Source organism: Streptomyces sp. NPDC008092, assembly GCF_042957285.1.
Lineage (GTDB): Bacteria > Actinomycetota > Actinomycetes > Streptomycetales > Streptomycetaceae > Streptomyces.
On sequence record NZ_JBIBHY010000014.1, the window covers coordinates 1 to 56,707 of the forward strand.

A 56,707-nucleotide genomic window follows, 5' to 3' on the forward strand; every position below is an offset into this window, starting at 1 on the left:
CGCAACGGCCCCAACTCGCCGTCACGGACATGTAGTCTATGAGTTGTCGCAGTTCAGAGCCGGTTCACGAGCTCCTGTGGTCGGTAAAGTGGAGTTCAAGAAGGGCTCCGACAGCGGAGTGCTGTCGCAGGCCGTCTCGTATCTGTCCTGGCTGCGCTCGGCGCAGCACGAGTTCGAGGCGTTGGTCCGGAAGGTGCTGGGCGGCGAGGCCGCCGAGTCGATCGACTGGCGTCGACCTCGGATGGTCTGCATCGCGGCCGGCTTCTCCCACCACGATCGCGTGGCCGTGCAGTGGCTGCCCGAGCGGATCGACTTGGTGCGCTATCGGGTCTTCGAGGGCGGCCTGTTGAGCCTGCTGCTCGTCGACTCCTCACCCGGCTTGCCGAGCACCGCTCTCACCAGGCGGAATCGGGGCCGGGACGCGGTGGTCGACGGCGCTTCGGCGGTACCGGTGGTTCCTTCGCCCACAGGGGCCAGCCGCGTTCCCGAGTGTCTGCGAGGCCTTTACGGGGAGTTGGACGAGGCGCTCACGGCGTGGGGCGAGGTCGAGGTCGCGGCGCTGCGGCACTACATCGCCTACCGGCGGCTGGTGAACGTGGCATCGGTGATCTTCCGTCCGAAGCACGAGGTGATCCTCGTGTATCTCAGACTCGACCCGGACTCGGTCGAGCTGGAGGAGGGCTTCACCCGGGACATGCGCGGCATCGGGCACCTGGGGACCGGAGACCTGGAGGTACGGGTCGTCTCGGCGGCCGTCCTGGAGAAGGTGGCGCCGCTCATCCGGCGGGCGTTCGAAGCGGCCTGACGCAACGAGAAGGGCGGCTGGCGCATCGGCTACTCGATGCGCCAGCCGCCCTTCGGCGTCTGCGGGCCGCCGGCCCCTGGCCCTCCGCTCTCGTGCTCATGCCTCCGGTCCGGCCAGTTCGAAGTCGTCCTTCGTCAGCTCGGCGCGCAGCCGCTGTTCTGCGATGCCTGCATAGTGATCGGAGAGCTCGACGCCGATGAACTGGCGCCCCTCACGCAAGGCGGCGACGCCGGTGGTCCCGGAGCCAGCGAAGGGGTCGAGGACCGTGCCGCCCGGCGGGCAGATCTTCACCAGTTCCTGCATCACTTCCACGGGCTTCTGCGTGATGTGCACGCGGTCCTTCCGGGGCTGGCTCGCCGTGTAGAGGCCGGGCAGGTAGACGGGGTTACGGTTGGCGTCGACGGGCCCCTTGGTTCCCCACACGATGTACTCGCACGACTGCTTGAGCCGACCCTTCTGCGGCCGAGAGACCGGCTTGTGCCAAGAGGCGATCCCTCGCCAGGTCCACCCAGCGGCCTGGAGCGCGTCCGTCGTCGTCGGCAGCTGACGCCAGTCGGTGAAGACGAGCGCGCTGCCGGACTCGACGGTCGCGCGATAGGACTCGGTGAGCAGGAGGGTGAGCCAGAAGCCGTACGAGCGCTGGTCTCGGTTCTCTCCGGGGAAGTTGGCGAGGTCGTGCTCGGCGTCGGCCGAGGTGTACTTGGCGCGCGCGGAGCGGCCGGTGCGCTCGCCGCTGGTTCGGCCACCGCTGTTGTAGGGCGGATCGGTGATCACGGCATCGACGCTGTTGTCAGGGATACCGGCGAGGGCGGTCAGCGCGTCGCCTCGGTGCAGGGTGTACGGCATTGGGCGGTTCTCTCTTCCAGGGGGCTGTCGTGCGCCTGTTTCTCCGCGTACGGAGGGCTGCGCACGTCGGCATGGATCGCTCCGCGGGAACTGCGGAAGCAGCCGCCGTGGCGATCAATGCGCCGGAGGTTAACGCCGAATTCCGGCCGCACCCAATGAGGCGACCCTCGGTTCAGCTCCCCGAAACCGCCCGAGGCACAAGCCGTTTGGTGCGGCCGGATTTCGTCCCTACAGTCTCGCCGTGTTCGCAGGACGGGACCTGGCTCCGCCCCTGCTGACCTGTGTCAATGCGTGCTGTCCCGTCCAAGGGACAGCACCGCCGGACACCCCCACCGACCGGCTCCCTATCGGCGAAGGGAACTCCCCATGTGGAGAGTGAGATTACGAGCGCGGCTGGCTGCCGCTTTTCAGTAAGCAAGGGGCCAGCGACCGGGATTTATCAGCTCCCGGCCCTGGTTCCCCTGCCTCCCTCAGGGATGGCGAATTCATGACCGGCGTGGTGCCGGTGGCCTTTTCGACGAGAACGCCTGCGCCGCGCTGCCTACGAGTAAGGAGCTGCCGATGCAGCATGCCGAGGCGCATCCCTCCCCGGGGCCCAGTTCTCCGTCCTACGGTTCGGCGTTCGGCCGTCGTCCGTGAAGAGGGTCGTAGCCATGGCTGGGGCCGTGGCGCTCTGCCCGACGTTGTTGATAGCGCCGGTCGCCGTCGCTCTCGCTGGTTCCAGCAGTGCTCAGGCCGCTTGTTCCGCAGACGGTGCACAGACTGTGGACAGCGCGGCGGTCGCGAAGCTGGTGAAGTCGATCCTCAAGGGCGACGACAAGGGGTCCGTGTCTGTTTCGGGGCTGGATGACCCCGAGGAGCAGATTCCGAATGCCGAGACGATCCAGGCCACCGGCATCGCGATGAAGGTGCCGGCTCGGGGGCAGATCGTTGCCCTGGCCACGGCTCTGCAGGAGTCGGGGCTGCGGAACCTGGATTACGGCGATCGGGATTCGCTCGGCCTCTTCCAGCAGCGCCCCAGCCAGGGTTGGGGCACGCCTGCTGAGGTTCGTGATCCTGTGCACGCCTCCACGAAATTCTACGAGGGCCTGCTCAAGGTCAAGGGCTGGCAGTCGATGACCATCACCCAAGCCGCGCAGGCGGTCCAGAAGAGCGGCTACCGCGACGCGTACGCGAAGTGGGAGCCGCTGGCTACGGCCCTCCAGAAGGCCATCGCAAAGTCGCTTGGCATGGTCGGGAGTTCGAGCACGGACAGCGACACCGGCGATGAGGCCGAACAGCCGACCTCCTCGGCAGCTGCCGTGTGCGGCACCAACGACGACGGGTCCTCCTTCGGCTCGATTCCCGCGGGGTCCGTGCCCGAGGGCTACGAGATCCCGGCCAGGGCGCCCAAGTCGGTGCGTACGGCGATCCGTTGGGGCCTCGGCCAGCTCGGTACGCCGTATCAGTGGGGCGGTACGTGTTCCGCTCCCCACGGCCAGGACCCGATGGGCCGGTGCGACTGCTCGTCCTTGATGCAGGCGTCGTACAAGGCCGGCGGCATCTCGATCTCCCGGACCACGTACACGCAGGTCAAGGAGGGCAAGGCGGTCAGCGTCGATGCCCTCCGGCCGGGTGACCTCCTGTTCACCCGGGGCACGGCCGCGGTGCCGGAACACGTCGGGATGTTCATTGGCCAGGGGTTGATCCTGCAGGCCCCGCACACCGGCGACGTGGTCAAGATCTCGACCCTCGCCGACTGGCGTGCAGACATCGTCGCCGCCCGCCGGATCGTCTGACCGGCCACTTCCCCCCTCCCCCGCTCCATCTCCCCCGGGCCCTCGCGCGCCCAAAATCGCACTGGAGTTCCAAGTGAAGCTCATGCATCACGCCCAGTACCTGGCGTACAACCCCGGCATCACGCCGAAGGAGGGCGGTCTTCCCGGCCTCAGCGTGCTGAAGAACGTCGTCTCCTCGATCAACCTCTTCGGGATCGTCGCGGTGGTCGGCGCCCTTGCCATCTCGGCGATGGTCTGGGCGTGGGGTCACCACAGCGGTGGCCACCAGGCCGAGGCGAACGGGAAGAAGGGCACGGTCATCGCCGCCGGGTGCGCGCTGCTGCTGGGCGCGGCCAACGGCATCGTCGCGTTCTTCTCGGCGATGGGGACGCAGGTCCACTGATGTCGAGGAAACATTCCCTCATCGCCCAGGAGCGCACCTACGGGGCGCCGCCCTCGGTCCTGCGGCGTGCCCTGTTGGGTGGCGTCGTCCTGGCCGTACTGCTGGCAGTCGCCGGGCTCCTCGCGTATTTGACCCGCGCGGAGAGCCCCGCCTCGGCTAAGCCCTCCCCGACTCCGGCATCCACGCAGCGGCCCACCTCGCCGATGGCAACCCCCAGCGGGCGTGCGGCGGGTGCGGCACCGCCCAAGACGAGCGATCCGATCGTCTTCGCCAAGGCGGCCACCAAGGTGCTGTGGACGTACGACACCCGCTCCGTTTCCCGGGCCGAGCACGTCGCCGGGATCAAGCGGTGGATGACCGGCGAGAAGAATTACGCCGACTGGGAGTCCGTCTCCGACCAGGTTCCGGGCCCGGTGCTGTGGTCGCGGATGCACGACAACCGCCAGCACGCGACCGCGAAGGTCGGCGAGGGCCACTTCCCTCAGGCGTTCAAGACGGCCCTGGCGCAGGATCCCGGCGCGATCACAGAGGCGTACGTCTACGCCGTCACGGTCACCGGCAAGCAGTCCATCGCCTGGAAGGGCTCCGGGTCCGGGGCCGAGTCCCGCTCCACGACGCTCGCCGTGCAGTGCCGCCCCGACAAAGCCTGTGCCCTGGTCGGCGTGCTGCCGAGCGTCGCGCCCTGATCGCCCCCAATTCCCGAAAGAAGGTGCCCTCATGGGGGCTTGTGACCTTCCCCTGATGAGCGCGGTGTGCGACACCGTCGGCGGCGTCGTCGGTTCGACCGGCGAGGCGATCACCGATGGCATCGGCGCCTGGATCGCCAAGTCGATGGGCGAGCTGGCCCAGTCCGCCGCGGATCTCGCCTCGACGGCGGTCGACAAGACCACAGCTGTCGATCTCAACGCCGAGTGGTTCCGCGGTAATTACGAGTTGCTTCTGCCCATCGGTCTCGTGCTGACCGTCGGCACGTTCTGTCTGCAGTTGATGCGGGCCGCCTGGCGCCGTGACGAGCGCGCTCTCGCGCAGGCGGTGACGGGGACGGTGGCGGGTGTCCTGTTCGCGTTCGCCGCGATCGCGTGCACCACCGTCGCGCTGACCGTGGTCGACGCGCTGTCCGCCGGGTTGTTCCAGGCGGCGGACACGTCGGTCGACGACGCGATCCGCCGCGTCATCGAGGTCAACGACCTCGGTCCGATGTACGAGTTGGGCTGGGCGATACCCGCCATGGTCGGCCTGGGATGTGCCATCGGCGCGTTCCTGTACTGGGCGGTGATGGTCGCCCGCAAGGTCGGCATCCTGGTCCTGGTGACGCTGGCGGTGTTCGCCGGCGCAGGCGGCGGCTGGGAAGTCGCGCGGCGCTGGCGGCGCGGGTGGATCGAGGCCACCGCCACGTTGATCGTCAGCAAGCTGCTGATGACGATCGTGTTCCTGCTGGGCGTCTCGGCCATGGGCAAGAGCGACGCCTCCGACGGGCTCGCCGCACTGTCCGACGCCATGGCGGGCATCGTCGTCATGGTTCTGGTGATGCTGTGCCCCTACGCCACCTACAAGTTCGTGCACTGGGCGGCCGACGGCGGCGGCCAGGACGACCTGCACCGTTCGGGGGTCGCCGGCGTCGCGGTGGCTGCCGGCGCGGCGAAGACGGCGGGCCAGCTCGCGATGCAGGCCAGCACCGGTGCGCGGGCTCCGCAGGGTCCGTCGAAGGTTCCGGGCCAGGGGTGGGGCGGTGTCGCCTCCGGTATCGACCCGACCGGCGGGTCGGCCGACGGCGACCAGCCGAAGCAGACCCACTTCCGCTTCGGTGAGGACCCCAACGCCGCCGGCGACAAGGGCCGGGCGCTGATCCGGCGGCCTTCCAGCGATGGTGACCGCGGGCAGCCGCTGATCCAGCGGCCCGGCCAAAAGGCGGCGGCCGACGCGGCACCGGTCTCCTCCGGGCCGACGCCCCAGGGCGCGGCGGTGGCGCAGCCGCGCATCACGCACCTGGATCCGCCGGCACCCCGGCGTCCAGGACCGGTGAGCGGTCCTTCGCCGCAAGGCGGTGCCACGCCTCAGCGGTGGGTCTACCCCGAGCCGCCGGGTGGATCGGGCTCGTAGCCCTCGCCTTGCTACGGGGCGGGCGGCACCTGTCGTCTCCGACGCCGCCCGCCCCGTCTTCTCCCCTTCTGTTTCTTGCTCTCCCGTTCCAAGGACGGCTTCGCCATGCTCTCCGACACCTCTCAGCTCGACGGCCCGGCCACCGTGAAGTTCCCGCATCGCTCGCGGCGCGGTGTCCTGCTCGGTCTGTCGGCTCCCCAGCTGACCGTCGTCGCCCTCACCGGGCTGCTGCTGCTCGCGGTACTGCTCACTTCCGGCGTCACCGGGGCGCTCAAGCTCATCCCGCTGTGGGCGGTCGTTCTGGCGGCGGTGTTCGTCCGCCATCGTGGGCGGTCCCTCGCCGACTGGGCGCCCATCGCCGCTCGGTACATGCTGCGTCGCTTCCGGGGCCAGCTGGTCTGGCTCGCCCGGCCGTCCGCCCGGCCGCGCCGCGAGGGCCTGCTCCATCTCCCGGGCACGGCGGCGTCCCTGCGCGTGGTCACCGCCCCGCGCGGACACTTCGGCGCGGTGCACGATCCTCACCACGGCACGCTCACCGCTGTCGTGAAGGTCTCCTCGCGCGCCTTCGCTCTGCTCGACCCAGCCACCCAGTCCAGCAACGTGGCGGGCTGGGGACGGACGCTGGCGGCGCTGGCGCGCACCGGGCACATCGCCCGGGTCCAGGTCCTGGAGCGCACGGTGCCCGACTCCGGCGACGCGCTCAACCGCTACTGGCACGAGCACGGCGACGAGGCGACCCACCTGGCCGGACCGATCTACCGCGACCTGCTGGCCGCCGCCGGCCCGGCCGCCGCCCCGCACGAGGCGTACGTCGCGCTCGCCCTCGATCTGAAGGCCGCTCGCCGGTTGATCAACCAGGCCGGCGGCGGGCTCACCGGCGGCTTCGCGGTCCTGGCCCAGCTCACCGCCACCTTCGACCAGGCCGCCCGCAACTCCGGCCTGGCGCCCAGTGGCTGGCTGAACGCGGCCGAGATCGCCGCCGTCATCCGTACCGCCTACGACCCGAAGGCGTCGGCCGCCTTGGACCAGTGGTCAGACTCGGGCCGCGCGCAGGCCGAGCCCGCTGCCGCCGGCCCCGTCGTCCTGGTCGAGAAGGCCGACCGGATCCAGACCGACTCGGCCCACCACGCCACGTTCTGGATCGAGAACTGGCCCCGCGTCGAGACCTCCCCCGGTTTCCTGCACCAGCTCCTGTTCACCTCCGGCGTGCGCCGCACCCTCTCGCTGACGTACGAGCCCAAGGGCCTGGACTCCGCACTCAAGGACGTGCAGCGCCGCAAGGCCACGGTGATCGCGGACGCCGCCGAGCGGCAACGCAAGGGCCAGGTCGACTCCGAGGAGGACTCGGTCGAGTACGCCGACATCAAGCAGCGCGAGCGCCAGCTGATCGCCGGCCACGCCGACGTCGCGATCACCGGCCTGCTCACCGTCAGCGCCGACACCGACGAGCAGCTCAACGCCGCCTGCGCCGCGATCGAGACGGCCGCCGTCGCCGCCCTCGTCGACCTGCGCCTTCTGACCTGGCAGCAGGCCGAGGCCTTCACCAACGCCGCCCTGCCCCTCGCCCGCCCGTAGCGCACCCGCACCACCCTCTCGCGCTCTACCGAAGGGCACCCTCATGCCGACCGAGCCCCTGCCCGAACTGGCTCCGGACTTCGTCCCGTTCGCCACCGCTGCGCTCGACTTCCACCGGGCGATCAACATTCCGGTCGCCCCCATCGCCGCCGGCCGTGCCGAACTCGACTCCCTGCACGCCCACGTCGTCGCGCTGTACGAGCTGCTCGACGCCCACACCGCCCGCACCACCCCGGTGGCCAGGGCGGAGGGCGACCACCTTCGGGCGTGCCGGATACGGCTGTGGCAGGCAGCCGAGCACCTCCACGCCGCCTTCCACGCCGCCCCACACCCCGGCACCGGCCGCCTCCCCACCCGGGAGGCGTGCCGGGCCCGGCGGCCCGAAGGCGCGCCCGAACTCACCCTGTGCCAGCGCCACCTGGCCACCGCCGCCCACGTCCGCCGCGACCACACCCCGGCCGACCTGCGCGACCCCTTCACCGGCCTCGCCCGCCACTGAACTCCCAGGAGCACCACCACCATGCCCACTCGTACCATCCGCGCCAGCGCCAGCCCGCTGTTCGTCCCGCGCAAGAGCGACCGCCGTACGGCACGCGCCGCCCGTCATCAGTACGCCGCCGCCCGGGAGCAGGCCCGGCACGCCGCATGCCCCGAAGCCCTCTCCACCGCGCCCGGTCTCGACCCTGAGCTGCGTGCCACCTACCCGGCCGCCGGCCGACCGGGCCCGTCCTCCACCCGCGGCGGCCGTCTCAAGCTGCCCGCCCACCGGATGACGACGGCCACCGCCTCCGGGGCCTACCCCTTCCTCGCGGAGGGCGGCCTCGGCGCCCACGGGATCTACATCGGCCGCGACGTGCACGCGGAAGCGGCGTTCACGTACGACCCGTTCGCCCTGTACGGGCGTCTCGATGGCTTCACCAACCCCAACATCCTGCTGGCCGGGGTCATCGGCATGGGCAAGTCAGCCCTGGCCAAGTCCCTCGCGGTGCGCGCCGTGGCCTTCGGATACCGGATCTACGTGCCCTGCGACCCGAAGGGCGAGTGGACCGTCGTCGCCCAGGGGCTGGGCGGGCTGACCATCGCGCTCGGCCCAGGTCTGCCCGGACGCCTGAATCCCCTGGATGCGCCCGCCCGGCCGTACGGCGTCAGCGAGGACGACTGGACGGGCGAGGTCCGTAAGCGGCGCCTTCTGCTGCTCGGCTCGCTCGCGAAGACGGTCCTGGGGCGCGAGCTGCACCCCATGGAGCACACCGCTCTCGACGTGGCGCTCGACCAGGTCGTCGCCCACGCCGAGGCCCACGACACCACGCCGCTGCTGGGCCAGGTCGCCCATGTCCTTGGTTCCCCCGAGCGGCTCGACGCCGCGCTCGGCGAGTTGTCCGGCCGCCTCGGGCATGCAGCCGAGGACCTCGCCCACGCACTGCGCCGGCTCGTGCACGGCGACCTGGCCGGCATGTTCGACGCGCCGAGCACCGTGGCGTTCGACCCGAGCGCGCCGATGCTGTCCATCGACCTGTCCCGCCTCGGCGGCGCGGGGGATGACACCGCGCTCGTCCTGGCAATGACCTGCGCATCGGCCTGGATGGAGTCCGCCCTCGCCGACCCCGCCGGAGGACAGCGCTGGGTGATCTACGACGAGGCGTGGCGCGTGATGCGGCACGTCGCCCTGCTGGAACGGATGCAAAGCCAGTGGAAGCTCTCCCGCGGCCTGGGCATCGCGAACCTGATGGTCATCCACCGCCTCAGCGACCTGCTGGCCGCAGGTGACGCCGGCTCCCGGGGCCGAGCCCTGGCCGAGGGCCTGCTCACCGACTGCTCAACGCGGATCGTCTACCGCCAGGAAGCCGACCAGCTCTTCTCCGCCGCCTCCTTGTTGGGGCTCACCGGCGTCGAGACGCAGGCGGTCTCCGCGCTCACCAAGGGGCGAGGCCTCTGGAAGGTGGCAGGCCGGTCGTTCATTACTCAACATCTTTTGCATCCGCGGGAGCGCGAGCTGTTCGACACGGACGCTCGGATGGGAGCGATCACTCGTCCTTGATCAATACCGCTCGGGGGCCGGTGCCACGTCTCAGCCCCCACTTTCTCCCCGCTCAGAGCGCTCCTAGGAACTCCGCCCTCATGCCTCAGCAGTACAAGATCCGCCACGTGGTGCATCGGCTCGTCCAGCACTACCTCCGCGCTACCGCGGCCAACGCCTCTCACGGTCATATCCCCCTGGCTACGGGCCCGTTCGGCGTCCTTGATGAATCCCGGCGGCGCGACGCCCGCCAGGCTCCGCCTCCCAACGCATCGGCTCTCCGTCATGGCTGAACGGACACAGACGACGTACGAGGCCACCTCGTCTGTGTCTCGTTCCGGCGCGTCAGCCCCAGAACACCGGGCCTCCTCCGCGGCTCGCAGGAGCAACAAGCGCACAGACCTTGCAGCGTTCGCCCAGGGTCTCGCCGCCCGGCTGCCTGGCTCCTGGACCGTCGTCGCCTAGGAGCACGCCACATACGCCGATCAGTTCCCGCTCGCGGATCGGCTCTGGGACCTCGGGCATGTGCGGTGGGCCTTCGAGCAGTTTCGGCTGTGCCGGAGCGCCGTGCTCACCTGCGACACCGGTTGCGAGCTGTTCGTCGTTGATCGCCCGCGGCGCACACGGGAGTTTCTGGTCGCCGCCTTACAGCCCAGCGGCGGTGACGTCGAGGACCGGGTGAAGGCACCACACGGCATCGTCGTCGACGCGGAGATGTGGGCTGTGTTCGCTCCCTTCCTCGACCACGGTCCCGCCCTGGTCGCCCACGCCGTGGAGACGCTCCCGTTCCTGGAGCCGCAGGATCGTATGGATGGGCGGTGGGCGTACCGGCTGCGACTGCTGCGCGAGGCTTTGGAGGGCGGCGCGCGTGTTCAGGCCGACTTCGAGTTCGTCACCGGTGCGCTCGTGCCGGATCACCCCCGCGCCGAGGCCGCGTTCGCGAAGGCTGTCGCCGAGCGCGATGCCGAGGGCTGGCACTACGCCCTGACCTGGATGGAGAGCGGCTGCGTGCTCGTCGAGATGGCACGAGCCGAGCGAGCCCTGCGCGGCCGACCTGAACAGTCGCAGCAGCCCGCACAGGTCCAGGCCGCCCGTGCCCGATCCCCGCACGCGGTCCGCCATCGCGCCGCGCCAGCGACGGGGTCCGCCGCTGCAGCGCAGTCCGGCCTCCTCGCACACGATCGCGTACGCCGATCCCGCTAGCGCAGATTCCCCGGCCCCGCCAAATCCGTCTTCGGGCCACATCCTCGTCCTCCGCATGGCCCCGACCTCTGCGAGGTGCACCTCTCGTGGCGGAAACACCCCCGCACATCACCGTCGCCCACCACACCCAGTACGGCGTCGTCGCCGCGCTGTCCCACGAGCACCACGTCGCCGATCACCTGCTGCGGCGGGTCGGCTTCGAGCGACTGCCCGGCGGCCGCCTGTACGCGCTGACCGAGCCGGACCGCGACCTGACGCGGCGCGGACAGCTGGCGGTCCGGTCATTGCGCGCCGCGCGGTACAGCGTCACCTCCGACGCCGCGTACGACCTCAAGCCCGCCACACGGCCCGATCCCGGTCGAGGTCTCTTCGAGGAGTCGGAGAACCGCCCCGTCGCGGAGGTCCTCGGCGGCGGGGAGGCGGTCTTCGCCTCCGCCCGCACACTCGATGCCGACATCCGGGCCGCCTGGATCGTCGTGCACGACCAGGTCCGCGATCCCGACGGCACGTTGCGCGCGGTCGGCACCGACACACGCACCGGCGAGGGTGTGCTGCTGCACGGTGAGGGCGATCTGCGGTACGTCGAAACGCGGCTGGACAGCGCGGCCCTCGCGTTCGACGCGTTCTCCTACATCCGCGGCAATGGACGTCCCGATCCGACTCCGGCGACCTGGCAGCGCCGGGCTCAGGCGGCAGCCACCGCCATCTCCCCGGCGCGCGCGAGCACTTCGGTACCACAGCGGCCCGACGTCACAGTCGCCTTCCATCCCGCCCATGCACCCCGGCAGCCGATCCGCGCCCGCTAGGTCATCCGAACCCGAAGGGAATCTTCCGCATGAAACTACAGCTCGAACCCGACGTCGCCTTCGGTGTCCACCCGGAGTTCGGTGTGGTCGCCGCCGTCTCGGACGATCACCCCTTCCTCGACGAGGTGCTGCGCAAGCACCACTTCCGTCACAGCAGCGCCCTCGATCTCTACGTGCTGTCCGACGACACCCCGCACAACGCGGCGGTGCGGGCCGTGGCGCGTGCCAGCCGCGAGTTCCAGGACGTCGGCCTTTCGGTCGCCGCCGATCCCCGCATCATGCTGCCGCCGCCGATCCCGGCGCCGGACGGGGTGGCCGAACGCCAGACGTTGCCCGGGCAGTCGCTGACCGCCCTGACCGGGGAACTGCACGAGCTGCGCCGCTCGGCCGATGTCGCCGACGTCCTGGAGCAGATCCTGGACGAACATCACGGCGTCGTCGGCGACTTGGAGGAGTTCATCGACACGGCCGCCGCCTGGTGCGATCGGCTGGACACCTCCACCGGCCGCGAGCTGGGCCAGCACCTGCGCACCATCGCCCACCACGTCGCGTTCCTCGGCGATCAGCTCGTCACCGCCCAGCTCGACCTGGCGGTCATGCCGGACCTGACTCCGGAAGGCGCCCCGCCCCTGGCCGACGTACCGCTGCTGCCCCGGTACGAGCTCCCGTCGGTCACGCACACCGCCCGCGCCCGCGCCGCTCGCGCATCCTCCCCAAGCCGTCCGACCTCCCTGCCCAACTCCCCGGACGATGCAGCCCATTCACCGGCTCCCCCGTCCAGCCTCCGCCGTACGCGCTGACCTTCCTCTCGATTCCGCGAAGGAGTCCGGCTCATGGCCGTCAAGAAGATCTGGACCATCAACCACGCTTGCGGGGACACCGCTCAGGCCGATCTGTCCGACCGTCCGGCCGACCGGCGTGCCGGCTACGCCCGCTGGCTCGCCGAGCGCGACTGCACCGACTGCTGGCGCGCCACCCAGGGCGAGGACACCGGGTCCAAGGCCGAGTGGCTGGCGAAGAAGCGGGCCGCCGAGCAGGCCGAGGTCGAGGAATGGTCGACGCGGTACCGGATGCCCCCGCTGGAAGGCACCGACCGCGCCATCGCCTGGGGCATCCGCTGCCGCCACCAGCTCATGGCCGCCGCGTACACCGCCCTGGTCCTCGAAGGCACCACGAGCGAAGCGGAGTGGGCGGCCATCGAGGAGGCCGCGCGGCCTCTGACGCGTGCCGGGTGGTGGCTGGACCAGCGCGACGCCGATCCCGGCGACCTGCCCGAGTTGCTGGCCGCCGCCACCGAGGGCGACCGGCCCACCGAGAACCCTCACTTCTGACACCCGCGGAGGCACCCATGTCCACCACGCCCGATGTCGTCATCACCCGCGAGCCGACCGGCAACGTCACCGCCGAGGGCGGGGACGAACTGGCCTTCACGCTCCTCAAGCGCGCCGGCTTCGTCATCGAGACCGCCCCGTTCTCCTTCTGGTACCGCCTGCCCTGGGACATGGGTGAGAAGCGCGAGAACCAGATGGCCAGCCATGCCGCCCGGATGCTTACCGTGGTCGGCTACCGGGTCGAACTCGATCCCGGCCTCGACGTCACCCGGATCACCACGCCCACCGATCCCCTCGGCACACGCGTCTACGGGCAGCAGATCCTCTCCCTGACCGACCAGCTCAACGGAGCCGAGACATACGCGGGGGCGGCCGACCTCGTCGAGCACGTCGTGGCCCCGGACGACGGAGTCCTCGTCCGCCTCGGTGAGTTCTTCGAGGCCGCGGCCGTGCAGGCCAACGTCGCCGACACCGATGCCGGTTGGGACCTGTCCCACCTCTGCGAGGACGCCGCTGCCACGCTCATCTCTCTCGCCGAGGACGTACGCGGCGCCGGCCACCAGATGCGGGCGCTCGGATCGCCCCGGAAGCAGGGCTGGCAGGAAGGCGTCGCCAGCTATTACGCGACCGCCCCACGCCCGCACACCGGAGCCGCGCCCGGCGCCGAAGAGCCCGCTGCAACTCCTCCGACCGCGCCCCGGCCTGGCCGGTCGCGCTGACCGACACCCCGCCGTTCCTGCTCACAGCCGCAGCCACCAGGAGCCCGCTCGTGATCACGAGAGCAACTTGCCGCCCCGCAGCCACCCGTAGGTCCGCACCCCTCTGGATCCCGTCTTGCCATCTCCGCGTACCAGCACGCCCTCGACCACCACCGGCACCGACTTCCTCCTCTATCTCCTGATCGGCGTCGCCGGTCTCGGCATGGTGGGAGGCTCGCTGGCCTGGCTGTTCGGCAACCTCGCCAACGCCGTGGCCGGCTCCGATCCGTGGGCCGCCTTCCAGCCGACCGACGCGCTCATGCATCCCGAACTCCTCTGGCCGCATCTCGCCCGGCCCGAGGTTCTCACCGGCTGCTACCTGCTGCCCGCCGCCACGCTCACCACGGCAGCCGTCCTCTGCGCCCGGCTGTGGCTGCGCGTTCGCCGGAACCCCAACGGGCTGGCCGATCGCCGGGACCTGGCCGACCTGCTGCCCAAGAAGATCGCCGCCAAAGCCATCGACCTGCGGCCCAGTCTGAAGGGCACCAAGGCCAAAGCCGTCGCCCCCGACGACCGCGGCGTCCTCCTCGGCACGCTGAAGCCAGGTGGCACCGAGGTCCGTTCCTCCTGGGAGGACGTTCTCCTCGCGATCATGGCGCCCCGCTCCGGGAAGACCTCCGGACTCGCGATTCCCGCGATCCTGCGCGCCCCCGGCCCGGTCCTGCTGACCTCCAACAAGGCGGCACGCGACGCCTTCACGGCGACGCTCGACGAGCGCGCCCGGGTGGGCACCGTGTGGACGCTGGACCCGCAGCAGATCGCCCACGCCCCGCGGACCATGTGGTGGGACATCCTCGCCGACGCCCACGATCTCGCCGGAGCCCGGCGGCTGGCCGGGCACTTCGTGACCGCGTCCGTGGACGAGTCGAGCGCGGGCGACTTCTGGTCCACGGCCGCCGCCAACACCCTCACCGCGCTGTTCCTCGCGGCGGCCCGCGACCACCGGCCGATCACCGACGTGCTGGACTGGCTCGCCTCCCCCGCTGACCGCACTCCCATCGACCTCCTGCAGGACGCCGGCCTCGACGGCGTCGCCGCCCAGCTCCAGGGCACCGTGGCCGGAGCCGTCGAGACCCGCGATGGCATCTTCGAGACCGCCCGGCAGTACGCCAGTTGCCTCCTCGACCCGGGCATCGCCGCCTGGGTCACCCCTCCCGACGGCCTGGAGAAGGTACGGGAGTTCAAGCCGGAGGCGTTCGCGACCAGCAAGGACACTCTGTTCCTGCTGTCGAAGGACGGCGGCGGCTCCGCCTCGGCGATCATCGCCGCGGCCGCCGACGCGGTGATGCGCGCGGCCGTCATCCAGGCCGAGCGCGACGGCGGGCGCCTCGACGCCCCACTGCTCGCGATCCTCGACGAGGCCGCCAACGTCTGCAAGATCTCCGACCTCCCGGACCTATACTCCCACCTCGGCTCGCGCGGCGTCATCCCGATCACGATCCTGCAGTCCTACCGTCAGGGCGTACGGGTCTGGGGCGAGGCCGGCATGGACGCCCTCTGGTCCGCCGCGACGATCAAACTGGTCGGCTCCGGCATCGACGACGCCGACTTCGCGGACAAGCTCTCCCGCCTCGTCGGCGACCACGACGTACGCACCGTCTCCGTGTCCACAAGCGAGTCGGGCAGGTCCACGTCGGTGTCGATGCGTCAGGAGCGCGTGCTACCGGCCGACGCGATCCGGGCCCTGCCCAAGGGCTCCGCGCTGCTGCTGGCCACCGGCGTGCGCCCCGCCCTCCTCGACCTCAAGCCCTGGTACCGCGAGCCCGACGCCGACCGGCTCGGCGCCGCCTCCGCCCAGGCGACCGCGGCCATCACCGAGCGTGCGCTGGCCAAGCAGCTGCACCGCGACGACTTCGGCCCAGCGGCATGACCGCCCCGGAACAGCTCGTCGCGCACACGAGACGCACGGGAGTACAGCCCGCCGCATCCCCGAGTCGCTGCTCGGCCTCCCCTTCTTCTTGAGGTGCTCCCATGTCCCACCCCGTTCCAACCTGGGCATCCGTCCGCCCTTCCGAGCGGCTCGCCGGCACTCCCGCTGTCCGCCGCGGCAGCGCATGGTGGCTGGTCACCCCGACAGGCACCATTTCCGCCGCGGACCCCGTCTTCACCGGCGAACTTGACCGCCTCGCCGCCGACATGGCCGCCGCCGACCGTGCCGTCGCAGAGCTGCGTACCGAGCGCACGTCCGCGCTGACGGAGCGACGGTGACGCCGCTCGTCCAGGCCGAGCAGGCGGTCCTGGGCTCGGTCTTCCTCGACCCCTCCCAACTCGACCAACTCTCGCCCTGGCTACGGCCCGAACACTTCCACCGACCGACACACGCTGCTCTCTACGCCGCAATGCTCAGGCTCCACGCCGACGGCCACCCGGCCACGACAGGCGAGAGCGGAGGCCCGATCCCGCTGTCCTGGGTGACGGACACCGTCCAGGAGGCCGGCACTCGGACCCGGGGGCTCACCGCGTCGTACGCCCACTCCTTGATCTCCGCATGCCCGCGCCCCACCCATGCGCCCGTCTACGGGCGGATGGTCCTGGAGGGCGCCATCCGCCGCAGCGTCACTCAGCACGCCATCCGCCTGCACCAGGCCGCGCGTGCCGACGCCGTCCGCGGTGGGGTCGAGGAGACGGTCCGCCATGCCCGGGTCCTGGCCGACGTGCTCGCCGATCTCGCCCACCGGTGGGGCACCGAGCCGCGACCTGTGCCGTCCCCGGAGCCGGTCACGTCGCCAGTACAGCAGCCGCAAGTTGTCGACGAACAGGTCCTCGCCGACGAGGAGTTCCTCCTCGGGTGCATCAGCGCCCGGCCCGAGCAACTGCTCGATGTCGTCGGCTGGCTGCATCCCGGCGACTTCGCGGACAGCGGCCATCAGCAGATCTACCGCGCCCTGGGCGCACTGCATCACCGGGGCGAACCCATCGATCAGCTGACCGTGCTGTGGGAAACCCAGCGCCGGGGCGCACTGTCCGACGGAACACTGGCCGCAGAACGCGTCCTGCGGATCTGCGACCCGCTGTCCTTCTCCGGTGTGGCCGAGCACTTCGGCGAGCAGGTCGTCCAGGCCTCACTCGTCCGCACGGCCGCCGCCGTCGCTCGGCAGGTGCGCGCGCTCGCCGACGACGAGTCCCTGGCCCCGGGGCGGCTGATCACCTACGCCCTGCACGCCCTCGGTCCGCTGGACGACGTACGCCGCCGCCTACGCCTCGCGAACGAACCAGAATCCGAGCCCGCCCAGCGGCGGCCGGCCAGCCGCCCCGGTGCGTCACCGCCCGCCGCCCGCGTCGACGCGGCCCGAGCCCGCAGCCGCCTCGCGGCCACCCCTAAGCCCTCGACACCGGTCGAGACCGCCTGCGCCGCGCTTCCCGAACGACACAGCCAACGGAGTCCGTCATGACCGACCACACCGGCCGCGCGGGCCTGGAGAAGGACGAACTGTACGCCCTGGCAAGGGAGTTCGAGATGCTCCGTTCCGACATAGTGCGGTCGTACACGCAGACCTCCCTGCCCGACCTTGCCGCCGCGTCCCGTCATCTCCGCGCCCTGACAGGACTGGTGAAGGACCTGTCGGACGAGGTCCTCCTCCGTGCCACGGACAGCGACCCAGGACTCGACTTCGGCCCGGTCATCGCCGCCTACACCGACGCGTCCGCCCCTGCGGGACATGCCATGAACAACTACACCGAGGCCTTCGAACAGCTCGGGTTCCTGCGCAGGTACGCGGAAGCCCCGGCCTCGGCGAATCGACGCGAGGCCCGCCAGGACGCCTTCGATGTGGCACAGGACCGACTGGACCTCACCCTCGACTCGCTGCAGGAAACCTTCGTCACGCTGCGGCGCTCCGCCGACCGGATCGACGGCACCCCGCCCCGGGTCCTCGCCGCGCTGAGCCGCTCGGCACGGCCGACGAACTCGATCTACCGCCTGCCCGTGGAACCGCCCGCCCCAGGTCCGGTCCGGCTCGCCTACACTCCGGCGCCCCGCCATGGCCGCTGACCCGACCCCGGTCCAGATGTCGCCGTTGATCGGGAGCCTGTGCTCCGGGTACGGCGGTCTTGATCTCGGCGTCCAGGCGGTCATCGGCGGAACGATCGCCTGGCATGCGGAGATCGATCCGGGACCGGCCCGGATCCTGTCCCGGCACTGGCCGGCCGTGCCGAACCTCGGCGACATCACGTCCGCGAACTGGGCCGAAGTCCCGGAGGTGTGCGTCCTGACAGCCGGGTTCCCCTGTCAAAGACGTCTCGGTCGCCGGCCGTCGCGCCGGACTGGCTGACGGCACCCGGTCCGGCCTGTGGCTGCACGTCGTCCGTGCCATCGAAACCCTCAACCCCTGCCTGGTGGTGATCGAGAATGTCCGGGGGCTCCTCACCTCAACCGCCGGTCCCCCTGGCGACGTGGAACCCTGCCCGTGGTGTCTGGGAGACACCGCAGGCCAGTCTGCTGTGCGCGCACTCGGTGCCGTACTCGGCTCCCTGGCCGACCTCGGGTTCGATGCGCGCTGGTGTGTGCTTCGCGCCTCTGATGTCGGAGCCCCGCACCGCCGAGAGCGGATCTTCCTCACCGCGTGGCCGTCCGGACGGATCACCGCTGCTCAAGACGCCGACCAGCAACCTGGGGACCAACGGGGGCAGCCAGCACCCGGCGAAACGCAAGCAGGGCGGCCACGGCCCGAACCTGGCGGACGAGGTCGAGTGGCTCCTGCCCACCCCAAAGGCCTCGGACGGCACCAAGGTCTCGCCCAACCAGCGCCACGGCAATGGGGACCTGACCCCGCCCTCGGCGGCAGCGCGCCTGCGGCCCACCCCGGCTGCTCCACCCACACGCATGGCCGGTCGGCGGAAGGGTGCCACGGACGGGACCCCGCTCACGCGGTCGCTGCCGGCGCCGTTGTTCGAGGATCCGTCGGACACGGAGGACGGGCCGAGATCTGGGGGCCGTACTCCGCCGCGATCACCCGCTGGGAGCACGCCACGCGTCCCGCGCCCCGGCCGACCGACGACGCGGGCCGCCTCAGCCCGCGGTTCGTGGAGTGGATGCAAGGCCTTCCTCCCGGCTGGGTGACCGGCACACCCGGGCTGGGCCGTCCCTCACAACTAACCGCTCTGGGCAATGGAGTCGTGCCCCAGCAGGCGGCCCACGCCCTGCGGATCCTGGCCCCGCCCCGGACCGTGTGCCGCCATCGCGCGCCGCACTGACCTGCGCCATCTACACCCGTTTCCCGGCCGGGCCAAACCCCCGTTTCTCCGGAACCTCGACACCCCACCCACCAGAACTCGCACCAGGGGTAGCCATGTCCGAACCCGCCCACGAGAACAAGCCGGTGCGCGTACCGGACCACGACCTCGACGACCTCGTCGCCACGGTCACCCGGCTCACCGCCGAGAGCCACAAACAGAGCGAGACGCTCGCCCGGCTCACCGACGACCAGCCGTCCGAGGACGTCGGCGAAGCGGCCGATCCCGTGCACCCCGAAAACCCGGCATCGGCCTCCGCCCCGGCCGAAGGCAACGCCGACGGCGGCCCGGCCTCCGTCTTCATCCTGGCGCTCGGCGCCAAGGCCTACGCCGAGGAACTGGCCGCGCTGACCAACTGGGTGCACAACCTGCTCCTGCCGGTCTACGGACGGGAGATCACCACCGGCCGCCCGTGGTGCCGACAGTGGCAGGAGCACCCCGAGGCCGTGGCCCGACTCCACGCCCTCTGGCTGGCCTGGCAGCAACTCACCGACGTCCAGGCCGGCCTCACCGGCCCTTCCACCTGGCACCGCGATCACCTCGATCCGGCTCTGCTCCAACTCCGCACCCCGGAAGGCCCGTTCGGAGCCTGCACAACCAGCGCGGCCCGCCCCCACCACCGGCTGCTGGCCTCCCCCGAGCCCGCCGGAGTCTGAGATGGCCGACGCGTACGAACCCTCTGCGCCGAACTACCGGCTCGACGGCTTCCAAGCCACCACCGAGCGGATCGAGGACGACTTCTTCTCCGTCACGCTCTCGGACGACATGTTCGTCCCCTTCTCCGAGCACCACAGCGCCGACGGCCGCGACAGCTACCTGCTGCTGTACGACCGGTCCGCGATCTGGGACATCCCAGGGGCGGCGGAGTACGTCACGCTGCACATCATCCGGAACGTCGAGCAGCGCACGTTCGACTTCGCGTCGGAGCGCCACCCGGTCGTTCCGCTGGCGCAGAACTGGCTGATCCGCCGGGGCTGCCCACAGGAAGCCGCCGAGATGTCCCACGGCCACGGGCCCCGTCCCGCCGACGCCCTCACGGCACGCCTTGAGAACCTGCTCCGCACCAACCCCGGCAACCGGTACGAGGTCCTCGACCACTACACCGACAACCCGTGCTCCTTCGACGTCGGCGTCGAGGTACGCACCCTCGTCCACGACAGGCACCCCGAGTCCTCAGCTGCGCCGTACCGCCTCTTTCTCGAAGAGACGACCAAAGACATGCGCACCTACACCGTCCGGGAGGGCGTCTTCGCCAGCGCCGAGGAGGCGGACACGTGGATGGTGGAGCGGAACTCGTCGCTCCCTCTCGCGCCCGCCCCACCGCACGCCGTCGGCCGCCGGGCGGCAGCCGCCCGCGCTCGCTCCACGATCAACGGTGACGGCCTCGCCGTAGCTCCCGCGCCCGTCTCCCCACCGCCATCAACGGAACCTGCTCCGACACACTCCCGACGGAGCGCGCGATGAGCCGGGCACGGTACGCCTTCGCCGCCCATCCCGAGGCACTGGCCGACCTGCGCGCCGTACCGGAGAACATCCGCGACCTGGCCCTGCTCGAACTGCAGCACCTGGTCCACGGCAACGAACGCGGCGCCGCCCTCCAGCGCGAACTGACGGGCTGCCACAAGGTCTACGTCGACCCGGAGACCCGCTGGCGGCTGGTCATCCAGTACCGGGACGCTCCCGCCTCCTCCCAGCACAAACGGGAGATCTACCTCCTCGCGGTCGGCGAACGCCAGGACCAGGCCGCCTACCGCACCGCGGCACTCCGGCTGGAGCGCGAACGGACGGCCACCGCCACATCCCCGCACGACCGGCGAGCCCAAGCCGCCAGGGCCCGCTCCCCCCAGCACCGCGGCGGACAACCGGCCACCACAACCCACCAGCCTGCGGCAACAACCGCCGTCACGAACCGCACCCCGTCGGAACGCGCCGCGCGGTCCCACTGACGGCGCTCAACCACCCTTCGGAGAACCCCACCGTGCCCGTCCTCTCCACCACACCCACCCGTCACACCGAACTCGTCGACCAGGCCATCGCCTTCCTCTCGCCCCGCTGGACCACCTGGACCCTGCAGACCATCCAGCAGCACGGCCCCATGCACCTCGCCCACATCAACTCCACACTTCCCTGGGTAGGCGTCCACGCCATGGCCCAGATCGTGCGCCGCATGCAGACGAGCGGCCTCCTGGACCGGCCCCAGGTCGGGGTATACGACCTCACACCGCTCGCCCACGACACCCAACACGTCCACCGTGCGCTCTCGGCCTGGCACCGTAACCACCTCGCTGACGGCACGGCGTCACTCGCCGAGGCGGAACGCGTAGAAGACTCCCTCGGCCGACTCCGCGGGAAGGGCACGATCCCCCTCCTCCACGCCCTCGCACAGCACGGCCCCCTTCCCAACGGTGCGCTGCGAACCGAAGCCGCACTCGCCACCGGCTCCTTCCACTACCGCATCACGCAGCTCCAGACCGACCAGCTCATCACCCGCAGGAGCCCCTTCTCCGGTCGAGGCTCCGAGTACACCCTGACGCCCGCGGCCCGGGGGCTCACACCGGTGTACGCCGAACTCGCGGAGTTCGCCCGCAAGGCACACCCAACGACAACTCGCCCCACCCAACTCAGCCCGCCAGCACAGCTGGCCGTACAGGCGAGCGCGGCTACGCGCCGCAGTCCCGCGGCATCTCCCGAGTTGTTCTCGCACGTCCCCGACTCGCAGCCACGCGTGCCTGCGTACGTCACCGCGCTCTCCCGCCCATCCCGGACCAGGTGACTCCAGTGCCCACGGCCAGACCCCTCCGCGCGACCGCGCCCTCACACGGGCCGCTCAGCCGCCCGTGCCCCACCACCCGAAGGCCCTCTCATGCTCAGCCCCGCTCCGCCTGCCCTCGCCCCGCACTCGAATGTCCTGGTCAGTCCCGGCTACCTGGCCGGTCCCGGCGACAGCCGCAGCATCTTCGACACCCTCGACCACGCCCCCGGTTGGACCAAGACCATCGCCTTCGGCACCGACACCTACTACACGAGCCCATGCCAGCGCGTACGCGTCGCCAACGCCCTGGAGAGCTTCTACGGCGGGTGGACCATCACCTACGCCGAAGACCCGCTCGGCGTGCCCGACTGGATCACCACGTTCGACCGGAACACGCCCAACGAGATCGTGGCCGCCTTCACCGAGATCCTCGTCGACGGACTGCACAACAACTTCGCCGACTACCTCAGCGGAGGCCCGCACTACACGGGTATCAGCCCCGCGTCCCTCACCGCGCGACACCGGTGGGAGGCTGTACGTGGCACCCGGCCGTTCCGTACGGTCTCCCCCGACGGCCACGCTGCCTATCGGATGGCCGACGGCTGGCTGCACGAGTACGACGAGCTGCTCACGCCCGAGAAGTCGACGTGGCGCATGTCCGCCGGCCCCGACCCCGTGTACACGCCGAGCTGGCAAGCCTTCTTCAGCCGGTACACCCCGCAGCACCTCATCACCGCCTCCACCGCCGCGTTCACTGACCCCACCCCTGTGCCGCGCGCCCTGGACGAGATTCCCGACCGCCACCGCTCACTGGTCTCGATCACCCAGGCGGACACAGCCAGGCCCGGCCCACGAGCCGAGGCCGCGCTCGCCCGCAGCACCCAATCCCAGGCGATGTACAAAACTCCACCCTCGACCGCGCCGACCAGGCTCGCCGTACACGTCAGCTCCCGACGGCAGCGCTGACGCTCCCCCTCAGCCTTGGAGCCCCACCGTGCCAGCCCCGCCCTCCGACGGCGACCAGTACGTCTCCCCGCTCTACCCCGCCGGCTGCACCTTCACCGGCGACCCTGCCGTCGCGCCCCTCCTCGACCACGGCTTCGACCTCCATAACGACGAACTGGCGATTATGCGGAATCAAGATTGTCAAGACTGCGATGCGTAGGGCGGGCCAGCCACGTCGACGGACGTCCTGCTCCGCGCAGGCGTCCGCACCCAACCTCCCCAGCCGTTTCTCGGAGTCAACTGTCCGTAACGACCTCGTGACGCATGTTAACCAATCTGATCTTGTGAAGTTGTTGTGAATAGTGCAAAGATCCCTTCTCGTTCGTCTGGCCCAAGATCAGAAGGGATTCTTTTCATGACGCAAGGTTTGTTAAGTCGGTGGAGAACCTGGTTAGTTGCTGGAGTGGCGGGTGGGCTCCTAGCGTGCGCGGGCGCAGCGCCGCCGTCCGAGGCTGCATCCGTGTCACCGGCGACGACAAAGGCAAGTGACCAGCCCCACTCCTCGACTCGTCGACCTTTTCGCGAGGTAAAGCCGAGCAAGGCGCAGATACGGGCGGCCAGGAAGGCAGCATCCCGGGTCCCGGACTTCGGTTCGAGAGAGAAGGTCGTCCGTGGCTGGCGCAAGCATCAGCTCACGGTGGACCAGATGGTGCGGTACGGGATCAATTCGCTTTTCGACCCGGCGGCCGTCCCGAAAAGGTGGCGTACGTCGGCGTCGCTTCAGGAGATCACTCCGCTGTACCTGACGTACCTGTTCCAGCAGGCCCATAACGCCAGCCCTGAGACGCAGTCGTGGGTCAAGCGGATCAAGGCGTCGCTGGAGCGTCCGGTCCGGGTCAACAAGGTACACCCCAACTACGCTCCCATCGCTCCGAGTTCCGGCGCAAAGAAGAGTTCCCGAGAGACGGCCGCTGCTACGTCGGCCGGCTCCCGCGTGCTGCAGTCCTCAGTCTCGGGCGTGAGCGCTGCAGCTGCGAGCAACGATCCAGGGTGCAGTAGCCAGTCGTACTTCGACACGGGCGTCATGTTCGTGTCCCATCCCTACTACTGCCTCTACGCCACCGAGCACTTCGCCCTTCTCTACAACCACAATCAAGGACTGCCCGAGTCCAGCGGCGCCAACGGTGTGCCGACCGCGATCGTGGAGATGGCGAACGCCGCCGAGGAGGCGTATGCCATCTACACATCCGGAGAGCAGGTCGGCTCGGTCACCATCCCCGGCCTGGGGTACACGGAGCCGGGGGGCCGATTCACCATCTTCGTCGGCGATTCGTTGCATGACGTCGCCGGTGACGCGGCGGCCCTCACCGCCCCGTTCGGTCCCGGGGAGCAGCCCTCGATCTGGATGCCGCAGGACCCGGAAGACTACGACGCCCTCGTGCGGCACGAGCTGTTTCACGCGTTTCAGTACCACTACCTGTCGACGGGCGGCTTCCTCTGGGACTTATTTCCGGGACAGTGGTTTGACGGGGACTTTGCTTCACTGAACTGGTGGATGGAGTCCACCGCGCAGTGGGCGACTGGACAGACCTACACGCGAGACCCGTACTGGCCGCTGTCCTACGACCCTGGTTGGTCGGTGAATGGAATTTGGTATTCCGAAAGCCAGTACCAGGCAGCCCAGCGGTCCTACTACCTTGGTGCCCTCGATGACTTCCTCGAAGCACCGGGGCGCGCGCTCAACGCCTGGGACGGCCTGTCGGCCTCCCGGCAGTACGGTGAGTTCCCTCTCGCGGAGTATCTGAGCGAGCGGGCCGGGACAGCGGACGCGGTCCGTAAGACCTGGGAGGCCATGGATCACAACGACGTCCTGCCGCTTGACGCGGTCAGCATGGTTTTCGCCGGTTACGGCCTTGATCTGCACGACGAATTGATGGGTTTCGCCATCGCGAACTACCGGCTCTCCACGCCTGGGACCACATGGTCGCAGCAAGCCAACTCGGGGAAGGGCGCCAATGTGACGGTGGGTGGCTACACCACTGCCGAAGCAGGCGCCGCCTGGCGGGACGCGCTGAACAACGCCGGCTCGGATGCCAACGGTCCGGCACGGCCCGCCCACGAGACGTACGATCTGGCATGGTCCGGCTCGGCGGCGAGTACCGGGACCCAGTCCGCGAGTCTGCAACCGGGCGGCACGCTGTACGCGGATCTCGTGCCGGAGGACACCGGTGCCTCGGACCAGCTGGGTCTGCTGACGGTCCAGGTGCCCGCGGAGGTGAGCGCCGCGCTCATCAAGTGGCCGCGCGCCTCTTTGTCCGGCGGGATTCAGTACCCGACCGTCACCCAGCTCGACAGGCCTGACAGCGGCACCATCTCCGTGCCCGTCGACGACGCCCGGTTCATCGAGACCCTCGTCCTGACCCGCACGGACTTCAAGGCGGACTCCACCGCGGCCATGGACGACACGGAGACGGTCTCCTGGCAGGCCAAGCTCACCTCCTTCAACCAGCTGGACCTGTCCACCGCCAACCGACGCGGCGCTGTTGCGGGCCTGTACGACTGGTCCAAGGCGGGCTACCGCGAAGGGGCGGGTCTACCGACGGCCGCGGACATCAACTCGAACGCCGGCTGTGAGATCACCGCGGACGAGCTCGCCACGCAGTACGGGGTGGTCCCCGACGACGGCGTCGACGACACCGCCGGACTGCAGAACGCCATCGACTCCATCAAGGCCAACTGCTCACCCTCGGCCTCCTACACCAAGCTCAGCCGGATCACCCTGCCCGTCGGCGTCATCAACGTCTCCCACCAGATCTACGTCGACGCCGACTACCTGGTCATCCGCGGGTCCGGAGCCGACCCGGACACCGGCACGGCCATCCACTTCGCCCCGGACGCCAACACCCGCTACGACACGATCACCGCCGACGGCACCGACTGGGACCAGGACGCCATGACCTCCGGATCCGCCTCCGGCGGCTGGATCTGGCCCGGCCGCGCCCTGTTCCGCGTCCAGTCCCGCGCGATCAACTCCGCCTACGCGACCGAGTACGCGGCAGCCCCCGCCAACCGCAAGGACCTCTTCGAAGGCACCGTCAACGTGCACTGGAAGGTCGGCGTGAAACTGCGGGACAAGCCCGGCGACACCGGCTTCGCCGCCCGCACCGGCGACACCAAGGTCTACCTCGCCACCAACGCCAGCCTGACCAACCTCAAGGTCGGCGAGTACGTCAACATCCGCGCCGCCAACAGCGTCAAGTTCTACGAGAGCATGAACGCCACCGGCACCCAGTGGCCGCTGCTCAACCTGCACATGCGCCAGCAGATCTTCACCATCACCGCGGTCGACTCCACCAACAAGACCATCACGGTGGACAAGCCCCTGGAGTACGACGTCCCCGTCACCTCCATCTCCGACGGCTCCGCCCAGATCGACGGCACGACCTACGACTCCAAAGCCTCCCCGCTGGTCGACCCCGTCCTGGGCGTGGGCTTCGAGAACTTCTACCTCACCCAGGACGAGCCGAACCTGAAGCGCGGTGACGCCACCCACAACTACGGCAACATGGACCCGGCCGGCGCGATGAACGGCATCCTGTTCAAGTGGGCCGTCAACGGCTGGGTGCACGGCATCCACACCGAGATGACCGGCTCCCACCCCATCGTCACCGAAGAGGCCAAGAACCTCACCATCACCGGCAACTACCTCGACGGCGCCTGGAACAAGGGCAAGGGCGGCCGGGGCTACTTCCGCGGCTCCCGCGTCTGGGACTCCGTCTACGCCGGAAACATCTCCCGCAACCTGCGCCACTTCACCTTCCAGTGGTCCGCCAGCGGGAACGTCGCCATCGGCAACGACCTCGACTCCGACCTCAACCTGCACGGCGGCTACGAACGCAATAACCTCTTCGAACTCAACACCGTCCACGTCCCCTACGCCCACCGCTCCGCGAACTGCACCGTCAACTGCGGCGAGGAAGGCGGCGGAGGCACCGACGACTCCGACTGGTACCCGATCTGGTGGGCCGCCGGCCAGAAGGCCGTCAAATGGTCCGGGTCCTCCGGCTACCGCAACGTCTTCTTCAACAACACCATGACCAAACGCCTCGACAACGACGTCACCGGCCCCATCGTCACCTTCTACAGCGAGCCACACCGCATCTTCGAGTTCGGCTGGGACGGCACCGCCTTCCACCACCTCGACGTCGGCGGCACGCCCATCAGCGACTGGGCCCACAACGAAACCAACAACTACTCCCCCGACATCACCGGCACCAGCCACGGCGTCGACAACACCATGACCGACCCCGGCTCATCCCTCTTCCTGGCCACCGTTCCCACACCATGAGCCCAGGCCACCAGCCCTAAGGCTGGCAGTCCGGCTGGCCGGCGTGCCGTACGTTTTGCCCCCACGGCACCCCGGCCGGCCGGTTGCCCCATCGCGCACCCGACCCGGAACCGGGTCCGGCAGCTGAGCCCTGGGCCGGACGATCAGTCTGAACCGGCCCGTCCCCATGCAGATCAGACGCACACGCCCAAACAAGGAGTCAGCATGACAGCGCCGCAGACCAGGACGGCCTCGCAGGCACATGATCGATGGCGTCGGCCACTGCTGACTCTCAGCGGTTTCGCCGTCGTCCTCCTCGGCGCTACGGCATGCCAGCCAGGAGCCGTGTTCACCGTCGACAACAAGACATCCGAACCACTCAGGCTTTACACAAGCGTGTCCTCGCCCGCCGACTCCAAACCTGACGTACGTCCGCTGAAAGGAGTAGGACCCGGCAAGGACACCGGCCCCAACATCAACAATATCCCCGGCCTGTACAGCAACAACTGCAGTAAAGGCGTCAGCCTCATCGCGATCGGAGCCACCTCAGGCAAGAGGTACGTCTACGGCCCGCCCGTGTGCAAGGGCAAGACCTGGACCATCGACGACTCCACCCCCACCGCCCCGAGCACCGGTGAGTACTCAGGTTGAACTCGTAGAGCCGGTGGCCCGTGACGGTTCCTGATCGCTGCAGTACCACGTCGTCATGCGGTATGCGCATGAGGGAGGGCTGACGCCCAGAGAGCAGGACAAGCGGGAGCGGGTGCGTCTTGAGGCGGCCGAGCGGTTCGCTCGTGGTGAGAAGTCCGAGGGCGCCCGAAGTTCCTGCCCGAAACCGTGGCGCCGCCCGCATCACTCCAGTCACACCGCCTGTAGCGACTCCTCTGGACGTTCGCCCAGCCTCCGCTGCCCGCGCCCGCACCACGTTTCCGAGGGCCTTCGTGCATGCCCACGCGGTGGCGCCGCCACCCGGTCCGGGCACCGCCCTTCCGATCAGCGCCTACCGGCGCCGATGACCGCCGTACTCCACGTTGGAATGCCACGTGCCCGGTAGCCCCACTCGACCGTCCAAAAGGCAGCCAGCTCAGGGTGGTCATGGCCCGTCACTGACGAAGTCGGTCAACGCCTGCGAGGCATAGCCCTCTACCGGTCAGGCGCCCTCAAGCAGACGCACCAGAGAAGCAGTGATCACGCGGTGGCGGCCCCCGAGGGGCACGAGTTTGACCGGTGCCTCACCTCTTCTGATCAGCTCGTAGAGGTGGCTCTTTGAGACTCCGAGCGCGGTCGCGGCCTTGGGGACACTCACCGTGGCGGGCCAGGAACGCACCTCGTCGAGCGTCGGGCCGCCACTGGGCGTCAAGCGGCCTGCGCCGACGTCACTCGCGGGGACGTGCGTATGGGCAGTTCGTTCGGCAGGGGCGCGTGCACCCAGGGAGAGCAAGGCGCGTAGCCGATCGACATCTTCCGGACTGGGCAACGGCGCGCTGTCTACGATGCGGCGGATGTGCGCCTCCCTCTCCTCAGGCGTCATTGGTCTGCGCCCGATCCGGACGACGGGAGGTCGTCCGGGCTTCGGCTTCGTTCCGAGGCAGGATGCGCAGCCCGACTTCCTGTGCGGGGAGACAGGTGAGCCACTCGGCGACCACACGACGAATGGGCTCGGCGAGGCGTTCGCAAATCGTCATACCGCACCCCCTGCTCCGGCCGCCCGTTCACTCTCAACTCGCTCTGCCTCGACGCGCTCAGCGGCGGGGACAAGGATCGGTCTGAGCCAGGCGATCAACTCAGGGGGAATGCCCACCGTGCGGATCGCGCGGTCGGCCTGGGCGCGGGCGTCCGCGATCTCCTCCGGGGTAAGGATCGCATGGCGCTCTTCCTCGGTCATCAGAGATCTCCCGCCTTCGTGCACGACCCAGTCCATCGGCCGCTAGCGACTCCGGCAAGGCGCCCAAGAGATGTGCGAATTACGCGTTCGAACGAGCCATAGGCCCACCGACGCTCAGCATGGATTCAGAGAGGTCCGTCGGCCTCGCTATCCATCAGGCGCGCCAGTTCCTCCATGCTCAGCTCGATCCACCGCCCATCAGCCATCCGGGACCGGCCCAACGACGCAGCCTCGACATCGTCGACAGCCTCGTCTCGAACACGGATCTCCTCGCTGCCCAAGCCAGCTTCTCCTCTTCTCTCCGCGCGCCTCCGTGAACGGTCGCTCCCGCACCAGCCGGGAGAGCGGCCAGTTCATTCCGCATTGGCCGGACATCAGCCGCCGCACCTGCGGCCAGTTCGCCCACGGCAGACGCACACCGCGGGCAACGACTGGAGACCCCACCCAAGAGCATGTCAACGTACGGAGGCCCGGAAAAGCCGCAGGTCAACGAAGGGTTCTCTGTTCGTGACACTCACCGCCACCGCTCCGTGCCCGCCCTTGCCCGAGTCATCTCCGCCCGCACTCGGCGAGCGGGAGTGGCTCCTCGTATGTCTCTGCGCCCGCCCCGTCACCGACCTCCTCCAAGGTCAGGGGTGGGACGTCGTTACCGACCGTCAGGCCTTCGGACCGGACACCTCTGCACAGGCCGTCGCCGGATTCCTCGCCGCCCTGATCGCCTCCCCCACCCGCCACTGCACCTGCGTCTGACGCTCACGTCACAGCCGCCACCCACCTGCTTCCCCTCTCTCCACCCAGGAGGTCGCTTTGCCCCACGTGATCACCGTCGGCCATCTGATCCGCCAGCTTCAGACCGTGGACCCCGATCTGCCCGTGTACTTCGCCATCAATCCGGACTGGCCGAACGCCCACCGCATCGGCCACATCGTGGAGATCACGGGATCGGACGGAGCCGTCTACATCGCCGAGAACGGGCAGGAGGGCGTCCTCCCACCCACGGTCCGCAACCAGTTGGACTGGGCCGACGTATGACCTGCCGCCACCACACCCAGCCGACCGCGCCGCCAGCCGACTCCTCGGGCCACATGATCCTCAGTGACCTGATCCACCAGCCCATGCCCTCGTCCGTACGCGGCGCCCTCCTGCGCTCGGTCCCCTCGCTCCCCACGCAGCCGATCCACACGGTGTGGATGATCGGTGCGGAGTCCGGTCTGCTCCGCCCCGGCGCCATCCTGTTGAGCTGGGAACCCAGCCGCCAGGGCGGAATGGATGTGACTGCCGGCCTCGGTCTGGCAGCGACGGAGGTCCTGCTCGCCAAGTGGCCTGGTCTTCACGGCGACTGGACTCCGGTCGTACACCCCACGTTGCTGGAGGTCACCGGCCTGCACGCCGCGCTGTCCGTGGCGACGGATGCGTTGCACCTCGCCAACCACCTGGCCGCCAACTGACGATCACGTGCTTCGAACGCCGAGGGCTGCCCCGAGAACTGGGGCAGCCCTCGGCTGACTGGCGTGCCGCGCGTCGGCTGACGGTTCTTCGGGCATCTGGTTGGCCCTGTATCACCGTCAATTCACCTGTCGGCCAGGAAGGCGCTGGCCGCGTGCCGTGCAGCGATCGGCCCTTTTGCCGGACGGAACAGTTGAACGCGGCAACGCTCTCCCCCGCCGCGAAGACGACGGTGCTGAGGTCTGATAGCGCCTGACAGAGCAGAACCGTTCGAAGCAAGAACGCTGCCGCTACGGACGGTAGACCGCCCACGTCTTGGGGGTCTCCGATACCTTCACCGCCGTGAGTTCGGGCAGTTCGTCACGCCACCTGTCGAAGATCCATTTGGCGAGGTTCTCCGCCGAAGGGGGAGCACCCCCCCATCGATTCATTGAGGTGTCGGTGATCGAGGGTGTCGTCCATCCATTTCTTGAACGCGTCGAGTTCCCTGTAATCCCGTACGAATCCCGCAGGAGTCAGCGCGTCATCCTCAGCGGAGAGCTCGACGACCACGATGTAGTTGTGGCCGTGCATGCGCGCGCAAGGGTGCCACGCGGGCAGCTGGTCGAGCACGTGACTCGCGGAGAAGTGGAACTCCTTGGTGATGGTGAACACGGTTTCCGCCTCCCTCTACCCCTGCGCCTGCGAATCACCCTGGTCCCGCACTGTAACCGCGAGGTCGGCGGAATCCGACGGCGCCTCTGCGAACAAGGCCTGGTTGAGCGGTACGGCGTTCAGGAAGTGTGCCCGCCGACCCGGGTCACCGATGCTGTCCGCCTTACGGCGCACCTCGGCACGGGCCCGCTCCAGCAGGTCGCCGGCCTCCTCGTCGGCGCCCACGGCGACCAGGGCACGCGAGACGTCGTACAGCACCTCTTCCGTCCGCAGGGCTGGCATCGCACCCCGCTCTTCGAGGATCGCGTACGCTGCCCGGGCGTCCTCGGCCGCGCTGCGGGCATCGCCCTGCGCGAGCCGGAGCCGGCTGCGCAGGCAGAACGCGGCGATGCGGCTGCGCTCCATCTTCGTGGTCTCGGTCTCGACGAGGGTGTCCCCGATGAGCTGGAGCGCCAACCTGGAGTCCTCCCCCACGGCCATGAGTACGTCCACGTACAGGTTGCGGACGATGGGCACCAGGTTGACCAGCCACGTCTCCTGCGTCTCCAGCCACGCGGCCTGGATCCGTCGGAGCGCCTCCGGCGCGCGCTCGGGGGTGCGGGAGGCGATCTGGGCCAGGAGCGCGTTGTTGTACGCGTGCCAGCCGCTGATGGTCTCGCGCTCCTCCTGGTACTCCTCTTCGAAGGCCAGCGCCCTGTCGAGGGCGGCCTCCGCCTCCTCCATGTCGCCCATGGCGATGTGCAGTTGAGCGAGATAGTTCAGCGCTATGGGCAGTTCACCGCGCATCGCCTCACCGCTCAGCCGTTCCACGCAGCGCAGCAGCCGTTGCAGGGCTTCGTCGAAGCGGCTCGCGTCGAAGAGGTTGACGCCGATCTGCATCTCGTTGAGGTTGCGCGCGTGCTGAAGCAACGGGCTCGCGACATCGCCGAGGTCGGCGGCGGAGGCGTACAGTTCCTCGGCCTCGAACAGTACCCTCAGGCCGGCTTCCAGGTTGCGTTTGGGCAGCTGGCGACCGTACTCGACGAGCGCTACGTAGAGCACTTCGGTGCCTTCCGGACCGCACTCGCGGGCGAGAGCGACCGCCTCCTGGTGTTTCTCCAGCGAGGGATCGAGGCCGCGCACCGCCAGCAGTGTCTTCCCTCGCAGCAGCGCGGTGCGGGCCATCAGCAGCGGGTCACCGAGGCGTCGGGCCGATTCCTCGGCCTCGGCCGCGAGCGTGTCGATGCCGGGGGACTCCGCTTCGCTCCCACTGCCCCTCCAGCGCACCTCGGTGAGGCTCAGCAGCAGTTCGGCCGCCTCCACGAGCCGACGGTCACGTTCCGGGTCGCCCAGGGGCAGTTGCCGGGCCGAGTCGATGGCCGTCCGGCAGTACTTCTCGGCCTGGATGAACGCCAGCTCGTCCACGGCCACGGACCGGGCGAGCCGGTAGTGGGCGCCGGCGCTCGCGGCAGCACAGGAGGGTCCCGCCGCGTGGAGGTGGCCGGCGATCATGACACGGACCTCACGCGGGAGATCCTCGCCAGCACGCGGCAGCCGCTCCAGGGCCTCGGCCACCTGGGCGTGCCTCAGCAGCCGAGCCCCCTCGTCCTGCCGTTCTTCGCGGATGCACGACTGGAGGGCTCGGTGCTCGAAGTCGTACCAGTCGATGTGCAGTCCGTCCGCCCAGCGGGGCATGTCCGCACGGCGTCGTTCCCGCACCAACCCGTGCTCGCGTGCCACGCGGTGCAGCAGGTCCTGAACGCGGATCTGGGATTTTCCGGTCACTTCGGCGAGCGTGTGCGAGAAGAAGAACTGGCCCGCGGTGGCCCCGAGGACAAGCAGTTCCTGGGCCTCGGGATCGATAGCACGGAAGCGCTCCCCGACCGCGTACGGCAGTTCGTGCGGCAGCGGTACATCCGTCCCGTAACCGGGGCGCCACAGCTTCAGAACCTGGTCCGCGAAGACAGGACGTCCACCGGTCACCGAGTGCACCTGCGCGGCGAAGCCGACGGGAACGTCCTGGCCCTGCAGCCTGGCCGACACCAACTCGCCGACGGCCCAGTCCGGCAGGGGTCGAATCCGGTGTCGGGCGATCAGCAGGTTGTGTCTTGTCTCCCACACCCGGAGCAGTTGCTCGATCTCCGCGCCGCTCGCCGTCGTCGACATGTAGGAGCCGAGGCCCAGCACCAGACTGAGCGGCTCGCCTTCGAGCTTGCGCAGGAGTATGTGCAGGAGTTCGCGGCTTCCCTCGTCGAACAGCTGGATGTCATCGATCAGCAGCAGGAGCGGTGCGCCGTCCCGTGCCTCCGCCAGCAACGCTTCGCCGATCTGGTGGGCCATGATCGTCCGTACCGAACCCAAGCTGTCCGCCGGAATGGACCCGGTGGCGAGCGCCGACTTGACCGCCGCGGTTCCCGCGTCGACCACACCGCCAATTCCGGGGATCGCCAGGGACACCAACGCCGGCGCGGCGGAGACGGCTCCTCGTCCCAACGCGCGGGCCCACATCGACCTGCGCTTTCCGGCGCGCGGAGATGAGCTCAGTTCGGCGAGGGCATCGAGGAACGGCCCGTACTCGCCTCCCCTGCCGAGCCCTGGCACACAGCTGACCAGCACGACACGGCAGGCCCCTTCGGACGATCTGTGGCGCACCTCGGCCAGCAAGGACGATTTACCCATGCCCGAATCGCCCTCGACGACCAGGACACTGCTGTCGCCCTCCTCCAGCCGCCTCGCGACGCTCGCGATCACGGCCAGGCTGTCCTCACGGTCGACGAACACCGCCGCCACTGCGCCCCCTAATCTCGCCGACTCCAACATGCACCACGTCAACAACGTGCGGGATCAGGGTATTTGACGCATGACGATCTACGAAGGCTTTCCGGGACCGAGCCCCGGAACCGCAGGGGCCGACAGAGATGTGGCCGCCCCTTCCCAACCCAATGGTCGAGGTCGGCCACTCCAGGTGGCAGGACCGATCGCCGGAGACCGCTCCGAAGGCGATTCCGCTTGTCAATCCAGATACACGCCGACGAACGTACCGTCGTAGCCTGCGGCCTGGGCCGCAGCCTCCAGGTTCGGGTAGTCCTGGCCTCCGACGTCGATCATCGCCTCGTAGTCCGCGCGGGTCAGTTCGCGCTCGGCCCACTGGTGTGCGCAGCGGCAGCGGATGCTGATCTCGTCGCGGTCGCAGATCACCATCCAGTCGCGCCGGGCGCCGCACTGCGAGCACATCGCGGGGATCCCGGTTATGACGATTTCCTCGGGGTGGGTAGTGGCGCGGAGGCCGATGCTGCCGTCGCCGAGTTGCGTCTCCTGCTGGAGCCGCAGCAGAGGATCGTCGCCGAGGGCCGTCTCCGGCAGAACGGTTCTCTGAGTGTGGAGGCCTTCGTCGAGTATCTGCATTGTCTCCTTCTCCATATCAACCAGCCCTAACAGGCGCCGGCCGTCGGTGTCCAGCTCTTTGTGCTGCTCAGCGCTTTGGTCCCCGGTGACGGGAGTCGACACGGCGGGTGTCGGCCGACCCATCGGGCGCTTGCGGCGGGGACGGGCGAGGGCGTGATCGGGTTGTCCGCGCGTTCGTACGGGCGCGTGGCGGGTCCATGGTGGCGGGGAGTTTGCCGATCCGTCGTACTCGCCAGACGAGGACGTCGGTGACGCTGTCCGCAGTGTCCAGTTCGCGCCATTCGATGGCCTGCTGGAGCAGGGCATCCGGGTCGTGTCCTGCGCGCTCGGCCTGGTCCAGGGTGGCCGCGAGTGCATCCCAGCCGGGTTCGCGGCGTAGGGAGTCGGGCTGCTCGGGCAGGAGGGTTTCGAGAGTGTCGGCGTACCGCTCTCGTACGGGTTCGGGGAGGCGCCGGCCCTGCTCGCGCATCGCGTTCATGGGAACGGTGGCGGCCGAGCGGTAGGCGCTGCGCAGGTGTTGCGCGGCTCGTTGGGCGGCGGCTGCCTGCTGGGCGTGGCCTCGGGCGGAGTGCCAGCGCGCGGCGGCGATGGTGACGAGGACCATCGTGGACAGGACCATCGCGGTGGCGCCGCCGTCTTCGCCCTTGCCGAGGGCGTTGCCGGCGCGGATGATGCCGCGGGCGGCGGAGCGGATGGCTCGGTTGTCGGCGCGCTCGGCGCGGATGTGGGAGCGGGTGGCGCGTTCGAAGGCGCGGGCGGCCTCGGAGAGTTCCCCGCGGGTCGAGGGCGGGGCGGTCTGGGCGAGAGCGTCGAGGAGTTCGCCGGCGCCGACGAGTTGGGCGGCGGAGTCTTCGTCATCGTCCCCGTCGAGGATCGATACGGCTCGTTCGGCGACCGTGACCGCCTGGCGCCGTGCAGGGGCCGGGCGAGGTGCTCGGTCATCTCCATGGTCCGTGATGGGCTCGCCATCGAGGCGTGCAACGGCCAAGCGCTGGCGGATCCTGGGGAGGGAGAGGTCCGGGGCGAGTTTCGAGCCGGAGAACCAGACGGGTTCGGCGTCGCGGTTGCGGTCGCCTGGCAGGGCGACCTTGTATCCGAGTGCGTCGCCGGACGGGGCGATGCGTTGTTCGACCCGAAGGCCGGCTTCTGCGAGGCGGTGGAAGAACTCCTCCTCGCTGACGGCTCCGGCCAGGGCGTGGCGGACGCTCTCCCGCAGGGACTCGCGGGGGGTCTCGGTCCGGCCGGTTCGCTCGGCCTTAGAGCGTTCGGCGCTGGTGGGGCGCTGGGCGGCGGTGCGATCGCCGCCGTTGAGGATCTGCAGGCCGAACTCCTTCTCGATCTTGCGGCATTCGGCCTGGGCGCGGATGCCGTCCTCGTGGCGGCGGGGGCGGCGGCCGTCTTCGCGGACCAGGGTGGCGGCGAGGTGGATGTGGTCGTCGGCATGGCGTACGGCGATCCAACGGCAGGCCTTGTCGTCGCCGTATTCGGCGATGCCGGTGGCGTGGACGATGCGGCGGGCGACCTCGGCCCATTCGGCGTCGGTGAGGTGGCGGTCGCCGGGTGCCGTGCGCACGGGGCAGTGCCAGACGTGCCGGGCCGGGCGCCGGTCCTTCGGAAGGGCGAGGACGGGGAGGTCGAGCCGGTCAGCGAGTTGCTTGAGAGTGGCGGCCGGATCGCGTCCGGGGTCGTGGGCGAGTTCGGGCATCCAGGATGCGACGAGGTGCGGGTCGGTGTGCTCTTCGCGGCGGCCGGGTCCGTAGAGGTAGTTGAGGAGTCCGTACGTGCGGCTGCCGGTGGAGATGTCGGGGACCACCGTCAGCGCCGCGCGATCTCGATCGCGGCGGCCTCGACCCGGTCCGCGGCCCGCAGGACGCGGGCGACCGCGTCGTCCGCGTACTCCACCTGACCGCCGGAGTTGAGGATGCGGGCCACCTGGTTGAGGTTGTTGCCGGCGCGGGCGAGCTGTGCGCTGGCGGCCATCAGTTCTTCGACCCGGCCGCGCTGGTCCAACAGCCAAGGCTGCGGGCCTCCTTGGTCCCGGGCGACCGCGACCGCGGCGTCAGCGAGGAACCCGGCGGTCTTCAGGCCGACGGCTTCCGCGGCGTGCTTCACCAACGCGAGTTCGTCGGATGTCAGTCGGACGCTTCGGACTTGGTCACGGTGCACGCTCTGGCGCAGGCGGGGGCGCGTACGCGTGGTGGCGGGCGGGTTCGGGTGCTCTCCTGGCCGCGATCCGCCCTCGGTCGCGGCTTCCGAGCACGGCGCCCCCTGGTGCCGGGCTTCCGCCGCCCCTCCCGGGGCGGGGGCATGCGCTTCCGAAACTCCTCCGCGGCCCGTGGCCGCGGAGGAGTTTCGGAAGCTACAGCTTGCTCGGCCTCGTGCCGGCAAGTCGTCTTGTCGCAGGTCAGAGGTTGTTTCGGGTGATTCGGAGCCTGCCATCACTGCGTCCGGGCCTTCGTACGGCGCACGTCGCGGAGGATCTCGGTGACGAAGTCGAGCGCGAGGACCGGGTGATGCAGGGTGCGGGGCGTGCTGGCGGGGGTTCGCTGCACGGTCCAGGTTCCGTCCGGGCCGGGTTCGGCACGGTGCAGGTGGCCGTACCGCCGGAGCACGGTGATCCAGGCGTCCGCTTCGGCCGGGGTGGTCGGTGTGGTGCGCAATGTGTGTCTCCGGTGCGTGGAGGAGAGTTTGTCGGGTGCGGGCGGGCGGCCAGGTTGTGGCCGCTGACCGCCCGCCTGTCCGGGCCGGTCGGTCAGCCGGTCCTGGTGGCCGACTTTTGGCTGGTCTCGGCGCGGAGTTGTCGCATCAGGGCGGTCAGCCGGTCGTTGGACAGCGTCTTGCCCTGTCCGCGGATGGCGTCCGCGACGACCTCGCGGGTGGCCTTGCCCGCGTCGGCGACCGCCCGGCGGGCGATCGGCAGGAGGGTGTCCGCCGACGCGGCAGTGTCCGGGCCGCCAGTGTCCGAGGCCTCCAAGGCGGTGCCCCGGCTGGTCTCCGGCTCGGTAGCCGTGGGGGCGGCGAGCCGGAGACGGGTTATCGGGGCAGGTCTGCTGACCGGCTGTCCGCCCAGGTCAGTGGTGTCTCCGCCGTGCGTGGACTCAGGCTCCGGGACGCTCTCCGGGTGGTGTCCGGACGCCTCCTCCCGGTCAGCCATTCGCGGCACGTCCGGGCCGGAAGTGACCGCCGGACGGCCGTTCTCCGGCCGGGAGAGCGCGGTCGAGTGTGCGGGGGTGACCGTGACCGGCCGGTGTCCGTCCGCCGCCTGCGGGGTCTCCGGCCGGTCAGTGGTGATCCGGTCAGTGCGGACGGCGACGGTGTCCGGGTGTCCGTGGTGACCGGCCTCGGTGACCCGGCGGGCGATGAGGATGTACAGGTGGACGGCTCCGGCCAGGGCGAGCGGGGCGATGGTGGACAGGGCGCCGACGGTGACGTCGCCGAGTCGGAGTCCGCCGCCTCCGGGATGCTGCTGGTTGAGGCGTACGGCATGCAGCGCGTTGGCCCAGATGCTGGCGGTGGTCGCCGTGCCGAACAGCGTCCAGACGTACAGGCGTGCGGCGAAGGAGGCGGTGCGCAGGACCAGGAGGGCGCGCACTCCGTAGGCGATGAAGCCGTCGATCACCAGGGGGAAGAGGAACGTGAGGGGTCCTCGGACGTGGATGGCGGTGGCCATCTGCTGCAGGGCGTCGTACGAGAGGGCGCATCCGGCGCCGCCGAGCGCGACGATCGCGGCTCGGTCCCAGCCGGTGATCCGCGCCGGTGTTGGGGCGTTGTGGCTCACGCGGCCGTCCCGAGGTCGCCACGTGCGGGGGTCTCGGCTGCGGGTGCCTTGAGCTTCGTGGTGGGGCTGGCCTTGGGGTTCGTCTTCCCCTCGTTCACCTTCTTCTTGTGGTCGACGGCGCGGTTGCGGATCTTCCGGCGGGTGCGTCGGTAGAGCTTCTCGGCGTGCTCCTCGGTGATTTTGAGCAGCCAGGCGAGGCGCTCGGCCGGCACCTTGGCGTGGTAGGCGGCTGTGACGACGGCGTCGCGCTCGGCCTGTGTGAGGTGGATGTCGCGGCCGTCGAGTACGGCGTTGACTCGGGCGTAGTCGCAGCGGCGGTGGAGCTTGCGGTGCAGGGGGTCGCGTTCCTCTTCGGTCATGCCGCCCCGGATGCCGTCGCGGTCTCCGTTTTCGAGGGCGGCGTCCAGGCAGGTGGCACGGACGGGGCACTGCGCGCACAGGGCCTTGGCGGCGCGGATGCGGTCCATCTCGTCGGGCTCGGGGAAGAAGATGTCCGGATCGACCTGGTGATGGGTCGTCGAGCGGCAGGCGGCGCTGTCGTGCCAGGTGAGGTCGCCAAGGGTGCGCGGCGTCTGGTTCTCGGTGCTGTGCATGTGGGTGTCTCCGGTCGCCCCGGGAGCGTTTTGGGCAGGCGCGTCCGAGGGGGTTGGTGCGTGAAGGAGGCGGAGGTGGTGGCAGCCGCCCGCGGCGGGGATCAGACGGCGGGGATGCGGCGACGCTCGGCTGCGAGGGCTCGTCTGCGGTCGGGGCCGTCGAGGATGACCTTGTCGCTCATCTCGGTCAGCCGGGAGGCGACCCGGTCGCCGATGTGCTGACGCAGGTCGGCCATGCCGAGGTTGGTGGTGATCAGCGTCGGGAGCATCTCGTTGTAGCGGCGGTTGATCAGCCGCATCGTGATCTCCTCGGTCCACTCGCTGTTCTTGGCCGCGCCGAGGTCGTCGATGATCAGCAGGGGGCAGCGGGCGAGGTCCATCAGCTCCCGCTCGCCGTCGTGCCCGGGGCGGGGTCGCAGTTCGGCGTACAGGTCGGCGGCCGTGGTCGCCTTCCACCGCAGCCGTACGCCGGCGATGAGCAGCGAGCGGATCGCGCCGTACGCCTGGTGGGTCTTGCCTGTGCCGGTGGTGCCGACGATCAGCAGCGAGCGGCCCTGCGCGATGCCCCGGGCTCCCTCGGGTCCGGGACGGCCGGCCTCGGCGATCTCGCGGACCCAGGCGGCGACCGCCGGGTGGTCGGCGACGGCTGCCTGGTAGCGGGCCGGGATTCGGGCCTGTGCCGCCTGGAGGGCGGGGATCGGTTCGACCGGGTCGGTGAGTTGCGCGGCCGGGTCGATACCCCGTGAGGTGAGGATGTTGGCCAGGCGTCGGGCGATGCCGCCGACGGGCTGGGCGTCGTGGTCGCGCATCACAGCTCCTCGGCGTAGGCGGCGGCAGGGTCGGCGGGATTGGCCCAGGCCCGGTGACCGGGCACGTTAGGCCGCGATTCCGTCCGCACCAAACTGGTGGGGGTGGCGTTCATGGCCTCGTGGACGAGGCTCGGCAGAGTGCTCGGGTGCAGACCCTTCGCCCGGTGGCGGGCCAGACCGGCCCGGACGTGGTCCGGATCGATGCCCTCCGCGAGGAGCTTGGCGGTCTCCCGTCCGAGGTGACCGAGTACGCCGCTGGGCGGGCGGTGGGCACAGGCAGCGGTGTACTCGGCCATGAGCTGCTGAGTCGAGACGGTCTCCGGTGCGGGGGCGCCTGCGCCCCCAGAAGGAGAAGTAGTTCCTAGATCCAAGTTCCTAGGTCCTAGATCCGGACCGTGAGGGCTCATCGAGGGCTCACTGAGTCCTCCGTGAGCGCTCCGCGAGGGCTCACGAAGTGTGTTCTGAGCTGCGGTTTTATGAGGGCTGGGGATCTCATCTCGGGTACGTGAGCCCTCACTGAGCCCTCCGTGGGTCTTCACGGAGGACTCAGTGCCGTCTCCGTGAGCTCGCGGTGCGTCCGGAACGGGCTGCTCGACATCGTGGTGCGGGCAGGCCGGGAAGCGGACGCCGCTCGGCCGGTTGATCTTCTGATGCTGGCGCCAGGTGACGACGTGCAGGTACCTCTTGCCGTCGTCACCTCCGTAGCGGCAGATCAGGTGGGCGGCGGCGAGCTGGGTCAGGTCGTCCTCGACGTCCACGGGTCCGTGCTCCGGGCGCAGCGACCACAGCAGTCCGGTGATCACGGCAGGCTGGTCGCGGAAGCGGCCGTGGTCGTCGGCCTGGGTGAGGAGGCCGAAGAAGGTCCGCTCGGCGGCGAGGGAGACGGCGGCGAGCGACTCGGACGCGAAGGCTTCGGGCTTGATGGTTCGGATCCGGGCCACGGGTCAGCGGCCCCCGTCCGATGGAGCGCAGGCCCCCGCCGTGGGACGCAGGGACCCGGTGGTCAGGTCGAGGTCATGCGCCCCGTCCCAGTTCGCCCCGGGAAAGGCCCGGATCACCCAGCGGGCGGCGGCGGTTCGCTGGGTCCGGTTGAGAGATATGGGTTGTCCCCACTCGTCGTACGCGCGGGTATAGGGACTCGGCCAGGTCTGACCGGGCTGGCGCTGCGAGACGCGGAAGATGCGGGCACCAGGCACCATGTCCGCCAGGAGGACAGCCAGGCGGTGCTGACGGATACCGTCCGAGGGTTCAACAGCCTTGGCGGGCCGGGCGGTGATCGCCCTTCCGCTTCGGGACGCGGGCATGCGACAATTCCTCACTCGTAGGTGGGGTGGGACGGCCGTTCTCGTCGAAAAGGCCAGCCGACTCGCCCCGGTTATGAATCCGCACCCTCAGGGGTGGCGGGCTCGGCGCTCAGGAGCCGCTAACTCCTGGGCGCCGTTCTCATTTCCTGCTGGAAATGGCAGAGTTGGCACTGAGATTGGTTCCGTTTTCCTCCGTTGGCGGGGCGTCGCTCGGCTGTGCCGGCGTTGGACCAGCAACATATGCAGTAGCTGGTGAACACTCCAGCGGACAGCGGGCATCGACGGATGCTGACGCCAACTCGACATATACGACTGGGCTGGAGAAGCTCACAGGGAAGGCCGCGCCGGGCATATCGCTCCCGTTCGAATCCCCCACCGTTGGGTGAGCTAGGTTCAGCAGGGGCGCAGACTTGCGCGCGACCGGATATCCTCAGTCCCCGAGATCCGGATGCGGATTCTTCCGTCCATTCAACGCAGCCAAGACATGCGACGCTCCTCACATAACAGCCACTCAGAAATCTTCGTTCCGGGCAGGGAGTGGCAGAGGTGCGTCTTTCGCGCCCTTCAGGCTCGAAACCGCACACGCTCCAACGCACGAGGAACGACTCCCTCGATACCGATTCTGTTCTGGGAGCCCTCCGCGTGAGGGATGCAGCGGTTGAGCTCCGGCGGCCCCACCTCAGCCGGGAGCCTTGGTGGGATCGAAGACGAAGACCGAGCTGGCGTGCGACACCCCTCCCTCTTCGCTAAGCTGAAGCTATTCCCGGCTAGAGAAAAAGTCAACATGCTGGATCGACTCCAGCTTGCGTAAAAAGCGAGGTCAGATGCCCGCCCGCCACTTCGACCGGAGCCGTCTGCGTACCGTCCGGCGAGCCGCCGAGATCTACCAGGCCGCCGTCGGCGAGGCTCTGGGTGTCTCCGACTCCGCGGTCGCCAGCTGGGAGAGCGGTGCGCAGACTCCCGATCCGGAGAAGCTGCCCGCCTTGTCCCGCGCTCTCGGCCGGGACCTGAACGAACTGTTCCCGCGGTCCGGGCCCCCCGATCTGACCGATCTGCGCTGCGACGCCGGCTACTACCAGTACGAGACAGCCACACTGATCGGAACCCGAAGCGCCGGTCCAGTGGCGGCGGCCGAACGCGGCGAGCGACGCCTCAAAGACAGGTACATCCCGGCGTTGGCGTCGGCGTACGGGGTCAGCGAGGAGGAGCTGCGGCAAGCTGAGGCCAGATCGATCGCCAAGGCGCAGGGGCTGCAAGTCGACGAACCCGAACTGTCGGGAGAGAGGGTGGGCTCGGCTCCCGGCGGCCCTCCCGAATCGCTGGCCGAGAAGATCACGCTGCTCCTGGACAACTCGTATCCCAGCCCCCCAGGGCCTCCCTCAGACGCGGAAATGGTCAACGCGGTGAACGCCCATGCCGGGGCTCAGGTCATCACCGAGCAGGAGTTCCAGGACCTCCGGACCGGCGTCGCCGAATCCGCGCCGCCTGTCGTGTTGGACGCACTGGCGGCGGTCGTCGGTGTCTCCCGGATGTATTTCGAACCGGATGACAACGTGGCGGCCCAGGTCTACGAGGGTCTTCAGCTCCTGGCGGCCGCCAAGAAGGGAGCCGTGGGCCGAGTGAGGGCTCGTGGGCTCGGCGCACAGGGGCTGTCACCGAAGGCCATGGCGCTGGTCAACGAGTTGGTGGCGGAGCTGGAGGAGAAGGAGACGGGCACAGGCGAGTGACGCAACCCACCGATGAACTGGTTTGTTCACAGGAAGCTAGTGTCGCCCGGCTGACGTGGTCCGCCCCGTCCTATGACCGATGCCGCGCGGCGGGGGTCAAGCGGTCGGCTGGGCGCGAATCACGAGCACGTCCTGGTGGAGTTCGTCGCCTGGGACGGACAGCCCTGCCCAGATGGCAATCGCGGCAAGGAGATTGAACGAGCAGCGGGGTGCGCAGGTGACCTGGGGGAAGCCCTCTGGTCCTTGAGTGAGGTAGGCGAACGTCGCGCGGGCGGCGGCTTCGGCGTCGGCGGCGTGCTGGTCGGCCGCTACTACCGTCACAGGTTTGCCGGCAGCGGAGACGAAGGCCTCGGCAAGCAGGAGATGGGCGTGCCCGGCGGTGAAGCGCTCGGTCTGGGTGGTCACGGTCACCTGCGGTACGAGCGCTCGCAGGCGGGAGAGCATCCAGGCGGTCTGCGCGACTCCGGTGGCCAGCGCTCCCGCGCCGGCACCGGCTGACCAAGGCCGGTTGCCTTCCCCCGTGCGGGCGCGGCCCAGCCACCGCCACTCATCGCTGTTGGGAGCCGGCACAGGGACTGCCATCGGCGCTTCTACAGCCAGGACCGCTCGCCCGTCCTCATCAAGAGACCACACCAGAGCCTGCACGGCGCCTTCCGGATCGTCCCCGTAGGAGACTGCTGGGAGCTCCGGTGAGTCAACGGCTGCCCAGGCGAAGTTCGACTGCTTCACCGAGCCGATGTCCACGCCCACGACCTGCATGCGGTCCCTGCCCTTCGACGGCCTCGGCGTATCGGACGCCGCGCTCGTGGCGCCGATTGCTAGCGACCGGGAGATCTTCCCACCCTGCCAGCCCCGAAGCAGACCTTCGAAGCACTCGCGCGGGCTCGCTGGCGGCATACGCTCCGTGTAATCGGCACGGACCAGCGCGACGGTCCCCGACACCATCACAGTGCGCACTAACCACGGAATCCCGCGTCTAGGCCGGAAGCCCTATGCAACGCAACCCACACGCTACAACGGGCTCAGGTCTGGGGTCGGTCGATTTTGACGAACCGGACGACAACATCCGTGATGGGACGGCCATTGCTGCCGGTAGGGATCTTCGCGATGGCGTCGACGACCTCTTGCCCCTCGATCACTTCACCGATGATCGTGTGCTGGCCGTTGAGATGCGGTGCCGGCCTGAGGGTGATGAAGAACTGCGAACCGACCGTGTCCGGAGCCGTGGTGGTCATGGCCACCATGTACGGCCGGTCGAAGTTCACTGCCGGGTCGATTTCGTCCGGGAACTCCCAGCCGGGTCCTCCGGTGCCGTCGGCCTGAGGATCGCCGCCCTGGATCATGAGGCCGGCGACCACACGATGGAAGATCGTTCCGCTGTAGAGCGGCCCGAAGCCCAGTTCACCCGTCCGCGGGTCTCGCCACGTCCAGGTCCCCCGGGCCAGTCCGCTGAAGCTCGCGACCGTCTCCGGCGCGGACTCCGGAAACAGCCTCACGACGATCTGCCCCAGCGTTGTATGCAACGTGGCGGTCAGCTCTTCCACCATGGACTTCCGTCCCGTCATCCGTGTCCCGCACATGGAACAGCACAACTGCGCAGGTCAGCGCAATGACACGCCAGCCGTACGCTCCAACGGCAGACGCCACCGAACGCGTCCGGCGTGGCTGGCAGGCCGTCGGAGTCGGCGGACGACGGCCCGGCACCGTCACCGTCGTTCCGCTGCTGGAGCCTGACTGTCTACGACTCGTCAGCGAAGATCACGATGCCGGCCGTCGCGCAGTGGAATTCGACGATGATGAAAGCGGCTCCGCTTGACCCGGACCACCCTCCGTGAGGCGTGGGCCGCCTGAGGGGTTATGGCTGATCGGTCCCAGACCCCGGCTCGTGTACCTGTCCGGCGGCAATCACCGCACGGATCTCCTGGAGGCCATTGAGGTCGGTCAGCGGATCTCCGCCGACGACGAGCAGGTCGGCGCGGAAGCCGGAAGCGATGCAGCCGGTCGACCTGCCGAGTCCCAGGGCGTTGGCGGCGTGGACGGTTGCCATATCGATGATCCTGTCGTTCGTCATACCCAGGTGCGCGTAGAACGCGAGGGCGGGTACGAGCGACCCGTCGAACCCGGTCCGCTGAACTCCGGCATCGGTGCCGGCGATGAGTTTGACGCCGGCTTCGGCCATCTCCCGGACCTGCCCGAAAAGGACCTTCGCTCGCTCCTCGCCGAAGACACGCGGCACCATCTGCCAGTGGGGGCTGACGGCTGGGCAGACGGCGATGTCCTGATCGATGATCTTTTTGAGCACATCGCGACGCAGGCCGAAGCCGTCCTCCGTCATCCAGGAGCAGTGCTCGATGGTGTCCACGCCCGCGTCCACGACGGCCGTGATGCCGTCCACCCCGTGAGCGTGCGCGGCCACGGGCACGCCGGCCTGATGCGCTTCGTCGACGAGAGCGCGAAGCTCGTCCTCCGAGAACTGGCTCTGCCAGCTCTTCGGGCCGTCCTTGGTCAGGCCGCCGCCGGTCGCCATGACTTTGACCACGCCGGCACCCGCCGTCAGGTTGCGTTGCACCATGTTGCGGACTGCCGCCTCGCCGGATACCTCGCCGCCGAGGAAGTAGCAGTGGCCTCCGGGCCTGGTCAACGGGGTGCCCGCAGACACAACCTGAGGACCGGGAGTGCCGCCACGGCTGATCTCCTCGCCCAGACGGAGGGCCAGGAGGTTACGGTCGCCCAGGTCCCGAACCGTCGTCACACCGCTGCGGACGAGTTGCGCCGCTCGACGGCGCATCTCCGACAGGAGGTGTTCGTCATCCGAAGCGCGGAGGGCAGCCACCGGGTCGCTGCTGCCGTCGAACACCAGATGGACGTGCGCATCGATGAGCCCGGGGACGACCGTCGCGTGGGGAAACGCAAGGTGCGTCTCGTCCGCGCCGACATGGACGGCGAGCTGCGTGCGGGGTCCGACCGCCGTGATCGTGGCGCCCCCGACGAGGATGGCGCCGTCTTCCAGGTACGTCCCGGAACCGGTCAGGACCCGTCCGGCCGTGATCAGCATGTCGTCTCGTCTCCTCGTTCTCCCATTGGTTACGCGGTCAGCCGGAGCACTTCCGCCACAGCGATCAACTGGCGCACGTCCTCATCCCGGTCGTCCCTCTTCGGCACCGCCAAGGCGACCGCCGGCCCCGGGGCCAGAACATCGTTCTTGATCATGTCGGCGGCGACGCGTAGCCGCTCGGCCAGCTGAGCAGGCTCAAGGTCCAGCAGGTTCATGCCTTCTCCCCTGCCCACCACGTACGGGCTGATGTCGACCAGTCCGTCCCGGCATTCCACTATCCGACGGTGGTACCGGCGGTGGACACCACGTGCCCGCCACCGATCCCACAACCCCAACGAAGCGGGGCGCAGGTGGTTCTGGGGATAGACCTCGAACAGTAGCTGCCACAAGGGGGCCAACCGACGGTGATCGCGTCGCCGACGCAGCCAGAGCCGGGTAGCGGTGATCCTGGCTCGGGCCACCGAGTACGTGACGCCTGCGGCGAAGAGGAGGCTGGCGACGACCAGCAAGAGCGACGTGTATGTGTTGACCCGATACGACACCGAACCACCACTCCAGCGGACGGTGACGAAGACCGCGCGGATCGCGCAGGCCGCAGCCATCCCGCCCAGGCCGGTCGCGGCCATCCACAGGCCCGTAGCGTGAGGCCGGCGCGACATGCGCGCGTAGGCAGCGGACCACCAGGCGGCGGCGCCGATCGCGTACATCAGGTACAGGCCGGCGACGGTGTAGAAGAGGAAGATCTGGGGGACCGTCATGTCCACCGTGACGTACGGCTTGCCGAGCTCATCCCGCGGCACAGCCACAGCCGCCGCGGTGATCGCCACCGCGACCAGGACCATGACGACGGCTTCCCACCGGGCTCGACGACGCGCTGTCGGTCCGTCTGCAGAGTAGAGGTAGAAGCACATCAGGAAGTAGACAGCCAGCAAAAGCAACAGGTTCTGGGCGAGCCTAGCCATGCCGTGCCCGGCAAGGGTGTCGATCCCGCTAGCGCCTCCCGGCATCGCCACTGGATACGACAGCCCCATGCACAGGAAGGCGAGCGCCACCGACCGCGTGGGAGCGTCGTGCGGAGCACGGAACCACAGATTGAGCCGCCACGCGACCGCGACCGCGATGATGAGCAGAAGGTACGCCACGAACTACAACCACCCTCGCCGGTCGCTCAGAGCAGACTGAACCCGACGCACTCTCGGGTCCTCCGACAGCGGAGGAAGGGCATCCACCACCGAGGACCACTCCAGGATGATGGTGGCCGCCAGCTCGACCGAACACTCCTCCGCGTCCTCGTACGAGCAACGGGTGGCGACCCGCCGGATCAGCTTCGGGTCCAGCACAGGCATGAGGGCTGACCACTCCTCAACGAACTCGTCCGGAGACCCCTCGGCGGCCTCACGGCCGTCCTCCCACTCATCGACGAGTATGTGGAGGAGCTCGTGAAGGATGATCTGCCGCTGGTGCAACGAGGTCGTTTCCCTCTGGTAGAGGATCACGTCCGATTTGGGCATTTCGACCCACAGTCCCGAAGGTCCGGGCTTCTCCAGCGCGAAGGGGCGCAGGACCACCGGACGTCCACGCCGCTCACCCAGCGCCCTTGCCAGCTCGTTCACGTCCAGGGGCGGAACGACGCCGAGGCTCCGCAGCTCCTGCCGCAGGCGTCGGTGCAGGCCGCGCTCCACGGTGCGCCTCTCGGCCGTACGCCACCGGCCCAGCCGCCGACGCCCCACCCACCCTCTGACGGGAACCGTCGAATCCGGCTCACTACGGGGACATTCTCCCGGAGACATGTGCGCAATCCCTTCGTACCGGCTGAACGGAGCTCGCACTTGGAGCCGAGCGTCAGCCACCACGGGTCAAAGATGTTTCGGTCCCCCGGGCAGCCCCATGAAGGTGACCGCACCAAGACCTGCACCATCCGCATGGAGCGGCCACCCGCTGCGATCGGACTGCGAGGACATAGGAGATCCCTGCGAACTAGGAGATCCCTGCGAACCCTCACGATCGCAAGCGCGAACGGATGCCAACCGATGAAAGCCCTTCGAGAAGGCCCCTGGGAACCTCTCGGACCTTACGCGAAGCGCGCAAAGGATCAGGCGACAGAAGCCACCCTGCGCGATTCAACCAAGGGCCGAAAAGGTACACACAAAGGCGAACAAATCACCCAACTCGCGTGTTGATCAAGACCCTGAGCTGCCACTTGTCCTTGTGTTCATTTTGGTCAACCCTGACCACCGATCACACATTTCCGTTATCATTTCGAGATAATTTGAGTGGAGATATTATGTATACATAGGAGCTTATTTACCATTTGGGTACGCGTTCACTCAACGCAGCATCGAGTGTGAAGGTGATCACGAGTGCGCAACTTCGTCGGGTCTGCCGAGCTATCCTGTCGGTCAGGCGAGCAGATAGATCCAGCCGAACACCCTGACACTGGGAGTTACGGAGTGAACACCATCCGCACACCATGGCTGCTTCTCACCCTGACGGGAGCCCGCACGTCGCACCGCTGACGCGACGACCGATGCCGATGCAGACGTCGCCAGCGTTGCCACACGCAAATCCACCAAGAGGGTCGTCAACATTCAGGCGTACCGCCCCGGCGAAGCGCATGTGGCGGTCTGCCAGATCGACGGAGGAAGCCGAGACAGCCAGCAGAGCACTGCAGAGGTCCTCGGCGACCCTGCGACGGCCTACCGCCTGCCGCGTAATCAGCCCGTCACCACACTCGTCGTCCTGCGCCACGACCACGCCGTCGTCACCCTCGCCACCCCCAGCGGAGCAGCGGCAGCCCGCTCTCTCGACGTCCCCTGGCCACGCCGTGGGAAAAGTGGGCGGAGCAAGTCCGGACGGTGCTGGAAACAGCGGAGACCGCACAGTGACATGCCGCCCGACACCTGGTCATCGCCGTTCCGTTCACAGGGGACAGCGCGGGGCCGACACGTCTCGTCCCCGGGCATCCGCGTGGGACCCGCGATCGAACTGGCCGAGAACGGCGCCACGGGCGAGGAAGTGTAGCGGGTCAACCGTTGGCGCCCAGGCTCGTGTATTCCCCGATAGGTGTACGTGCGCCTTGCTGAGTCTGAGAAGAACGATCCGTTCTCCAGGATGCCCGTCCTCAATCATGCGGCAGCGACGGAAGCCTGACGCGCTTCCGCTCACCGACTAGACAGCCGTATCGGCCAAGGCTGTTTCCCCGGCATCCGGCCGCACGGCAGGATCATCCCATGAGACTTCTGGTCATGGGCGGGACATGGTTCCTAGGCAAGCACATCGTGGAGGGCGCACTGGCGCGAGGGTGGGAGATCACCACCTTCAACCGCGGGCGCTCCGGCCGCGATGCGGACGGCGTAGAGGCAATTCACGGCGACCGTACGAGCCGCGTCGACCTGGGGCGCCTTGCCGAGCACGGGACCTGGGATGCCGTGATCGACACATCGAGCTCCGAACTGCCTCCACGCGACGTCCTGTCGGCCGCAACCACGTTGCGCCCGGCCGCCCGCCGGTGGGTGCACATCTCCACCGTGTCCGTGTACGAGGGATGGCCCCACCAGTCGCTCACCGACGCCTCACCTCTGCTCCACTGCCCGGCGGACGCCGATCAGTCCTACGGCTACACCGGCCCGGACGGCTCCCCCACTCAATACGGGTTCCAAAAGGCCGGCGGGGAGCGCGCCGTGATCGAAGTGTTCGGCAGCGCTGCGGTGTTGCTACGCCCAGGTGTGATCCTGGGCCCGGGCGAGTACGTTGGCCGACTGCCCTGGTGGCTGGAGCGAGCCAAGCGCGGCGGTCGTATCCTCGCACCCGCCCCGGCGGCGCAGCGCATCCAACCGGTAGACGTTCGAGATGTGGCGAGGTTCGCCCTCGACCAGGCGGCGAGTTCCTCGGAAGGCGGCTTCAACGTCACCCACCCCGAAGGCATCACCTTCCGCGGCTTCCTCGAAGCGTGCCTTGCTGAGACGGGCGGTGCCGGGGCACCGGTGTGGGTCGACCCCGAGGCGCTGATCGAGCAGGGCGTGAAGCAGTGGACGGAGCTGCCCCTGTGGCGTACTCACGCGGGTGTCTGGGCCGTTGACTCCAGCCGCGCCGTGGCTGCGGGGCTTCAGTGCCGGCCGCTTGTCGACACCATCCGGGACACGTGGCGGTGGTGGGCCGGAGACGGGCGTCCCGTGAACCATCCGCGATGGGCGGAACACGGGATCGCCCCGGAGAAAGAGGCGAAGATCCTCGCTTCTCTGTAGGTCAGCTCTCGATCGCGAGCAGCCCGATGTGCGGGCCGATGCGGTGCGGTGGGGAGACGCGGTTGAAGTCCTCGATCCGCTCCCGCAGCTCCTTGGGGACGGTAGAGCCGTGGTACTCGGGCCGGTTCAGGTGCCTTCCGATGCGAGCTGTGCGGACGACGATGCCCGTCTGCCGTTTCTCCGCGGGGACCTCCCACACCGGCTGTAGGGCCTCGGCCGCGCCGTCCACGTCGCCCGCCATGAGGCGTGCGTGGGCGAGGTCTGCGGCGGCACCTGCCCGCACGTGGGCCGACTGTTCCTCACTCGGCCGCTGCGCGATGAGTTCCAAGGCGCGCCGCGCGTCGGCTTCGGCCTGCGCGGCGTCACCGATGACCAGGGCTGTAGTGCTGGTGGACATGGCCAGGCGTTCCAGGGAGAAAGCGAACTCACCGCCCACCCCGTCGTGCAGATCATCCCGGCGGCCCTGGCCCTCTTGCGAGGACAGCAAGATCGCTTCTCGGGCTGCGGCGACATCGCCGAGGTGCCCATGGGCCCGGGCCTTGATCGCCTGGTGCCGTCGGTGCGCCATGTCCCCAAGGCCTCCGTAGGACAGAGCGCGGCTGGCCTTCGCCACCGCCTCGGTGGCGTCGCCCGTGTGGTAGGCGATGTAGGCGAGAGTGCCGTCAGCGAAGGCCTGGAGCGGCGTGAAGCGGGTTGTCTCGCCGAATACGGCGGCCGTACGCGCCAGGCTCCGGGCACTCGGAAAGTACCCGAGATCGAACGCGGCGACCGCGAGAAGGGCGGCGGCCTGCCCGTTCAGGATCATAAGATGTTGCTGCTGGACGGGAACCTGCGTCCGGTCCCGCTGCCGCTCGATCGCCAGGCGCAGCCGGTCGACGTTCTCGTAGGCCTCGGCGGGCGGCATCAGGTGATACCTGCGGGCTACGGTTTCCACCTGGTCGCGTAGTTCGTCGATTGAGTTGTCGGAGATGGACGCCGAAGCAGTCGCGTCGGCGCCCTCAAGGGCTTCTTCTGCGGTCATTCGAACTCGTTCTTCCAGGTCATTCGCGGGTGCCTGGGGATCTGTCTTCGGCGGCGGCCGGAAGAGCTGTTCAGCCGAGTAGCCGGGCCACATTGCCTCAAGAATCTGACAGGCCTCGGGGACCGGCAATCCTTGCAGCTGACCGCCAGTCCACCGCCGGAACTGCGTCTCGCCGCACGTCGGGCTGGCGCTGCCGTTCCCGAAGATCCGCCCACCGTGCTTGGTGAAGTCCTGCACGAAGCGGCGATAGGTGACCTTGTCCCGGCCGCACAGCCATGCGAGCAGCGTCCTCGGCTCAGTCCTCACTCCGCCCCCAGTCTGCGAGACGCAGGCGGTCGGCCTACGAATCGATCCCTTCTCTGGAAGGGGATACCGCCAGCACTCCCAGGGGCAACCTCCCCTACGCAGAAGCCACTTCAAAGCTACCCCGAGGCCACCTCAGTCACCCGGGAGCACCGAAGAAGCCATGTCGCAAGTCATGGCGGAGCTACCCGGAGTGGGTGAACTCTGATCGCCTACTTCGCTGAGAGTGCTCGACCGAGCACAGAAGCCAGGGAGTCACCCCAATGCCCCCAAATCCTGCCGGGCTGACGAGTCCGTCGGCGGCGCAGTTTCTGATGCCGGTCCGATATCGCGTCACGGACGGATTCGACATTGCGATGCCAGCGGCTGCGGCGAGCGTCGGGCGGGCACGGCGGGTCGCGCGTGCTTGGTGCCGCTACTGCCGGGTGCCGGACGATCTGATCGACACCGTGCTGCTCGTCGTCTCCGAGATGTGCGCGAACGCCATCCTGCACGGCAGGTCGGACAGCATCGGTGTACGGGCCTGGCTGCCGTCTTTCGACGTACTGCGTATCGAGGTCGCCGACTACACCCCTTCCCAGCCCCCCTCGGTGCAGCACCCGTCCGCCGACAGTGAGAGCGGCCGCGGCCTGTTCCTCGTCGACGCCGTGGCTGCGGACGCGGGTGGTAGGTGGGGATTCAGCGCAGACGGCACCCGCGCCTGGTGCACGCTCCCCCTGCCCACGGCGGAACCTGCTCACAGCTCCTCGGCCCGAGTCCCCCAAGCCTCGACCCGAGATCCCGCCAGTCCCTACACCCACCTCTAATCCTCAAGGCCTCCCCCATGCCTTCTCCTTCTCCCTTAAAGATCGGTGCCGTGCCCCCTCAACGAGACGTCCACGGCACCCCCGATGACATGACCGTCATCGTCAGTTCCGTCGGCGCTGACGCAGAACTGCGTAACGCCCTGGAAGACCTGCGGTTGGGGCGCTACGCCGCTACTCGCGATTTGCTCCGTATGACGGGCCGCCACTGGGCACTCCGCACCAGCCGCAGCCAGCTACTGGCCGCAGGGGGCGAGCCCGGAGTCTTCAAGATGTGGCGTGACGAGGAGCCGGGCAATCCGGACGCGGCCATGATGTGGGCCAGGGTGCTCTCACGGGCCGCCGTCGATGCGTTCCGCAGCGGGAAGAGCGAGCACATCGTGAGCCGTGCCACGCGGATGGCCGCGGAAGCGTGCCAGCACGCCAGCGAGTTGCTTCCGGCGTGTCCGGTGCCGTGGATCGACCGGTTGCAGCTCACGCAACTCCCGTTTCGCCCCGAAACTTTCGACCCCCATGCGCCGAGCCGGCCCCGCCCCTGGGACATGCTGCCCGCGGAAGAAGTCCGCAGTCACGGCATGTACCACCGTGGCCCCTGGCCGTTTCTGCACGAGGCTGATATCCGGCACCCCGGAAGCCGCGAGGCGCATCACCGCATGCGCCAGGCCCTCATGGTCCGCAGCGGACTCGGGGCCTCAATGGACTTCTCGTTCTGGCTTGCCTCGAAAAAGCTGCTCGCCCCGGAACTGCTGATGCTGCCCCTCTACTCGATCATGGACAAGTACCGCAGGGACCACGGACACGGCCAGGTCGGGGCAGTGCACTTCTGGCAGCGGGCTCAGGTCGGGCACTACGCCTGCGGGGCCTACGACGGGTGGTTCGCCGGCATCCCAGCGGCCGAATACCCGTGGCTGTCCATGACGGACCTCAGCCACCTCGCGCACGCCCTGGTGGCCACCGGCGAGAACAAGCGCTCCGCGGCCGTGTTCCGGGCCATGGGCCCCTACGCCACCGCCCAGCCGTGGCAGGACATCAACGCCAGTCTGGGCCGCTCCAGGGACTGGAGGGACTGGTTCGTGACGACCCGTTCCTCCACCCTGCGCAGCCACCCAGCGCCTGCTGCCTGAGCAGTCGCCAGCCCTCTTCTACTTGGCGTCCCCACCGCCAACGGTCTGTCCCATCCCACTCTGAGTGAAAGTGGATCTCTGGTGTCCCACAGAAGAACCAGCACCCTGACCACCGATGATGACGTCCTGGCCGAACTCGGGATCAAGCCCGAACTGAACCGTCGCATAGGCGCCTTCGGGAACTTCGCGATCTCCTTCAGCGTGATCTGCATTCTGGCCGGCGGCATGAGCCTGTTCGGGTTCGGCATGCGCACCGGCGGTCCCGTGGTGATGCTCGGCACCTGGGTCGGTATCGGCTTCTTCACCCTGCTGGTGGGCCTGTCCCTCGCCGACGTCGTCTCCGCCTACCCGACCTCGGGCGGCCCGTACTTCATGGCCGAGAAGCTCGGCGGGGCCCGCTGGGGGTGGGTGACCGGCTGGCTCAACTTCCTGGGCCTGCTCGGGGCCATCGCCGGTATCGACTACGGCGCCGCCGCCTTCGCCGGAGCCTTCGCGCAAATGCAGTGGGGCGTCACCCCCACGACCGGCACCACCATGCTGCTGTTCGGCGTCATCCTCCTGGTGCACGGACTGCTCAACTCCGCCGGTGTCCGGCTCGTCACCGTGCTGAACTCCATCTCCGTGTGGTGGCAGCTGATCGGTGTCGCCGTCATCGTGGGCGCCCTCACCCTCGCCCCGGCCGAGCATCAGAGCCCCACATTCGTGTTCATGCATTTCCACAACGCCACCGGCTTCTCCAGTCCCCTCTACGTCGTCCTGGTCGGCGCCCTGCTCGCGGGGTATACGTTCTGCGGCTACGACGCCTCCGCCCACGTCGCCGAGGAGACCACCAACGCTCAGGTCTCCGCCCCGAAGGGCATCGTCCGGTCCATCTGGGTGTCGTGGGTGGCCGGGTTCGTCCTCATCGCCGGCATGTTGTTCGCCGTCCAGGACTACGCAGCCACGCTGAACACGGCAACGGGTGTCCCGCCCGCGCAGATCTTCCTCGACGTGCTGGGGGCCTCGGGTGCCAAGGCGCTGCTCCTGGTCGTGATCGTGGCCATGCTGTTCTGCGGCAACGCCGAGGTCGCCGCGTGCAGCCGCATGGTCTACGCGTTCTCCCGCAGCCGCGCCCTGCCGGGATGGCAGAGCTGGCGTCTGGTCAACGAGCGCACCAAGACACCGACGCGCGCGGTCTGGCTGTCTGTCGTCGTGCCGTTCCTGCTGGCTCTCCCCGCGCTGTGGTCCCCGGCCGCCTACGCGGCGATCACCGCAATCAACGCAGTCGGCATGATCCCCGCCTACGGTGCCCCAGTCCTCCTCGCCCTGAAGAAGGGCCGCCACTACCAGCCCGGCCCGTGGAGCCTGGGCCGCTGGCGCCGGCCGATCGCCATCGTCGCTGTCACCTACGTCGTGGTGATCACCGTGGTGTTCTGCCTGCCGCAGTCCCAACCCATCAACGCCACCACCTTCAACTACGCCGGTGTGACGTTGCTGGCCGCGCTGCTGCTGGCCTGGGGGACCTGGGTGACCCGGGGCAAGAAGGCCTATCAGCTCACTGCCGGCGCCCGCACTGCCCAGCCCGGCGAAGCCCGAATGACCGAGAGTGAAAGTTTCTGACCTGCGATGGCTACCGAACAACTTCCTCCCGAAGACCTCATCGGACGCATCGACCTGGATGCGATGAAGGTTCCCATGCGCCACGGCATCATCCGCACCGTGATGGCGGCCATCCCCGATATGCGCGGGCATCTCAAGGGCAAACGCCTCGGCAGCCTCGCTCTGCTCGAACGGCTCGGCGACACGGGCGGCAACCGCGTGGCGGAGGCCTGCGCGTACATCCTGGCCACCAACGCCAACATGGACCCGCTCACTGGCTTCGACCTGACCGGCTGGGACGACGGCTACCGGGACATGGGCGTCGATGCGGACTGGCCGACATTGCGGGTTCTGCCCTACATGTCCGGCCTCGCCCTGGTTCACTGTGACGCTGTCGACCTGGACGGCACGCCCATCGAGGTCGCGCCCCGCCAGATCCTGCGCCGTCAGCTGGAGAGACTTGCCGGACTCGGCTATCAGGTGAAGATCGGCCTGGAGAGCGAGTTCGTCCTCTACCACGGTCCTGAGCCGGCCGTCGGCCGCAACATCGACTACGACTTCGATCTCCCACCGCAGATCGCGACCTTCCTCGGCCACCTGGAGGCGGTCCTGCCGGACGCCGGCGTGGACGTCGAGGCGCTGAAGCCCGAGGGGGCGCCCGGTCAGTTCGAGGCCACCTTCCCCTACACCAGCGCCACGCCCATGGAGGCCTGCGACAACTACACGGTCTACCGGCACGCGTTGCGCCACGTCGCGCAGCAGCACGGCCTGACGGCCTCTTTCATGGCCGCGCCCGAAACCGGCGTCGGCAGCGGCCTGCACCTGCACCTGTCCCTCTGGCGGGAAGGCCAGCCGGCCTTCGCCATCACCTCACACCGGGACATGCCGCCCGATCCCATGGCACATGGCATCGCCGGACTCGTCGACGCGATGCCACGTCTGGCGCCGCTGTACTTGCCGACCACCAACTCGTACAAGAGGTTCGCGACGCCGCGGTCGTTCGCCCCCCAGTTCATGAACTGGGGCCCGGACAATCGCGGCTGCGCGATCCGGGTAACGGGGCACGGCGACGACGCGCATCTGGAGGTCCGGCTGGGCGGCGCCGACGCCAACCCCTATCTGCTGACTGCCGCAGCGCTCGCTTCCATATCCCACGGCCTCGACAGGAAGCTGGCCCTGCCGTCCCCGCGTCTGGGTGATGCCTACGCCGACCGCTCGGCCTTGCCGCTGCCCCCGGATCTCGCGGACGCACTGCGGGATTTCCAGACCAGCACGCTCGCGCACGAGTTGTTCGGCACGGAGATCGTCGTCCACTACAGCCGGGCCGCACAGAGCGAGCTCGATGAGCAGCGGCGCACGGTCACCGACGTCGAGCGCAGCCGCTTCACCCTGGCCTGACGACTCCACAGACCGACCCCTCTTGGACGCACAGAGCCCCCCGTGGGCCGCCGACGGCGGCCCACGGGGCCCCAGCACGGCGTCTTTCGCGTGCTCCAAGCGCCGCCGCTGGTCGGCATCTGGCCCCTCAGCGGGGCAGGGCCACCGGCCCGACAACCAGTTCACCCGTCCACGACCTGCCCAGGAAGCGCATGCCGAACGACTGCGAACCGACGGCCGCACCTGCTGCAAATACGGAGCAAGAGAGCACTCCGCCAGTCCATCGTGGGCTGCATGATCGACAACCGCAAATCATCAACCTTCTCCGCGAAGCCGACCAAAGGCAGGGCTTTCCGCCCACGTTGCGGGAGATCGGCGCAGCGGTTGGGCTCAGCTCACCCGCCTCCGTCGTCTACCACCTCGATCAGCTAGAGAAGCGAGGGCTGGTCAAGAAGTCTGCCAGCGGACGCTTCCGCGGACACCGGGTCCTGACCGAGACGTTCGCCGAAGAGGGGCAGCGGGTAACCGTCATCGGCTGCCCGCTCCTGGACAGCAGCCATGCCGTAGTCCCGGACGAAGCAGAGCGAGCCGTCCTCCTGAAGGTCCTACTCGACGGTCACTCCATTGGTGCCCTGCGCGCCGGTGCCCACCTGACCGTGCAACTGCTTCCCGTAACTGCCAGCGATGCTCCGCTTGCCGACGCGGTCGTCCTGGGCCAGGTCGTCGGCGTCACCCACCCCGTCAGCGGCCCCCGTCTGAGTTCCT

At 69.0% G+C, this 56,707-nt stretch carries 55 protein-coding genes and 1 pseudogene (1 of these 56 cut by a window edge); 36 read left to right on the forward strand and 20 right to left on the reverse strand.

Translation table 11 applies throughout. From position 1 onward, the window contains the following. The first annotated feature begins 88 nt into the window (after window positions 1–88). Window positions 89–805 (forward strand): DUF5655 domain-containing protein, encoded by a 717-nt coding sequence (locus tag ACFZB3_RS36785; RefSeq protein ID WP_391383831.1) that lies wholly within the window; start codon window positions 89–91, stop codon window positions 803–805. 96 nt (window positions 806–901) lie between these two features. Here the strand turns inward: ACFZB3_RS36785 and ACFZB3_RS36790 are convergent, their stop codons facing one another. Next, window positions 902–1,651 (reverse strand): DNA methyltransferase, encoded by a 750-nt coding sequence (locus tag ACFZB3_RS36790; RefSeq protein ID WP_391383834.1) that lies wholly within the window; start codon window positions 1,649–1,651, stop codon window positions 902–904. A gap of 653 nt (window positions 1,652–2,304) precedes the next feature. Here ACFZB3_RS36790 and ACFZB3_RS36795 point away from each other — a divergent pair. The 25 genes from ACFZB3_RS36795 to ACFZB3_RS36915 all read left to right on the forward strand — a co-directional run bounded on the left by ACFZB3_RS36795 (window position 2,305) and on the right by ACFZB3_RS36915 (window position 27,508). Next, window positions 2,305–3,429, forward strand: coding sequence for an NlpC/P60 family protein (locus tag ACFZB3_RS36795; protein WP_391383837.1), 1,125 nt, complete (start codon window positions 2,305–2,307; stop codon window positions 3,427–3,429). An 82-nt stretch (window positions 3,430–3,511) separates the two neighbouring features. Further along, a complete protein-coding gene (locus tag ACFZB3_RS36800; RefSeq protein WP_199380682.1) occupies window positions 3,512–3,811 on the forward strand; it encodes a DUF6112 family protein in 300 nt (99 codons plus the stop codon). Then, a complete protein-coding gene (locus ACFZB3_RS36805) occupies window positions 3,811–4,497 on the forward strand; it encodes a hypothetical protein (protein WP_391383840.1) in 687 nt (228 codons plus the stop codon). The genes ACFZB3_RS36800 and ACFZB3_RS36805 overlap by 1 nt, the downstream gene beginning before the upstream one ends. 55 nt (window positions 4,498–4,552) lie before the next feature. Then, complete coding sequence (locus ACFZB3_RS36810; protein ID WP_391383843.1) at window positions 4,553–5,911, forward strand: ATP-binding protein; 1,359 nt, start codon at window positions 4,553–4,555, stop codon at window positions 5,909–5,911. A gap of 105 nt (window positions 5,912–6,016) precedes the next feature. After that, a complete protein-coding gene (locus ACFZB3_RS36815; protein WP_391384597.1) occupies window positions 6,017–7,486 on the forward strand; it encodes an SCO6880 family protein in 1,470 nt (489 codons plus the stop codon). A 43-nt stretch (window positions 7,487–7,529) separates the two neighbouring features. Beyond that, window positions 7,530–7,985 carry a DUF6238 family protein gene (locus tag ACFZB3_RS36820; protein ID WP_391383845.1) on the forward strand — a complete coding sequence of 152 codons (456 nt, stop codon included), beginning with the start codon at window positions 7,530–7,532 and terminating at the stop codon, window positions 7,983–7,985. A 21-nt stretch (window positions 7,986–8,006) separates the two neighbouring features. Continuing rightward, window positions 8,007–9,524: an ATP-binding protein gene (locus ACFZB3_RS36825; protein ID WP_391383848.1), complete on the forward strand. Its 1,518-nt coding sequence runs from the start codon at window positions 8,007–8,009 to the stop codon at window positions 9,522–9,524. 546 nt (window positions 9,525–10,070) lie between these two features. Beyond that, complete coding sequence (locus ACFZB3_RS36830; RefSeq protein ID WP_391383851.1) at window positions 10,071–10,706, forward strand: hypothetical protein; 636 nt, start codon at window positions 10,071–10,073, stop codon at window positions 10,704–10,706. Window positions 10,707–10,792: 86 nt separating this feature from the next. Then, window positions 10,793–11,512, forward strand: coding sequence for a hypothetical protein (locus tag ACFZB3_RS36835; protein ID WP_391383853.1), 720 nt, complete (start codon window positions 10,793–10,795; stop codon window positions 11,510–11,512). 29 nt (window positions 11,513–11,541) lie between these two features. After that, window positions 11,542–12,312 (forward strand): hypothetical protein, encoded by a 771-nt coding sequence (locus ACFZB3_RS36840; RefSeq protein WP_391383857.1) that lies wholly within the window; start codon window positions 11,542–11,544, stop codon window positions 12,310–12,312. Window positions 12,313–12,345: 33 nt separating this feature from the next. Further along, the gene (locus ACFZB3_RS36845; RefSeq protein ID WP_391383861.1) at window positions 12,346–12,843 is read left to right on the forward strand and encodes a hypothetical protein; all 498 of its coding nucleotides are present in this window, start codon (window positions 12,346–12,348) and stop codon (window positions 12,841–12,843) included. A 17-nt stretch (window positions 12,844–12,860) separates the two neighbouring features. Then, complete coding sequence (locus tag ACFZB3_RS36850; protein WP_391383863.1) at window positions 12,861–13,562, forward strand: hypothetical protein; 702 nt, start codon at window positions 12,861–12,863, stop codon at window positions 13,560–13,562. 115 nt (window positions 13,563–13,677) lie between these two features. Beyond that, a complete protein-coding gene (locus ACFZB3_RS36855) occupies window positions 13,678–15,471 on the forward strand; it encodes a TraM recognition domain-containing protein (RefSeq protein WP_391383865.1) in 1,794 nt (597 codons plus the stop codon). Between the two features lie 101 nt (window positions 15,472–15,572). Next, window positions 15,573–15,809 carry a hypothetical protein gene (locus ACFZB3_RS36860; protein WP_391383868.1) on the forward strand — a complete coding sequence of 79 codons (237 nt, stop codon included), beginning with the start codon at window positions 15,573–15,575 and terminating at the stop codon, window positions 15,807–15,809. Further along, complete coding sequence (locus ACFZB3_RS36865) at window positions 15,806–16,993, forward strand: DnaB-like helicase N-terminal domain-containing protein (RefSeq protein WP_391383871.1); 1,188 nt, start codon at window positions 15,806–15,808, stop codon at window positions 16,991–16,993. Before ACFZB3_RS36860 ends, ACFZB3_RS36865 begins: the two co-directional genes overlap by 4 nt. Further along, complete coding sequence (locus ACFZB3_RS36870; RefSeq protein WP_391383874.1) at window positions 16,990–17,592, forward strand: hypothetical protein; 603 nt, start codon at window positions 16,990–16,992, stop codon at window positions 17,590–17,592. Before ACFZB3_RS36865 ends, ACFZB3_RS36870 begins: the two co-directional genes overlap by 4 nt. Beyond that, window positions 17,582–17,872 (forward strand): DNA cytosine methyltransferase, encoded by a 291-nt coding sequence (locus ACFZB3_RS36875; RefSeq protein ID WP_391383879.1) that lies wholly within the window; start codon window positions 17,582–17,584, stop codon window positions 17,870–17,872. The genes ACFZB3_RS36870 and ACFZB3_RS36875 overlap by 11 nt, the downstream gene beginning before the upstream one ends. Beyond that, window positions 17,865–18,794: a DNA cytosine methyltransferase gene (locus ACFZB3_RS36880; RefSeq protein WP_391384599.1), complete on the forward strand. Its 930-nt coding sequence runs from the start codon at window positions 17,865–17,867 to the stop codon at window positions 18,792–18,794. Before ACFZB3_RS36875 ends, ACFZB3_RS36880 begins: the two co-directional genes overlap by 8 nt. A gap of 95 nt (window positions 18,795–18,889) precedes the next feature. After that, window positions 18,890–19,489: a DUF4913 domain-containing protein gene (locus ACFZB3_RS36885; protein ID WP_391383883.1), complete on the forward strand. Its 600-nt coding sequence runs from the start codon at window positions 18,890–18,892 to the stop codon at window positions 19,487–19,489. Between the two features lies 1 nt (window position 19,490). Beyond that, window positions 19,491–20,297 (forward strand): hypothetical protein, encoded by an 807-nt coding sequence (locus ACFZB3_RS36890; protein WP_391383885.1) that lies wholly within the window; start codon window positions 19,491–19,493, stop codon window positions 20,295–20,297. Continuing rightward, a complete protein-coding gene (locus ACFZB3_RS36895; protein ID WP_391383889.1) occupies window positions 20,294–20,779 on the forward strand; it encodes a type II toxin-antitoxin system RelE/ParE family toxin in 486 nt (161 codons plus the stop codon). Before ACFZB3_RS36890 ends, ACFZB3_RS36895 begins: the two co-directional genes overlap by 4 nt. Window positions 20,780–20,811: 32 nt before the next feature. Then, a complete protein-coding gene (locus ACFZB3_RS36900) occupies window positions 20,812–21,606 on the forward strand; it encodes a hypothetical protein (protein WP_391383892.1) in 795 nt (264 codons plus the stop codon). Window positions 21,607–21,696: 90 nt separating this feature from the next. Then, window positions 21,697–22,551 (forward strand): DUF317 domain-containing protein, encoded by an 855-nt coding sequence (locus ACFZB3_RS36905; RefSeq protein WP_391383895.1) that lies wholly within the window; start codon window positions 21,697–21,699, stop codon window positions 22,549–22,551. 997 nt (window positions 22,552–23,548) lie between these two features. After that, window positions 23,549–26,878, forward strand: a complete 3,330-nt coding sequence (locus ACFZB3_RS36910) for a hypothetical protein (protein WP_391383898.1) — start codon at window positions 23,549–23,551, stop codon at window positions 26,876–26,878. Window positions 26,879–27,082: 204 nt separating this feature from the next. Then, the gene (locus tag ACFZB3_RS36915; protein WP_391383902.1) at window positions 27,083–27,508 is read left to right on the forward strand and encodes a hypothetical protein; all 426 of its coding nucleotides are present in this window, start codon (window positions 27,083–27,085) and stop codon (window positions 27,506–27,508) included. Window positions 27,509–28,007: 499 nt separating this feature from the next. On the opposite strand, the gene ACFZB3_RS36920 is transcribed toward ACFZB3_RS36915, so the two are convergent. The 3 genes from ACFZB3_RS36920 to ACFZB3_RS36930 all read right to left on the reverse strand — a co-directional run bounded on the left by ACFZB3_RS36920 (window position 28,008) and on the right by ACFZB3_RS36930 (window position 29,023). Then, on the reverse strand, window positions 28,008–28,388 hold the full coding sequence (locus ACFZB3_RS36920; RefSeq protein WP_391383906.1) for a helix-turn-helix domain-containing protein: 381 nt from the start codon (window positions 28,386–28,388) through the stop codon (window positions 28,008–28,010). Between the two features lie 150 nt (window positions 28,389–28,538). Next, window positions 28,539–28,742, reverse strand: coding sequence for a hypothetical protein (locus ACFZB3_RS36925; protein WP_391383909.1), 204 nt, complete (start codon window positions 28,740–28,742; stop codon window positions 28,539–28,541). A gap of 125 nt (window positions 28,743–28,867) precedes the next feature. Beyond that, window positions 28,868–29,023 (reverse strand): hypothetical protein, encoded by a 156-nt coding sequence (locus ACFZB3_RS36930; protein ID WP_391383913.1) that lies wholly within the window; start codon window positions 29,021–29,023, stop codon window positions 28,868–28,870. Between the two features lie 259 nt (window positions 29,024–29,282). Between ACFZB3_RS36930 and ACFZB3_RS36935 the strand changes: the two genes are divergently transcribed. From ACFZB3_RS36935 to ACFZB3_RS36945, 3 genes are all read left to right on the forward strand, one after another. Beyond that, window positions 29,283–29,492, forward strand: a complete 210-nt coding sequence (locus tag ACFZB3_RS36935; RefSeq protein ID WP_391383915.1) for a hypothetical protein — start codon at window positions 29,283–29,285, stop codon at window positions 29,490–29,492. Window positions 29,493–29,558: 66 nt separating this feature from the next. Beyond that, a complete protein-coding gene (locus tag ACFZB3_RS36940; protein WP_391384602.1) occupies window positions 29,559–29,774 on the forward strand; it encodes a hypothetical protein in 216 nt (71 codons plus the stop codon). Between the two features lie 53 nt (window positions 29,775–29,827). Then, window positions 29,828–30,190: a hypothetical protein gene (locus tag ACFZB3_RS36945; protein ID WP_391383918.1), complete on the forward strand. Its 363-nt coding sequence runs from the start codon at window positions 29,828–29,830 to the stop codon at window positions 30,188–30,190. 288 nt (window positions 30,191–30,478) lie between these two features. Here ACFZB3_RS36945 and ACFZB3_RS36950 read toward each other — a convergent pair. The 10 genes and pseudogenes from ACFZB3_RS36950 to ACFZB3_RS36995 form a co-directional block, all read right to left on the reverse strand. After that, a pseudogene (locus ACFZB3_RS36950) lies at window positions 30,479–30,842 on the reverse strand (6-pyruvoyl tetrahydropterin synthase family protein). 15 nt (window positions 30,843–30,857) lie between these two features. Then, complete coding sequence (locus ACFZB3_RS36955; protein WP_391383921.1) at window positions 30,858–33,602, reverse strand: AAA family ATPase; 2,745 nt, start codon at window positions 33,600–33,602, stop codon at window positions 30,858–30,860. A gap of 231 nt (window positions 33,603–33,833) precedes the next feature. Next, window positions 33,834–34,226: a hypothetical protein gene (locus ACFZB3_RS36960; protein ID WP_391383924.1), complete on the reverse strand. Its 393-nt coding sequence runs from the start codon at window positions 34,224–34,226 to the stop codon at window positions 33,834–33,836. Window positions 34,227–34,293: 67 nt separating this feature from the next. Beyond that, a complete protein-coding gene (locus ACFZB3_RS36965; RefSeq protein WP_391383927.1) occupies window positions 34,294–36,039 on the reverse strand; it encodes a relaxase/mobilization nuclease domain-containing protein in 1,746 nt (581 codons plus the stop codon). Window positions 36,040–36,041: 2 nt separating this feature from the next. Continuing rightward, window positions 36,042–36,392: a plasmid mobilization protein gene (locus ACFZB3_RS36970; protein ID WP_391383929.1), complete on the reverse strand. Its 351-nt coding sequence runs from the start codon at window positions 36,390–36,392 to the stop codon at window positions 36,042–36,044. A gap of 272 nt (window positions 36,393–36,664) precedes the next feature. After that, complete coding sequence (locus tag ACFZB3_RS36975; protein ID WP_391383932.1) at window positions 36,665–36,886, reverse strand: hypothetical protein; 222 nt, start codon at window positions 36,884–36,886, stop codon at window positions 36,665–36,667. Between the two features lie 92 nt (window positions 36,887–36,978). Continuing rightward, complete coding sequence (locus ACFZB3_RS36980; RefSeq protein ID WP_391383933.1) at window positions 36,979–38,004, reverse strand: DUF2637 domain-containing protein; 1,026 nt, start codon at window positions 38,002–38,004, stop codon at window positions 36,979–36,981. Continuing rightward, a complete protein-coding gene (locus ACFZB3_RS36985; protein ID WP_391383935.1) occupies window positions 38,001–38,597 on the reverse strand; it encodes a WhiB family transcriptional regulator in 597 nt (198 codons plus the stop codon). The genes ACFZB3_RS36980 and ACFZB3_RS36985 overlap by 4 nt, the downstream gene beginning before the upstream one ends. 101 nt (window positions 38,598–38,698) lie before the next feature. Then, on the reverse strand, window positions 38,699–39,406 hold the full coding sequence (locus ACFZB3_RS36990) for an ATP-binding protein (protein WP_365349707.1): 708 nt from the start codon (window positions 39,404–39,406) through the stop codon (window positions 38,699–38,701). Next, a complete protein-coding gene (locus ACFZB3_RS36995) occupies window positions 39,406–40,347 on the reverse strand; it encodes a hypothetical protein (RefSeq protein ID WP_391383939.1) in 942 nt (313 codons plus the stop codon). Before ACFZB3_RS36995 ends, ACFZB3_RS36990 begins: the two co-directional genes overlap by 1 nt. A gap of 1,187 nt (window positions 40,348–41,534) precedes the next feature. On the opposite strand from ACFZB3_RS36995, the gene ACFZB3_RS37000 reads away from it, so the two are divergent. After that, window positions 41,535–42,437 (forward strand): helix-turn-helix domain-containing protein, encoded by a 903-nt coding sequence (locus ACFZB3_RS37000; protein WP_391383941.1) that lies wholly within the window; start codon window positions 41,535–41,537, stop codon window positions 42,435–42,437. 96 nt (window positions 42,438–42,533) lie between these two features. On the opposite strand, the gene ACFZB3_RS37005 is transcribed toward ACFZB3_RS37000, so the two are convergent. The 5 genes from ACFZB3_RS37005 to ACFZB3_RS37025 form a co-directional block, all read right to left on the reverse strand. Next, complete coding sequence (locus ACFZB3_RS37005; protein WP_391383945.1) at window positions 42,534–43,196, reverse strand: hypothetical protein; 663 nt, start codon at window positions 43,194–43,196, stop codon at window positions 42,534–42,536. A gap of 263 nt (window positions 43,197–43,459) precedes the next feature. Further along, window positions 43,460–43,984 (reverse strand): peptidylprolyl isomerase, encoded by a 525-nt coding sequence (locus ACFZB3_RS37010; protein ID WP_391383947.1) that lies wholly within the window; start codon window positions 43,982–43,984, stop codon window positions 43,460–43,462. Between the two features lie 308 nt (window positions 43,985–44,292). Continuing rightward, a complete protein-coding gene (locus tag ACFZB3_RS37015; protein ID WP_391383951.1) occupies window positions 44,293–45,492 on the reverse strand; it encodes an amidohydrolase family protein in 1,200 nt (399 codons plus the stop codon). 29 nt (window positions 45,493–45,521) lie between these two features. Further along, window positions 45,522–46,634 (reverse strand): MAB_1171c family putative transporter, encoded by a 1,113-nt coding sequence (locus tag ACFZB3_RS37020; RefSeq protein WP_391383953.1) that lies wholly within the window; start codon window positions 46,632–46,634, stop codon window positions 45,522–45,524. A 3-nt stretch (window positions 46,635–46,637) separates the two neighbouring features. Further along, the gene (locus ACFZB3_RS37025; RefSeq protein ID WP_391383956.1) at window positions 46,638–47,174 is read right to left on the reverse strand and encodes a hypothetical protein; all 537 of its coding nucleotides are present in this window, start codon (window positions 47,172–47,174) and stop codon (window positions 46,638–46,640) included. A 1,548-nt stretch (window positions 47,175–48,722) separates the two neighbouring features. Here ACFZB3_RS37025 and ACFZB3_RS37030 point away from each other — a divergent pair. Then, window positions 48,723–49,736, forward strand: a complete 1,014-nt coding sequence (locus ACFZB3_RS37030; protein WP_391383959.1) for an NAD-dependent epimerase/dehydratase family protein — start codon at window positions 48,723–48,725, stop codon at window positions 49,734–49,736. Window position 49,737: 1 nt separating this feature from the next. Here ACFZB3_RS37030 and ACFZB3_RS37035 read toward each other — a convergent pair whose 3' ends face one another. Beyond that, a complete protein-coding gene (locus tag ACFZB3_RS37035) occupies window positions 49,738–51,063 on the reverse strand; it encodes a DNA-binding protein (RefSeq protein ID WP_391383962.1) in 1,326 nt (441 codons plus the stop codon). A gap of 353 nt (window positions 51,064–51,416) precedes the next feature. Here ACFZB3_RS37035 and ACFZB3_RS37040 point away from each other — a divergent pair, with 353 nt between their 5' ends. The 5 genes from ACFZB3_RS37040 to ACFZB3_RS37060 all read left to right on the forward strand — a co-directional run. Continuing rightward, the gene (locus ACFZB3_RS37040) at window positions 51,417–51,866 is read left to right on the forward strand and encodes an ATP-binding protein (protein WP_391383964.1); all 450 of its coding nucleotides are present in this window, start codon (window positions 51,417–51,419) and stop codon (window positions 51,864–51,866) included. Window positions 51,867–51,955: 89 nt separating this feature from the next. Next, window positions 51,956–52,987, forward strand: coding sequence for a hypothetical protein (locus ACFZB3_RS37045; RefSeq protein ID WP_391383967.1), 1,032 nt, complete (start codon window positions 51,956–51,958; stop codon window positions 52,985–52,987). An 81-nt stretch (window positions 52,988–53,068) separates the two neighbouring features. After that, a complete protein-coding gene (locus tag ACFZB3_RS37050; RefSeq protein WP_391383972.1) occupies window positions 53,069–54,586 on the forward strand; it encodes an amino acid permease in 1,518 nt (505 codons plus the stop codon). A gap of 6 nt (window positions 54,587–54,592) precedes the next feature. Continuing rightward, complete coding sequence (locus ACFZB3_RS37055; RefSeq protein WP_391383974.1) at window positions 54,593–55,963, forward strand: glutamine synthetase family protein; 1,371 nt, start codon at window positions 54,593–54,595, stop codon at window positions 55,961–55,963. A 191-nt stretch (window positions 55,964–56,154) separates the two neighbouring features. Beyond that, on the forward strand, window positions 56,155–56,707 hold the 5' portion of the coding sequence (locus ACFZB3_RS37060; RefSeq protein ID WP_391383977.1) for a LexA family protein. Its footprint extends 11 nt past the window's final position; 553 of the gene's 564 nt are visible here — the first part of the coding sequence; it begins with the start codon at window positions 56,155–56,157; its stop codon lies off the right edge, out of view.

Excerpts from the sequence above, each read along its gene's own strand:
- ACFZB3_RS37055 (WP_391383974.1), top strand. The coding sequence starts at position 54,593 with ATGGCTACCGAACAACTTCCTCCCGAAGACCTCATCGGACGCATCGAC.
- ACFZB3_RS36840 (WP_391383857.1), top strand. The coding sequence starts at position 11,542 with ATGAAACTACAGCTCGAACCCGACGTCGCCTTCGGTGTCCACCCGGAG.
- ACFZB3_RS36860 (WP_391383868.1), top strand. The coding sequence starts at position 15,573 with ATGTCCCACCCCGTTCCAACCTGGGCATCCGTCCGCCCTTCCGAGCGG.
- ACFZB3_RS36815 (WP_391384597.1), top strand. The coding sequence starts at position 6,017 with ATGCTCTCCGACACCTCTCAGCTCGACGGCCCGGCCACCGTGAAGTTC.
- ACFZB3_RS36945 (WP_391383918.1), top strand. The coding sequence starts at position 29,828 with ATGATCCTCAGTGACCTGATCCACCAGCCCATGCCCTCGTCCGTACGC.
- ACFZB3_RS36885 (WP_391383883.1), top strand. The coding sequence starts at position 18,890 with ATGTCCGAACCCGCCCACGAGAACAAGCCGGTGCGCGTACCGGACCAC.
- ACFZB3_RS36920 (WP_391383906.1), bottom strand. The coding sequence starts at position 28,388 with ATGACGCCTGAGGAGAGGGAGGCGCACATCCGCCGCATCGTAGACAGC.
- ACFZB3_RS36875 (WP_391383879.1), top strand. The coding sequence starts at position 17,582 with ATGGCCGCTGACCCGACCCCGGTCCAGATGTCGCCGTTGATCGGGAGC.
- ACFZB3_RS36850 (WP_391383863.1), top strand. The coding sequence starts at position 12,861 with ATGTCCACCACGCCCGATGTCGTCATCACCCGCGAGCCGACCGGCAAC.
- ACFZB3_RS36795 (WP_391383837.1), top strand. The coding sequence starts at position 2,305 with ATGGCTGGGGCCGTGGCGCTCTGCCCGACGTTGTTGATAGCGCCGGTC.
- ACFZB3_RS36825 (WP_391383848.1), top strand. The coding sequence starts at position 8,007 with ATGCCCACTCGTACCATCCGCGCCAGCGCCAGCCCGCTGTTCGTCCCG.
- ACFZB3_RS37040 (WP_391383964.1), top strand. The coding sequence starts at position 51,417 with ATGCCAGCGGCTGCGGCGAGCGTCGGGCGGGCACGGCGGGTCGCGCGT.
- ACFZB3_RS37000 (WP_391383941.1), top strand. The coding sequence starts at position 41,535 with ATGCCCGCCCGCCACTTCGACCGGAGCCGTCTGCGTACCGTCCGGCGA.
- ACFZB3_RS36925 (WP_391383909.1), bottom strand. The coding sequence starts at position 28,742 with ATGACCGAGGAAGAGCGCCATGCGATCCTTACCCCGGAGGAGATCGCG.
- ACFZB3_RS36990 (WP_365349707.1), bottom strand. The coding sequence starts at position 39,406 with ATGCGCGACCACGACGCCCAGCCCGTCGGCGGCATCGCCCGACGCCTG.
- ACFZB3_RS36960 (WP_391383924.1), bottom strand. The coding sequence starts at position 34,226 with ATGCAGATACTCGACGAAGGCCTCCACACTCAGAGAACCGTTCTGCCG.
- ACFZB3_RS36810 (WP_391383843.1), top strand. The coding sequence starts at position 4,553 with ATGAGCGCGGTGTGCGACACCGTCGGCGGCGTCGTCGGTTCGACCGGC.
- ACFZB3_RS36985 (WP_391383935.1), bottom strand. The coding sequence starts at position 38,597 with ATGCACAGCACCGAGAACCAGACGCCGCGCACCCTTGGCGACCTCACC.
- ACFZB3_RS37010 (WP_391383947.1), bottom strand. The coding sequence starts at position 43,984 with ATGGTGGAAGAGCTGACCGCCACGTTGCATACAACGCTGGGGCAGATC.
- ACFZB3_RS37045 (WP_391383967.1), top strand. The coding sequence starts at position 51,956 with ATGACCGTCATCGTCAGTTCCGTCGGCGCTGACGCAGAACTGCGTAAC.
- ACFZB3_RS37015 (WP_391383951.1), bottom strand. The coding sequence starts at position 45,492 with ATGCTGATCACGGCCGGACGGGTCCTGACCGGTTCCGGGACGTACCTG.
- ACFZB3_RS36915 (WP_391383902.1), top strand. The coding sequence starts at position 27,083 with ATGACAGCGCCGCAGACCAGGACGGCCTCGCAGGCACATGATCGATGG.
- ACFZB3_RS36895 (WP_391383889.1), top strand. The coding sequence starts at position 20,294 with ATGAGCCGGGCACGGTACGCCTTCGCCGCCCATCCCGAGGCACTGGCC.
- ACFZB3_RS36845 (WP_391383861.1), top strand. The coding sequence starts at position 12,346 with ATGGCCGTCAAGAAGATCTGGACCATCAACCACGCTTGCGGGGACACC.
- ACFZB3_RS36805 (WP_391383840.1), top strand. The coding sequence starts at position 3,811 with ATGTCGAGGAAACATTCCCTCATCGCCCAGGAGCGCACCTACGGGGCG.
- ACFZB3_RS36790 (WP_391383834.1), bottom strand. The coding sequence starts at position 1,651 with ATGCCGTACACCCTGCACCGAGGCGACGCGCTGACCGCCCTCGCCGGT.
- ACFZB3_RS37005 (WP_391383945.1), bottom strand. The coding sequence starts at position 43,196 with ATGCAGGTCGTGGGCGTGGACATCGGCTCGGTGAAGCAGTCGAACTTC.
- ACFZB3_RS36800 (WP_199380682.1), top strand. The coding sequence starts at position 3,512 with ATGCATCACGCCCAGTACCTGGCGTACAACCCCGGCATCACGCCGAAG.
- ACFZB3_RS36820 (WP_391383845.1), top strand. The coding sequence starts at position 7,530 with ATGCCGACCGAGCCCCTGCCCGAACTGGCTCCGGACTTCGTCCCGTTC.
- ACFZB3_RS36890 (WP_391383885.1), top strand. The coding sequence starts at position 19,491 with ATGGCCGACGCGTACGAACCCTCTGCGCCGAACTACCGGCTCGACGGC.
- ACFZB3_RS36870 (WP_391383874.1), top strand. The coding sequence starts at position 16,990 with ATGACCGACCACACCGGCCGCGCGGGCCTGGAGAAGGACGAACTGTAC.
- ACFZB3_RS37030 (WP_391383959.1), top strand. The coding sequence starts at position 48,723 with ATGAGACTTCTGGTCATGGGCGGGACATGGTTCCTAGGCAAGCACATC.
- ACFZB3_RS36905 (WP_391383895.1), top strand. The coding sequence starts at position 21,697 with ATGCTCAGCCCCGCTCCGCCTGCCCTCGCCCCGCACTCGAATGTCCTG.